The 56,811-nt window shown below is 49.9% G+C and carries 66 protein-coding genes, 1 rRNA gene and 1 other annotated feature (1 of these 68 only partly in view); of the genes, 65 read left to right on the plus strand and 2 right to left on the minus strand.

Annotated elements, in window-relative coordinates; genetic code table 11:
• The first annotated feature begins 264 nt into the window (after positions 1-264).
• The 11 genes from rrf (at position 265) to pssA (ending at position 12,072) form a co-directional block, all read left to right on the plus strand.
• A 5S ribosomal RNA gene (rrf, locus tag H8B09_RS29415) occupies positions 265-381 on the plus strand.
• Positions 382-1,222: 841 nt separating this feature from the next.
• On the plus strand, positions 1,223-2,410 hold the full coding sequence (locus H8B09_RS29420) for a GNAT family N-acetyltransferase (protein WP_191207145.1): 1,188 nt from the start codon (positions 1,223-1,225) through the stop codon (positions 2,408-2,410).
• A 370-nt stretch (positions 2,411-2,780) separates the two neighbouring features.
• Positions 2,781-3,242, plus strand: a complete 462-nt coding sequence (locus H8B09_RS29425; RefSeq protein WP_191207146.1) for a CtsR family transcriptional regulator — start codon at positions 2,781-2,783, stop codon at positions 3,240-3,242.
• A 56-nt stretch (positions 3,243-3,298) separates the two neighbouring features.
• Positions 3,299-3,808 carry a protein-arginine kinase activator protein McsA gene (gene mcsA, locus H8B09_RS29430; protein ID WP_191207147.1) on the plus strand — a complete coding sequence of 170 codons (510 nt, stop codon included), beginning with the start codon at positions 3,299-3,301 and terminating at the stop codon, positions 3,806-3,808.
• Positions 3,809-3,831: 23 nt separating this feature from the next.
• Positions 3,832-4,917: a protein-arginine kinase McsB gene (gene mcsB, locus H8B09_RS29435; RefSeq protein ID WP_191207148.1), complete on the plus strand. Its 1,086-nt coding sequence runs from the start codon at positions 3,832-3,834 to the stop codon at positions 4,915-4,917.
• On the plus strand, positions 4,914-7,382 hold the full coding sequence (locus tag H8B09_RS29440) for an ATP-dependent Clp protease ATP-binding subunit (protein ID WP_191207149.1): 2,469 nt from the start codon (positions 4,914-4,916) through the stop codon (positions 7,380-7,382). Before mcsB ends, H8B09_RS29440 begins: the two co-directional genes overlap by 4 nt.
• A 107-nt stretch (positions 7,383-7,489) precedes the next feature.
• The gene (locus H8B09_RS29445; RefSeq protein WP_191207150.1) at positions 7,490-8,026 is read left to right on the plus strand and encodes a YfiT family bacillithiol transferase; all 537 of its coding nucleotides are present in this window, start codon (positions 7,490-7,492) and stop codon (positions 8,024-8,026) included.
• Positions 8,027-8,159: 133 nt separating this feature from the next.
• Complete coding sequence (locus tag H8B09_RS29450; RefSeq protein WP_191207151.1) at positions 8,160-8,549, plus strand: antibiotic biosynthesis monooxygenase; 390 nt, start codon at positions 8,160-8,162, stop codon at positions 8,547-8,549.
• Between the two features lie 214 nt (positions 8,550-8,763).
• A complete protein-coding gene (radA, locus tag H8B09_RS29455; protein ID WP_191207152.1) occupies positions 8,764-10,134 on the plus strand; it encodes a DNA repair protein RadA in 1,371 nt (456 codons plus the stop codon).
• Between the two features lie 12 nt (positions 10,135-10,146).
• A complete protein-coding gene (gene disA, locus H8B09_RS29460) occupies positions 10,147-11,217 on the plus strand; it encodes a DNA integrity scanning diadenylate cyclase DisA (RefSeq protein ID WP_191207153.1) in 1,071 nt (356 codons plus the stop codon).
• Positions 11,218-11,328: 111 nt separating this feature from the next.
• Positions 11,329-12,072, plus strand: a complete 744-nt coding sequence (gene pssA / locus H8B09_RS29465; RefSeq protein ID WP_191207154.1) for a CDP-diacylglycerol--serine O-phosphatidyltransferase — start codon at positions 11,329-11,331, stop codon at positions 12,070-12,072.
• Between the two features lie 159 nt (positions 12,073-12,231).
• Here the strand turns inward: pssA and H8B09_RS29470 are convergent, their stop codons facing one another.
• Together H8B09_RS29470 and H8B09_RS29475 are read right to left on the minus strand one after the other, a co-directional pair.
• The gene (locus tag H8B09_RS29470; protein ID WP_191207155.1) at positions 12,232-12,921 is read right to left on the minus strand and encodes a metal-dependent hydrolase; all 690 of its coding nucleotides are present in this window, start codon (positions 12,919-12,921) and stop codon (positions 12,232-12,234) included.
• Between the two features lie 175 nt (positions 12,922-13,096).
• The gene (locus H8B09_RS29475; RefSeq protein WP_397376109.1) at positions 13,097-13,483 is read right to left on the minus strand and encodes a nucleoside triphosphate pyrophosphohydrolase family protein; all 387 of its coding nucleotides are present in this window, start codon (positions 13,481-13,483) and stop codon (positions 13,097-13,099) included.
• 142 nt (positions 13,484-13,625) lie between these two features.
• On the opposite strand from H8B09_RS29475, the gene H8B09_RS29480 reads away from it, so the two are divergent.
• The 54 genes from H8B09_RS29480 to infA form a co-directional block, all read left to right on the plus strand.
• On the plus strand, positions 13,626-14,723 hold the full coding sequence (locus H8B09_RS29480) for a PIN/TRAM domain-containing protein (RefSeq protein WP_191207157.1): 1,098 nt from the start codon (positions 13,626-13,628) through the stop codon (positions 14,721-14,723).
• A 165-nt stretch (positions 14,724-14,888) separates the two neighbouring features.
• Positions 14,889-15,644, plus strand: coding sequence for a 2-C-methyl-D-erythritol 4-phosphate cytidylyltransferase (ispD, locus tag H8B09_RS29485; protein ID WP_191207158.1), 756 nt, complete (start codon positions 14,889-14,891; stop codon positions 15,642-15,644).
• Complete coding sequence (gene ispF / locus H8B09_RS29490) at positions 15,641-16,126, plus strand: 2-C-methyl-D-erythritol 2,4-cyclodiphosphate synthase (RefSeq protein ID WP_191207159.1); 486 nt, start codon at positions 15,641-15,643, stop codon at positions 16,124-16,126. The genes ispD and ispF overlap by 4 nt, the downstream gene beginning before the upstream one ends.
• Before the next feature lie 357 nt (positions 16,127-16,483).
• Positions 16,484-17,947 carry a glutamate--tRNA ligase gene (gltX, locus tag H8B09_RS29495; RefSeq protein ID WP_191207160.1) on the plus strand — a complete coding sequence of 488 codons (1,464 nt, stop codon included), beginning with the start codon at positions 16,484-16,486 and terminating at the stop codon, positions 17,945-17,947.
• Between the two features lie 683 nt (positions 17,948-18,630).
• A complete protein-coding gene (gene cysE / locus H8B09_RS29500) occupies positions 18,631-19,320 on the plus strand; it encodes a serine O-acetyltransferase (protein ID WP_191207161.1) in 690 nt (229 codons plus the stop codon).
• A complete protein-coding gene (cysS, locus tag H8B09_RS29505; protein WP_191207162.1) occupies positions 19,317-20,744 on the plus strand; it encodes a cysteine--tRNA ligase in 1,428 nt (475 codons plus the stop codon). Before cysE ends, cysS begins: the two co-directional genes overlap by 4 nt.
• Positions 20,741-21,187 (plus strand): Mini-ribonuclease 3, encoded by a 447-nt coding sequence (locus H8B09_RS29510; protein ID WP_191207163.1) that lies wholly within the window; start codon positions 20,741-20,743, stop codon positions 21,185-21,187. The genes cysS and H8B09_RS29510 overlap by 4 nt, the downstream gene beginning before the upstream one ends.
• Before the next feature lie 43 nt (positions 21,188-21,230).
• Positions 21,231-22,067, plus strand: a complete 837-nt coding sequence (rlmB, locus tag H8B09_RS29515) for a 23S rRNA (guanosine(2251)-2'-O)-methyltransferase RlmB (RefSeq protein WP_191207164.1) — start codon at positions 21,231-21,233, stop codon at positions 22,065-22,067.
• 2 nt (positions 22,068-22,069) lie between these two features.
• Complete coding sequence (locus tag H8B09_RS29520; RefSeq protein ID WP_191207165.1) at positions 22,070-22,597, plus strand: NYN domain-containing protein; 528 nt, start codon at positions 22,070-22,072, stop codon at positions 22,595-22,597.
• Between the two features lie 199 nt (positions 22,598-22,796).
• Positions 22,797-23,447, plus strand: coding sequence for an RNA polymerase sporulation sigma factor SigH (sigH, locus tag H8B09_RS29525; RefSeq protein ID WP_191207166.1), 651 nt, complete (start codon positions 22,797-22,799; stop codon positions 23,445-23,447).
• Positions 23,448-23,857: 410 nt separating this feature from the next.
• Positions 23,858-24,007: a 50S ribosomal protein L33 gene (gene rpmG / locus H8B09_RS29530; protein ID WP_127532442.1), complete on the plus strand. Its 150-nt coding sequence runs from the start codon at positions 23,858-23,860 to the stop codon at positions 24,005-24,007.
• 18 nt (positions 24,008-24,025) lie between these two features.
• The gene (gene secE, locus H8B09_RS29535; RefSeq protein ID WP_191207167.1) at positions 24,026-24,235 is read left to right on the plus strand and encodes a preprotein translocase subunit SecE; all 210 of its coding nucleotides are present in this window, start codon (positions 24,026-24,028) and stop codon (positions 24,233-24,235) included.
• A 23-nt stretch (positions 24,236-24,258) separates the two neighbouring features.
• Entirely contained in the window at positions 24,259-24,792 is a 534-nt protein-coding gene (gene nusG / locus H8B09_RS29540) for a transcription termination/antitermination protein NusG (protein WP_191207168.1), read from the plus strand.
• Between the two features lie 90 nt (positions 24,793-24,882).
• Positions 24,883-25,308: a 50S ribosomal protein L11 gene (gene rplK, locus H8B09_RS29545; protein WP_110046849.1), complete on the plus strand. Its 426-nt coding sequence runs from the start codon at positions 24,883-24,885 to the stop codon at positions 25,306-25,308.
• Between the two features lie 141 nt (positions 25,309-25,449).
• Entirely contained in the window at positions 25,450-26,142 is a 693-nt protein-coding gene (gene rplA, locus H8B09_RS29550) for a 50S ribosomal protein L1 (RefSeq protein ID WP_191207169.1), read from the plus strand.
• A gap of 12 nt (positions 26,143-26,154) precedes the next feature.
• Positions 26,155-26,317 (plus strand) — a sequence feature (ribosomal protein L10 leader region).
• A 56-nt stretch (positions 26,318-26,373) separates the two neighbouring features.
• Positions 26,374-26,877 (plus strand): 50S ribosomal protein L10, encoded by a 504-nt coding sequence (gene rplJ / locus H8B09_RS29555; RefSeq protein WP_191207170.1) that lies wholly within the window; start codon positions 26,374-26,376, stop codon positions 26,875-26,877.
• A 73-nt stretch (positions 26,878-26,950) separates the two neighbouring features.
• A complete protein-coding gene (rplL, locus tag H8B09_RS29560; RefSeq protein ID WP_191207171.1) occupies positions 26,951-27,313 on the plus strand; it encodes a 50S ribosomal protein L7/L12 in 363 nt (120 codons plus the stop codon).
• Between the two features lie 91 nt (positions 27,314-27,404).
• Positions 27,405-28,007 carry a class I SAM-dependent methyltransferase gene (locus H8B09_RS29565; RefSeq protein WP_191207172.1) on the plus strand — a complete coding sequence of 201 codons (603 nt, stop codon included), beginning with the start codon at positions 27,405-27,407 and terminating at the stop codon, positions 28,005-28,007.
• Positions 28,008-28,557: 550 nt separating this feature from the next.
• Positions 28,558-32,106 (plus strand): DNA-directed RNA polymerase subunit beta, encoded by a 3,549-nt coding sequence (gene rpoB / locus H8B09_RS29570; RefSeq protein ID WP_191207173.1) that lies wholly within the window; start codon positions 28,558-28,560, stop codon positions 32,104-32,106.
• Positions 32,107-32,134: 28 nt separating this feature from the next.
• On the plus strand, positions 32,135-35,761 hold the full coding sequence (rpoC, locus tag H8B09_RS29575; protein WP_191207174.1) for a DNA-directed RNA polymerase subunit beta': 3,627 nt from the start codon (positions 32,135-32,137) through the stop codon (positions 35,759-35,761).
• Positions 35,762-35,995: 234 nt separating this feature from the next.
• Complete coding sequence (locus H8B09_RS29580; RefSeq protein WP_191207175.1) at positions 35,996-36,235, plus strand: ribosomal L7Ae/L30e/S12e/Gadd45 family protein; 240 nt, start codon at positions 35,996-35,998, stop codon at positions 36,233-36,235.
• Between the two features lie 150 nt (positions 36,236-36,385).
• On the plus strand, positions 36,386-36,805 hold the full coding sequence (gene rpsL / locus H8B09_RS29585; protein ID WP_191207176.1) for a 30S ribosomal protein S12: 420 nt from the start codon (positions 36,386-36,388) through the stop codon (positions 36,803-36,805).
• A gap of 186 nt (positions 36,806-36,991) precedes the next feature.
• On the plus strand, positions 36,992-37,462 hold the full coding sequence (gene rpsG, locus H8B09_RS29590) for a 30S ribosomal protein S7 (RefSeq protein WP_110046857.1): 471 nt from the start codon (positions 36,992-36,994) through the stop codon (positions 37,460-37,462).
• A 35-nt stretch (positions 37,463-37,497) separates the two neighbouring features.
• Positions 37,498-39,576: an elongation factor G gene (gene fusA, locus H8B09_RS29595; protein WP_191207177.1), complete on the plus strand. Its 2,079-nt coding sequence runs from the start codon at positions 37,498-37,500 to the stop codon at positions 39,574-39,576.
• Positions 39,577-39,714: 138 nt separating this feature from the next.
• Entirely contained in the window at positions 39,715-40,905 is a 1,191-nt protein-coding gene (gene tuf, locus H8B09_RS29600) for an elongation factor Tu (protein WP_191207178.1), read from the plus strand.
• A gap of 229 nt (positions 40,906-41,134) precedes the next feature.
• The gene (locus H8B09_RS29605) at positions 41,135-42,175 is read left to right on the plus strand and encodes an ABC transporter substrate-binding protein (protein WP_191207179.1); all 1,041 of its coding nucleotides are present in this window, start codon (positions 41,135-41,137) and stop codon (positions 42,173-42,175) included.
• Positions 42,176-42,266: 91 nt separating this feature from the next.
• Positions 42,267-43,199 carry an ABC transporter permease gene (locus tag H8B09_RS29610; protein WP_191207180.1) on the plus strand — a complete coding sequence of 311 codons (933 nt, stop codon included), beginning with the start codon at positions 42,267-42,269 and terminating at the stop codon, positions 43,197-43,199.
• A 4-nt stretch (positions 43,200-43,203) separates the two neighbouring features.
• A complete protein-coding gene (locus H8B09_RS29615) occupies positions 43,204-43,998 on the plus strand; it encodes an ABC transporter ATP-binding protein (protein ID WP_191207181.1) in 795 nt (264 codons plus the stop codon).
• A gap of 289 nt (positions 43,999-44,287) precedes the next feature.
• The gene (gene rpsJ / locus H8B09_RS29620) at positions 44,288-44,596 is read left to right on the plus strand and encodes a 30S ribosomal protein S10 (protein WP_006037947.1); all 309 of its coding nucleotides are present in this window, start codon (positions 44,288-44,290) and stop codon (positions 44,594-44,596) included.
• Between the two features lie 39 nt (positions 44,597-44,635).
• Entirely contained in the window at positions 44,636-45,259 is a 624-nt protein-coding gene (rplC, locus tag H8B09_RS29625; protein WP_191207182.1) for a 50S ribosomal protein L3, read from the plus strand.
• A gap of 28 nt (positions 45,260-45,287) precedes the next feature.
• Positions 45,288-45,911 (plus strand): 50S ribosomal protein L4, encoded by a 624-nt coding sequence (gene rplD / locus H8B09_RS29630; protein WP_191207183.1) that lies wholly within the window; start codon positions 45,288-45,290, stop codon positions 45,909-45,911.
• Positions 45,911-46,201, plus strand: coding sequence for a 50S ribosomal protein L23 (gene rplW, locus H8B09_RS29635; protein WP_191207184.1), 291 nt, complete (start codon positions 45,911-45,913; stop codon positions 46,199-46,201). The genes rplD and rplW overlap by 1 nt, the downstream gene beginning before the upstream one ends.
• A 23-nt stretch (positions 46,202-46,224) precedes the next feature.
• Positions 46,225-47,055, plus strand: coding sequence for a 50S ribosomal protein L2 (gene rplB, locus H8B09_RS29640; protein WP_191207185.1), 831 nt, complete (start codon positions 46,225-46,227; stop codon positions 47,053-47,055).
• 68 nt (positions 47,056-47,123) lie between these two features.
• Positions 47,124-47,405: a 30S ribosomal protein S19 gene (gene rpsS / locus H8B09_RS29645; RefSeq protein ID WP_110046867.1), complete on the plus strand. Its 282-nt coding sequence runs from the start codon at positions 47,124-47,126 to the stop codon at positions 47,403-47,405.
• 39 nt (positions 47,406-47,444) lie between these two features.
• Positions 47,445-47,780: a 50S ribosomal protein L22 gene (gene rplV, locus H8B09_RS29650; protein WP_191207186.1), complete on the plus strand. Its 336-nt coding sequence runs from the start codon at positions 47,445-47,447 to the stop codon at positions 47,778-47,780.
• Positions 47,781-47,793: 13 nt separating this feature from the next.
• Complete coding sequence (gene rpsC, locus H8B09_RS29655) at positions 47,794-48,459, plus strand: 30S ribosomal protein S3 (protein WP_191207187.1); 666 nt, start codon at positions 47,794-47,796, stop codon at positions 48,457-48,459.
• Positions 48,460-48,461: 2 nt separating this feature from the next.
• Entirely contained in the window at positions 48,462-48,896 is a 435-nt protein-coding gene (gene rplP / locus H8B09_RS29660; RefSeq protein ID WP_110046870.1) for a 50S ribosomal protein L16, read from the plus strand.
• A complete protein-coding gene (rpmC, locus tag H8B09_RS29665; protein WP_006037938.1) occupies positions 48,886-49,086 on the plus strand; it encodes a 50S ribosomal protein L29 in 201 nt (66 codons plus the stop codon). The genes rplP and rpmC overlap by 11 nt, the downstream gene beginning before the upstream one ends.
• Positions 49,087-49,135: 49 nt before the next feature.
• Positions 49,136-49,399 carry a 30S ribosomal protein S17 gene (rpsQ, locus tag H8B09_RS29670; protein WP_191207188.1) on the plus strand — a complete coding sequence of 88 codons (264 nt, stop codon included), beginning with the start codon at positions 49,136-49,138 and terminating at the stop codon, positions 49,397-49,399.
• Between the two features lie 49 nt (positions 49,400-49,448).
• Positions 49,449-49,817: a 50S ribosomal protein L14 gene (gene rplN, locus H8B09_RS29675; protein WP_110046872.1), complete on the plus strand. Its 369-nt coding sequence runs from the start codon at positions 49,449-49,451 to the stop codon at positions 49,815-49,817.
• A 69-nt stretch (positions 49,818-49,886) separates the two neighbouring features.
• On the plus strand, positions 49,887-50,240 hold the full coding sequence (gene rplX, locus H8B09_RS29680) for a 50S ribosomal protein L24 (protein ID WP_110046873.1): 354 nt from the start codon (positions 49,887-49,889) through the stop codon (positions 50,238-50,240).
• A gap of 33 nt (positions 50,241-50,273) precedes the next feature.
• Positions 50,274-50,816, plus strand: coding sequence for a 50S ribosomal protein L5 (rplE, locus tag H8B09_RS29685; RefSeq protein ID WP_191207189.1), 543 nt, complete (start codon positions 50,274-50,276; stop codon positions 50,814-50,816).
• Positions 50,817-50,837: 21 nt separating this feature from the next.
• Positions 50,838-51,023: a type Z 30S ribosomal protein S14 gene (locus tag H8B09_RS29690; protein WP_006037933.1), complete on the plus strand. Its 186-nt coding sequence runs from the start codon at positions 50,838-50,840 to the stop codon at positions 51,021-51,023.
• A gap of 32 nt (positions 51,024-51,055) precedes the next feature.
• Entirely contained in the window at positions 51,056-51,454 is a 399-nt protein-coding gene (gene rpsH, locus H8B09_RS29695; protein WP_191207190.1) for a 30S ribosomal protein S8, read from the plus strand.
• Positions 51,455-51,483: 29 nt separating this feature from the next.
• Positions 51,484-52,026 (plus strand): 50S ribosomal protein L6, encoded by a 543-nt coding sequence (rplF, locus tag H8B09_RS29700; RefSeq protein WP_191207191.1) that lies wholly within the window; start codon positions 51,484-51,486, stop codon positions 52,024-52,026.
• A gap of 63 nt (positions 52,027-52,089) precedes the next feature.
• Positions 52,090-52,458, plus strand: coding sequence for a 50S ribosomal protein L18 (gene rplR, locus H8B09_RS29705; protein WP_191207192.1), 369 nt, complete (start codon positions 52,090-52,092; stop codon positions 52,456-52,458).
• 31 nt (positions 52,459-52,489) lie between these two features.
• On the plus strand, positions 52,490-52,987 hold the full coding sequence (gene rpsE / locus H8B09_RS29710) for a 30S ribosomal protein S5 (protein WP_110046878.1): 498 nt from the start codon (positions 52,490-52,492) through the stop codon (positions 52,985-52,987).
• A gap of 13 nt (positions 52,988-53,000) precedes the next feature.
• Entirely contained in the window at positions 53,001-53,180 is a 180-nt protein-coding gene (gene rpmD, locus H8B09_RS29715; protein ID WP_191207193.1) for a 50S ribosomal protein L30, read from the plus strand.
• 50 nt (positions 53,181-53,230) lie between these two features.
• The gene (gene rplO, locus H8B09_RS29720; RefSeq protein ID WP_191207194.1) at positions 53,231-53,671 is read left to right on the plus strand and encodes a 50S ribosomal protein L15; all 441 of its coding nucleotides are present in this window, start codon (positions 53,231-53,233) and stop codon (positions 53,669-53,671) included.
• Entirely contained in the window at positions 53,671-54,969 is a 1,299-nt protein-coding gene (gene secY, locus H8B09_RS29725; RefSeq protein ID WP_191207195.1) for a preprotein translocase subunit SecY, read from the plus strand. Before rplO ends, secY begins: the two co-directional genes overlap by 1 nt.
• Before the next feature lie 85 nt (positions 54,970-55,054).
• Entirely contained in the window at positions 55,055-55,705 is a 651-nt protein-coding gene (locus H8B09_RS29730; RefSeq protein ID WP_191207196.1) for an adenylate kinase, read from the plus strand.
• Positions 55,705-56,469: a type I methionyl aminopeptidase gene (gene map, locus H8B09_RS29735; RefSeq protein ID WP_191207197.1), complete on the plus strand. Its 765-nt coding sequence runs from the start codon at positions 55,705-55,707 to the stop codon at positions 56,467-56,469. Before H8B09_RS29730 ends, map begins: the two co-directional genes overlap by 1 nt.
• Complete coding sequence (locus H8B09_RS29740) at positions 56,469-56,756, plus strand: KOW domain-containing RNA-binding protein (protein WP_191207198.1); 288 nt, start codon at positions 56,469-56,471, stop codon at positions 56,754-56,756. Before map ends, H8B09_RS29740 begins: the two co-directional genes overlap by 1 nt.
• Before the next feature lie 2 nt (positions 56,757-56,758).
• On the plus strand, positions 56,759-56,811 hold the 5' portion of the coding sequence (gene infA / locus H8B09_RS29745) for a translation initiation factor IF-1 (RefSeq protein WP_015847200.1). Its footprint extends 163 nt past the window's final position; the window shows 53 of its 216 coding nt (coding positions 1-53); the start codon lies at positions 56,759-56,761; the stop codon falls past the right edge of the window.

Raw genomic sequence — 56,811 nt, forward strand, 5'->3', positions numbered from 1 at the left:
TACTAATCGATCGAGGGCTTATCCTAAAATCCTTCTTCGGAAGGTAAAGCAAATGCTAAAGCTAAGGATTCAACATTCGCATCCAGTTTTGAAGGTGTAACCTTCAATTAGTGAGACTGATCAGCACCGAGAAGGTTGATTTAGACTGAGGACGAGTAGCGGAGTGTAGGCAAACCTACATGAGCAACGGAGGCCGAAGGCTGGATCAAGATTCGACGTCGAGTAAACTTCTTGAGTTTGCTTCGTGATCATCAGTCGAACGCGTTTGGTGTCGATGGCGGAGGGGTTCCACGCGTTCCCATACCGAACACGACCGTTAAGTCCTCCAGCGCCAATGGTACTTGGACCGCAGGGTCCTGGAAGAGTAGGACGACGCCAAGCACGAGGAAACGCCCGTTACTTACAACGGGCGTTTTTTTGTTGTTTACGGAACGGTAAAAGATTTAGATAAAGGTCGATCAGCACCGAGAAGGTTGAATTGGATCGAAGAAGGAGCAACGGAGTGTAGGTCAGAACCTACATGAGTAGCGGATTTCGAGAGCCGGTTCAAGATTCGATGCCGAATATGCTTCATGAATTACCTCGTGATCATCGACCGCCCCAAGCGCTAATGGTACTTGGATCGCAGGGTCCTGGAAAAGTAGGACGACGCCAAGCACGAGGAAACGCCCGTTACTTACAACGGGCGTTTTTTTGTTGTTTACGGAACGGTAAAAGATTTAGATAAAGGTCGATCAGCACCGAGAAGGTTGAATTGGATCGAAGAAGGAGCAACGGAGTGTAGGTCAGAACCTACATGAGTAGCGGACTTCGAGAGCCGGTTCAAGATTCGATGCCGAATATGCTTCATGAATTACCTCGTGATCATCGACCGCCCTAAGCGCTAATGGTACTTGGATCGCAGGGTCCTGGAGAAGTAGGACGACGCCAAGCACGAGGAAACGCCCGTTACTTACAACGGGCGTTTTTTTGTTGTTTACGGAACGAGACAAAGGGGTAAATAAAGGTCGATCAGCACCGAGAAGGTTGATTTAGGCTGAAGAATGAGTAGCGGAGTGTAGGCAAAACCTACATGAGCTACAAGGTTTCCGGAGGAAGCCTACATCGAAAGCATAAGCTTTGGAGTTCAAAGGCTGGATCAAATTTCGATGCCGAGTAACCTTCACGAATTACTTCGTGATCATCGACCGACACAAAGATGCTTATGGGAGGTTGGATCATTTTGAACATACGCAATATTACGGAAGCTCATTACGAGGAAAGTATTGATTTGGCTTCATTCGCTTTTCAAACGGACTTTTCCGCCGAAGAGCGAGCTGTGCGCCGATCGCAGTTTCGACCGGAGGAGAAATGGGGAGCGTTCGAAGACGACAAATTGTTAGCTCAGCTAACGCTGCTTCCATTAACGATTTACATAAACGGGAGGCCTATTCCGATGGGAGGCCTAGCGGGAGTATCCACTTGGCCCGAATACCGCAGGCAAGGATTAGTTTCTAAGCTGCTCCAACATTCGCTTGAAGTAATGCGTCGGGATGGACAAATCATTTCTCTGCTGCATCCGTTCGAGTTCGGCTTTTATCGGCGATTTGGTTGGGAGATGTTCATGGAACATCGCCGCTATACGATTCCATCGGGTTTGCTGCCGAAACGTGTACAAGTGCCAAGTACTGTCGAGCGACTTGCGCAACCGGACACGCAGATGTTGTCCACGGTTTATGAACAGTATGCACGGCGGTACAACGGAATGCTTTCGCGTAATCCACAATGGTGGGAGGAGCGAATTTACGGCAGGAAGAAAGGCCAGATTGCGGTTTATCGTTCAGAGACGGGGAACCCACAGGGCTATATCATCTATGATGTGAAAGAATCGAAGATGACTGTGCACGAATTGGTCTGCTTGAATGAAACGGCAAGACAAAGCTTGTGGACATTTATCGCAAATCACGACTCGATGGCCAAAGAAGTAACAACAATTGCTCCCTTGGAAGACGACTTGATATCCACACTGGATAACCCGCGGATCAAACATGAGATTATCCCCTACTTCATGGCGCGCATTGTGGACTTTGAAGCTTTTGCTGCGCATTATTTGTTCACTCCATCCACAGAAGCTGTGCATGAGCTGTGTATTCAAGTTGAAGACCTTCATGCACCGTGGAATAACGGTGTATTCAAGCTGAGTGTGGATAAGCAGGGAAACGGAGTTGTGGATAGAGTAAGCAACCCAACTGCTGAACAGCAAGCTAATATGCTTAGTTGTGATATTCAGACGCTGACCTGCATGCTGATGGGATACCGTAGACCTGAACGGCTTATGCAGCTCCAAAGGCTGAGAGGAAGCAGAGAAGCCGTAAGGCTGCTGGAAAAGTTAATCCCACAGGCACAAACATTCCTATACGATTTCTTCTAACCATCATGATAGCCTCCAATCCAAGACGGATCGGAGGTTATTTGCGCTTATATCATAGATGCATAAAGCGATTATGGCTCGAGATCTAACGGTTAGGCAGGTATAAACGATGCGGTGGACCACCAATAATAATAGGTGCGAATACCGTTTTGTAGTTTTTACAATGTTCTGAAAATTTATGTTCGTCAGTATTGACCTACGATTTGAAATGCGTATAATGGAGTTAAGGTCAAAGAAAGTCAAAGTCAACGATGTTGGGTTCGCAGCCCACGTCGCAGGCGCGGCCTCGCTGCCGATGCAGCGAATGTAATTAGGCAACGTGCAAGACAACAGACACCTAAGCAAGGCGCATCATGAGGGAGGTTGGTGCATGCGTAACATTTCCGATCTCATTGAACAGTATTTGAAACAGCTGCTTCAGGAAAGCACCGAAGGTGCGGTCGAAATTCAACGCAATGATCTGGCCGATCGTTTCTCTTGTGTTCCTTCGCAGATCAATTACGTCATCAGTACACGCTTTACGTTAGAGAAGGGGTATGTTGTCGAGAGCAAGCGGGGCGGCGGCGGATATATTCGTATCCAGCGCGCGGAATTGCCAGCGCTTAAGACGATTACACTGTATCTAAGTGAGGTTATTGGTGATCAGATCGACCAGAATGCCGCAGAAGGCCTTATTTATCAATTAGAGGAAGCCCGCCATATTTCGAAGCGCGAGGCGAGTCTGATGAAAGCGGCAATGTCTCGCGATACGATTGCGATGAAGCTGCCGATACGTGATGAAGTTCGGGCGCGGTTACTGAAGGCGATGCTGATTTCCCTGTTAACGAGGTAAGATCGCATTGGGCGCAGGGGTCATGGTGCTTAGTTCGGCGAAGGAGGGATGGCGGCTTGATCTGTCAGGAATGCGGAAAGAAGCCGGCAACGCTTCATTTTCAGAAAATTGTTAACGGAGAGAAGACCGAGATTCACATATGTGAATCATGCGCTCGCGAGAAGAGCGAGGGCATTCCCGGCTCCTCCAATGGATTCTCTATTCACAGTCTGCTGTCTGGTCTGCTCGATTTCGAACGGACAGGACAAGGGGCAAAGCAGGAAACCGTACGCTGTGAGGAATGCGGCTTGACCTATGCACAATTCAGTAAGATTGGCCGTTTCGGCTGCAGCAACTGTTATCACAGTTTCGAGAACAAGCTCGATCCATTATTCAAGCGAGTTCATGGCAATACGGTGCACGTTGGCAAAATTCCAAAGCGTTCCGGCGGCATTATCCAGACGCGCCGGGAGATTGAGCAGCTGCGGCGCGAGCTGGCGATACGTATTGATAGCGAGGAGTTCGAGGCGGCGGCACAGCTCCGCGATCGAATTCGCGAGCTGGAGCGAAGAACGGAAGGGCTTTAAGCGCGAAGGGAGGATTATTGACTTTGTCCAAGAGACGTTTTGCCGAGCATCCGCTTAGCGATTGGATGAAAGGAGAGGGTCCTGAATCGGATATCGTCATCAGCAGTCGAATCCGAGTTGCGCGCAATTTGCGTTCATACCCGTTCCCGATGCTGGCGACGAATCAACAATCGCTTGAGGCAATGAACCGTCTGACGGGAGTTGCCTTACAAGGGAAGCTGAGCGGCATTGGCCATTTCGATATATACAAACTAAGCGAGCTGACCGAGCTTGAAAGGCGGGTGCTGGTGGAGAAGCATCTCATCAGTCCGAACCTAGCCAATGAATCACGCAACGGTGCGCTTGTATTGAACGAAGAAGAATCAATCAGCATCATGATTAACGAAGAAGACCATCTGCGCATCCAATGTCTGTATCCGGGTTTCCAAATCCGTGAAGCATGGCAGCTGGCAAGTCGCATTGACGATATTTTCGAAGCGGAAGCGGATTATGCTTTCGACGAACGAAGAGGATTTCTAACAAGCTGTCCTACGAATGTAGGAACCGGCATCCGAGCATCGGTAATGATGCACTTGCCGGCGCTGGTGCTGACTCAGCAAATTAATCGTATTTTGTCCGCGGTGGCACAGGTTGGTCTTGCCGTTAGGGGAATGTATGGCGAAGGAAGCGAGTCGACCGGCAATCTGTTTCAGATTTCGAATCAAATTACGCTCGGGCAGTCGGAGACTGAAATTATCGACAACCTGTACAGCGTAGCTCAGCAAATTATTGAACATGAGAAGGCGGCCCGCAAACGGCTTGTCGCCGAGAATCCGATTCGAATCGAGGACCGCGTCAGCCGATCGTACGGTGTATTATCGCATGCAGCGATCATGGATTCGAAGGAAGCTGCGCAGCGGTTGTCGGACATACGGTTAGGCATTGATCTGGGGATGATCAATGGCGTGTCTACGCAGGCGATGAATGAACTGCTTGTTATGACGCAGCCGGGTTTTCTGCAGCAGGTGTTCAATGAGGCGCTCAGTCCGGAAGCAAGGGATATCCGGCGGGCGGAGTTGATTCGAAATCAAATTTCGCAGCACAACAATCATGGGGGTGTATCGCAATGATGTTCGGAAGATTCACGGAACGTGCACAGAAGGTGCTGGCACTGGCTCAAGAAGAAGCCGTTAGACTTGGTCACAACAATATTGGAACGGAGCATATTCTGCTTGGTCTGATTCGCGAGGGCGAAGGCATCGCAGCGAAGGCACTTATCGGCCTCGGCCTTGGACTCGAGAAAATTCAAGATGAAGTCGAAGCGCTCATCGGCCGCGGCCAAGAGCAGCCTTCGAATATTGCATATACGCCGCGCGCGAAGAAAGTTATTGAACTATCGATGGATGAGGCTAGAAAGCTTGGCCATACGTACGTTGGCACAGAGCATATTCTGCTTGGCCTCATTCGCGAAGGTGAAGGTGTTGCAGCGCGTGTGCTGAACAATCTCGGTATTAGCCTGAATAAGGCACGTCAGCAAGTGCTGCAGTTGCTTGGCAGCAGCGAAGCCGTATCGAGCAGCCACGGTGCGCCATCCAACGTAAGCACACCGACACTCGATGGTCTTGCGCGTGACTTGACGGCATTTGCTCGCGAAGGCAATCTCGATCCGGTCATCGGCCGCAGCAAAGAGATCGAGCGTGTTATTCAAGTGCTTAGCCGCCGGACGAAGAACAATCCTGTTCTGATCGGTGAGCCAGGTGTTGGTAAGACGGCTATCGCAGAGGGCCTCGCTCAGAAAATCATTGCAGGCGAAATCCCTGAGACGCTGCGCGACAAGCGCGTTATGACGCTCGATATGGGTTCGGTCGTTGCAGGTACGAAGTACCGTGGCGAGTTCGAGGATCGTCTGAAGAAGATCATGGACGAAATCCGCCAAGCGAACAATATCATCCTGTTCATCGACGAGCTGCATACGCTGATCGGCGCGGGCGGCGCAGAAGGCGCAATCGACGCATCGAACATTCTCAAGCCGTCGCTGGCGCGCGGAGAGCTGCAGTGCATCGGTGCAACGACGCTGGATGAATATCGCAAATATATCGAGAAAGACGCTGCGCTGGAGCGCCGCTTCCAACCGATTACGGTGGATCAACCTACGCCGGAAGAGGCCATTCAAATTCTTCACGGTCTGCGCGATCGCTACGAAGCGCATCACCGCGTGAAAATTACAGATGAAGCGATCGAGCAAGCAGTTAAGCTGTCCGATCGTTACATTACAGACCGCTTCCTGCCAGATAAAGCGATTGACCTTATCGACGAGGCATCGTCCAAAGTACGCCTCAAAACGTATACGGTACCGCCAAACCTGAAGCAGCTGGAGAACCGTCTGGAAGATATCCGCAAGGAGAAGGATTCCGCGGTTCAATCGCAGGAGTTCGAGAAAGCGGCTGCGCTGCGAGATACGGAGCAGAAGCTGCGCGAAGAGCTTGATGTAACGCGCAATCAGTGGAAAGAGAAGCAAGGACGCACCGATTCCGAAGTTACGCCTGAGGATATCGCGCAGGTTGTTGCAAGCTGGACCGGCATTCCGGTCAGCAAGCTCGCTGAGGAAGAGACGCAGCGTCTGCTGAAGATGGAAGATATTTTGCACGATCGCGTTATTGGTCAGACTGACGCTGTCAAAGCGGTTTCGAGAGCGATCCGCCGGGCACGCGCCGGACTGAAGGATCCGAAACGTCCGATCGGCTCGTTCATCTTCCTCGGCCCTACGGGCGTCGGTAAGACGGAGCTTGCACGCGCTCTTGCTGAATCGATGTTCGGCGACGAGAATGCGGTAATTCGTATCGATATGTCCGAATACATGGAGAAGCATTCGACTTCTCGTCTCGTCGGAGCGCCTCCAGGGTATGTCGGTTACGAAGAGGGCGGTCAGCTGACCGAGAAAGTCCGCCGCAAACCGTATTCGGTTGTGCTGCTCGATGAGATCGAGAAAGCACATCCAGAAGTATTCAATATCCTGCTGCAAGTGCTGGAGGATGGACGTCTTACGGACTCGAAAGGCCGTGTTGTGGACTTCCGCAATACACTGATCATTATGACGTCGAACGTTGGCGCCGATCAGATCAAACGGAATTCGACGCTGGGCTTCACAGCGGTACAGGATGCAAGCCGCGAGTTCAATCAAATGAAAGAAAAAGTGCTGGCAGAGCTCAAGAAGAGCTTCCGTCCAGAGTTCCTCAACCGGATCGACGAGACGATCGTATTCCACTCGCTCGAGCAGGAGCATATCGCTCAGATCGTTACGCTCATGTCGGATGAATTGCGTAAACGTCTGAGAGAGCAAGAGGTTGATTTCGTTCTGACGGATGAAGCGAAGACATTCCTTGCGAAGGAAGGCTTCGATCCGCAGTACGGTGCTCGTCCGCTCCGCCGCGCGATCCAGAAGCATATCGAGGACCGTCTGTCCGAAGATCTGCTGATGGGCACCATTACAAAAGGCGACTCGCTCATCATCGATGAGAAGGATGGCACGCTTGTCGTAAGCCGTGCAAGCAAGGAACCGGAGTCGGTTGATAGTGCAGAACCGGCGAATAAGTAAATAGGATAGAGGGGACATCGTGCAGCAACGTAAGCTGCACGATGTCTTTTTGCAATAATAGGCGCATGAGATAGGCAAGTGCAAATAAAGAAGGAGCGGGATGAAGGATGAATGAACGGGAAGATCTGCGATTTCCGATTGGCATATTTACAGCAGTTGAGCAGCTTAATGAAGAGCAACGGGCACAGTGGATTGAAGTTATCGAAAGGCTGCCAGAAGAATTGTCGGCAGCAGCAGCAGGGCTAAGCGATGAGCAGTTAGACACACCCTATCGGGATGGAGGGTGGACGATTCGTCAAGTCGTGCATCATCTGGCGGACAGTCATATGAATTCGTATATGCGCTTTAAGCTGGCCGTTACGGAGGAGCTTCCGACGATAAAACCGTATTATGAGGATCGATGGGCGGAGTTGTCCGATGGGGCTAATGCACCGATTAAACTGTCTTTGACCTTGTTGAAGGCGCTGCATGCGCGGTGGGTTTATTTTCTTAAGAGTCTTCGTGCAGAGCAGTTCGAATGTGCATTCGTACATCCGGAGCATGGCCGCGCGATGACGCTCAACGACGCGCTTGGCATGTATGCTTGGCATGGCAGGCATCATATTGCCCACATTACGGGACTTCGCAATCGGAACGGTTGGTAGATCCGAATATTTTAAAAGCAGACGCTATGCCGAAGTTCATTTTCATATGCCGATTTGGTTCTGACTGCCTCGGACTGGTATACTAATTTACATAATGATTGATCTTAAAATGGTGTGCAGAGGAGGAAATGTAATGATACTTGTAACAAACACAATCTCGATCAAGAAGGGACATGGACGCTCGGTTGCGGAGAGGTTCAAGAACCCGAAGGGCGTGCATCAAATGCCGGGATTCGTTCGGATGGAGCTGTTTCTCTCAGAGAGCGAAGAGCACGACGAACTGAAAGTCAGCACGCTGTGGGAGTCCAAGGAGGCATTCGAAGGCTGGAAGAACAGCGATGCCTTCAAACAGGCGCATTCCCATGCCGGCAGAGGCAAGCCATCATCGGAGGGCACGGAGAAAGCTGCTGAGGCACCGTCCCATCCGCATGCAGGTCAACACGCACAATCGGAGGAAGGTCCGATCATGCTCGGCGCGAAATTGTCGATGCATGAACTGCTGTTTACGCAACTGGCTGAATAAATGTATGATGGCATAGACCAAACGATATACTAAGAAAGACGATACGCAGGGGAGGACGCCGCCAGGGTTCTCCCCTTTTTGCTGCGCGTTCTAGGGGTTTCTATTGGTACGTGAAAATGGTAAACTTTGATTAACCACATAAGAATTTATAAGCTTCCAAGCATAGGAAAGAATAAGTTCTTATTTGACGAGTTTTCTGCTAAGGGAGTCAACAATGGCCAAAATAAAAGTGAAATTCGCCTGCACGGAGTGCGGTACCGAGTCGCCTAAGTGGCTGGGCAAATGCCCGGGCTGCGGCTCTTGGAACTCCATGGTGGAGGAGAAGGAAACGGTTGTTCGCACGGCTGGAGCAGCGGGTGCTTCTGTTTTTCAAACGAAAGAAAAGCCGCGTTCCATCATACACATAGAAAGTGATCAAGAACCGCGCATCGATACGAAGCTTGGCGAACTGAATCGCGTCCTCGGGGGCGGTGTGGTTCCAGGCTCGTTAACGCTTGTCGGCGGAGATCCAGGCATCGGCAAATCGACCCTGCTGCTGCAAGCCTCACACTCACTGGCTGCTAGCGGCTTACGGGTGCTCTATATATCGGGCGAGGAATCGGTGCGACAGACGAAGCTGCGGGCGGACCGCCTTGGCTCGCTGTCGGAACAGCTGTATGTGTTGTGCGAGACGAATGTCGAATCGATTCGGGAAGCGATCGAATCGGTTGAACCGGCACTCGTTGTTATCGATTCCATTCAGACGGTATTTGATCCGAATGTTCAATCTGCTCCTGGCAGTGTGGCACAGGTTAGAGAGTGCACTTCGCACTTCATGCGGATCGCCAAGATCAAAGGGGTCGCAACTGTTCTTGTTGGACACGTGACCAAAGAAGGGGCAATCGCAGGACCGCGAATGCTGGAGCATATGGTCGATTGTGTGCTTTATTTCGAAGGCGAGCGCCATCATACATATCGGCTGCTGCGTGCGGTAAAGAACCGTTTTGGTTCAACGAATGAGATCGGTATTTTCGAAATGGGAGAGAGTGGACTGCGCGAGGTGGCGAATCCGTCGGAACTGTTCCTATCTGAGCGCCCGCTTGGCGTGGCTGGTTCGACAGTTGTGGCGAGCATGGAAGGTACGCGCCCTGTGCTTGTCGAGTTGCAAGCACTTGTCGCACCGACCAACTTCCCGTCTCCGCGGCGGATGTCGGCGGGTATCGATCATCATCGAATGGCGCTCCTTATTGCGGTATTAGAGAAGCGAATGGGCATGTTTCTACAAAATCAGGATGCGTACTTAAACGTCGCAGGCGGCGTGAAACTCGATGAGCCAGCAGTTGATCTTGCAGCGGCCGTCAGTATTGCATCCAGCTTCCGAGACGCGCCGACAAGGCCTTACGATGTCATCTTCGGCGAAGTCGGATTAACGGGTGAAGTTCGCGCTGTATCTAGGGCGGAACAGCGTGTAAGAGAAGCGGAGAAACTAGGGTTTAAACGGGTAATTATGCCTGAGAACAGCTTGAAAGGCTGGAAACCGCCGTCTGGCATCGAGGTTATCGGCGTATCCACCGTAGCGGAGGCGCTCAAGGCAACGCTCGGATAGAGGGGGCACAATATGAAGGAGCAGAGAGAGCTTGAAGTGATGCACCAATTGCTGCAGCTGGTCGCGCCAGGCACGGCATTTCGCGATGGACTGGAGAACGTCCTGCGCGCAAAGACCGGTGCGCTTCTCGTCGTCGGATACAGTCCTGAGGTCATGGAAGTTGTCGATGGCGGGTTTTCGATCAACTGTGATTTTTCGCCTAACTATTTGTATGAGCTCGCGAAGATGGATGGCGCTATCATCTTAAGCGAGGATTTGAAACGGATTCTGTATGCGAACACGCAGCTTATTCCGAACAGCTCTATCGCGTCGAGTGAGACAGGTATTCGTCATCGGACGGCGGAGCGGGTTGCGAAGCAGACCGGCAAGCTGGTCGTATCGATTTCGCAGCGCCGCAACGTCATTACGCTGTATCAAGGCAATTTGCGCTACGCGCTTAAAGATATGGGTGTTATTCTGACGAAGGCGAATCAGGCGATTCAAACGCTTGAGAAATATAAAGCTGTGCTTAATCAAGCATTCACGAACTTGTCAGCGGCAGAGTTTGAGGAGCTTGTTACCTTGCAGGAAGTTGCCCATGTCATTCATCGGGTCGAGATGGTTGTGCGCATTAAGATGGAGATCAAGCGTTATGTAACTGAGCTTGGGACGGAAGGCCGCCTGATCGGCATGCAGATGGATGAGCTTGTAGGCGGCGTTGAAGAAGATGCTTGGTTCCTGCTGAAAGATTATGCGAAAGACAATTCGGATGATCGAATCCGTGAAATCCGGATAGCGCTTAAGAAGCTGAGCAATGATGAACTTATGGATCCGCCGCATCTCATTCGTCTGCTTGGCTTTGCGGGCACGTCGGCGGATGACGCTGTTTCTCCACGCGGATATCGACTGCTTCATAAGATTCCAAGGCTGCCGATTGTCGTCATGCACAATCTTGTGGAAAGGTTCCACCATTTGCCGCATATTGTAATGGCAACCTACGAGGAATTAGACGAAGTGGACGGCATCGGCGAGGTGCGTGCACGCGCCATCAAGGAAGGTCTCAAACGGATCCAAGATCAAATGTTCATTGACAGGCAGATCTAAATCCCATAGAATGAGGGAATGCGTGCCCGAATGGGTGTAGATGGAATTTTTTGATTAAGCGAGTGTACGTGACATGATTTATTGGGCATAGTAGAGATGAGGTGGAACGAGATGATCACAAAGTCGATACCTAGCCTGTTTACGGTAGGCAATCTCTTTCTTGGAGTTGTCGCCATAATTCTCGTTTTTAATGAGAAACCCGAATTGGCGGCAATGATGGTTATTATAGCCATGCTGTTAGATGGCGTAGATGGTCGAATTGCCCGTGCGCTTAATGCACAGAGCGAATTCGGCAAGGAGCTTGATTCATTGTCGGATGTCATTTCATTCGGTGTCGCTCCTGCATTCATTATGTATGTTGTTGCTTTTCAAGATTTGAACCAGGCAGCTTCTTGGATTATTACAGCATTGTTCCCGATCTGCGGCGCATTGCGGTTGGCCCGCTTTAACGTCATTTCTGGAATGCCGGGTTACTTCATCGGTCTGCCGATTCCGGCTGCTGGCGGCGTGTTGTGTACGCTGGCGCTGTTCTATAAGGACATTCCTTCTGCCGTACTGATGGCGAGCACCCTGCTGCTGTCGTTCTTGATGGTTAGTACGGTGAAATACCCGAACTTCAAGAAGATTGGCATTCCGAAAGGCGCAATCTGGGTTGTTCCTCTTGTTGTCATTGTGGCTGTCGTTCTGGGATACTTGTTCCCTAAGCATCTGTCGAAGATCATCTTCGTGCCGCTGCTGGTGTATGCATTATATGGCTTAAAAAAAAACGTTAGTGCCGTTGTGCGTCTAACTTCCCGCAAGAACCGCAGACGTCGTGCTGCAGAAGAGGCAGCGAAGTCGGAGCACAGCGCATAAAAGATAGCTATTTACTACGTTAATGATTAACGACAACAAAGAAGGCTTGGCGAATTCGCCAAGCCTTTTCTATATGCCACTGGGTTATTGTCCTCGAACGGATGTTTGCCCCTCCGTGAATTCATCACTAGCAGGGAGGATTTAAGGTGGGTAAAAGCGTTATACCTCTACCGTTTCGCCGTCTGCTAACACATGGCCGTTCAGCCCGGCTTTCTCCATATGGCGGACCCATTCGTGAGGATCCTGCGCAATGAGTGGGAATGTATTGTAATGCATCGGTATCGTCAGCTTTGGCTGGAGCCACGAAGCTGCTGTTACCGCATCTTCTATTCCCATCGTGAAGTTATCCCCGATCGGCAGGCATGCTACATCGATAGATGCCCATCCCGCAATGAGCTTCATATCTGAGAATAGTCCCGTATCGCCGGCATGATAGAGTGTAGTACCATCCATCGTAATAAGGAAGCCCGCTGGCGTGCCGCCGACCTCAAATTCATTATTGCTGAATTCGATGCCGCCAGAATGCCAAGCAGGCGTTACTTTTACGCGTCCCCATTCGAAATTGTAGGCCCCGCCAATTCCCATCGGATGAACGGCAGCGCCTTGTTTGGCGAAGTACATAGCCAGTTCGAAAGTCGTTATAATCGGGCAGCCGTTTGCGTTGGCGATTTGTACAGCATCCCCGGTATGATCGGCATGGCCGTGCGTGATTAGCACTGCAGACAATCCGCTCAGTTGATCCGGTTTGGTTGATGCGCCAGGATTGCCGGACAGGAACGGGTCAATTAGAATGCGGGCAGATTCGGACTCTACGAGAAAACAAGAATGGCCAAGAAATGTCATTTTCATATGTAACATCTCCTATTGGTAATTGATTAGTGGCGGTGCAGGATAGAGTATGACCGATAGAGCTAGTCTCTAAACCTCCGGAAGATTCTCATAAGAATAGATGGTTACGTGTAAAAAAGCCCGAAGCTTCATCTGCCTCGGGCTATTTCGCATGCGCGAAAGTGTATGATGATCGCTATCTCATGTTAAACAGACCAAGTGTCGAGCATTTGTCAGACTCGCGAGCGACGACTTCTTCCAGATTAATGTCAAGCAGATTGCAAAGAGCGGACATGTAGAACAGATTGCGTCCAAGCTCGGCTCGCAGTACATCGCTGCACTGTTCGCATAGCTGGCCGTTCATGTGATTCTCCAGCACAGATTGTGCAGCTGTCAGATCGGTATCGACGCTAAACGCTTGCTTCTTCGCATTTAATTCAATGCAGCCGCATTCCGTTACAGCCTTGGCGACGGCGCGATTTACAGCTGAGCTCGTTTGACCGTATTTGGACAGGACGTCGAGCAGACTGCGATGTCGTAGAAGCAGTTCAGAAACCTGTTGCTGGAATTGATCCAATGTCACTTGCATCCACCTCTCTCGGATTCGGCATAACACATAGGTCTATTATAATCTTCTGACAATGGCATTTCAAAAGAAATTGGATGAGTCGGCGATTAATGGGCGAATGCGCTGACCATAATGAATAATGGAGGTGGATAAAGCCATGAAACGAATTATTCAAATCATCGGCATTTGGCTGGGCGGATCGATCGGAAGTCAGTGGCACGCTTGGATGGGCGGCGATCTTTCTTTGTCCATGCTGGGGACTATGCCGCAAAGCGGCGGGTCTAGTATGAATTACTTGTATATTGCATTAGGAGCATTTTGTGGTTTCGCAGCAGCTACTACATTAGCAACACCAATTATGCGCAAGGTGAAACAAGGCTCTGAACGGCTCACCAGCATTCCTGCTGCTGATCTGATGGCGGGTGCAGTTGGCGTGTTCGCGGGGTTGGTATTCGCAGCACTTCTGTATCCTGCAGTTGCTAAGATTAATGGTATCGGTCTTCTTGTTCCCGTTATACTGACGTTGCTGCTTGGTTATATGGGGCTGCAGTTAGGTCTGGGTAAGAAAGAAGAGCTGTCCGCAGGGCTGTCCGCGCTTCTTCAGCGCCGCAGTGTTCAGCCAGAGGATGATGGCAAGAGCAAGTATGAGGAACATAAAATATTAGATACGAGCGTCATTATCGACGGCCGTATCGCTGACATTTGCAAAACCGGATTTATCGAAGGAACGCTCGTCATTCCGGAATTTGTGCTGGAAGAATTACAGCATATCGCAGACTCTTCGGATTTGCTCAAACGCAACCGCGGACGGCGGGGGCTTGATATTTTGAACAAAATCCAGAAAGAGCTTGATGTTCGGGTGCTGATCTACGAGGGAGACTTCGAAGAGATCGGTGAAGTAGACAGCAAACTCGTGAAGCTTGCGAAGGCGTTGGGCGGCAAGGTTGTCACGAACGACTTCAACTTGAATAAGGTGTGCGAGCTGCAAGGGGTGTCTGTTCTCAACATTAATGATCTTGCAAACGCCGTGAAGCCAGTCGTGCTGCCAGGAGAAGAAATCGTCGTTCAAGTGATCAAGGATGGCAAGGAGCATGGACAAGGCGTCGCTTATCTGGATGACGGCACGATGATCGTCGTTGAAGGTGGACGCGAATATATTGGAACGACGATGGAGGTGCTCGTGACGAGTGTTCTGCAGACTTCAGCGGGCAGAATGATATTCGCAAAACCGAAATTGTTGGAAAAAGCGCAATAACGCGGTATGATGATACTTATATAGTTCGGGTTCAAAAAGTACAATCCAAGATTCGATGCCGAATATACTTCTTGAGATGCTTCGTGATCAAAAGTGGACTTTTTGAACGACCTCTATAGGTAATAAACCTTTATGGATTATACGGCGAGGCGGGTAGCGATTATCATGAACGCACAATGGGGCGTCGTCATCGTGGCGGCGGGCAAAGGCACGCGGATGAGAACGGCGGAGAGCAAGCAATATTTAACCTTGCGGGATAAGCCGATTCTCGTTCATACGCTTGAGCTGTTCCAATCCATGGATGAGACAGCTGCAATTGCGCTGGTTGTAGGACAAGCCGATATTGGCAGATGCAAGGAATGGGTGGCCCAATACGGGCTTACGAAAGTGACTGCAATTGTTCAAGGCGGCTCCGAGCGCCAGCACTCGGTGCATCTTGGCTTGAAGGCACTGCCATCGCATCTGCAATGGGTTATGGTTCATGACGGCGTAAGACCGCTCGTTACACAACAAGCGGTTCGGGCTTGCTGCACAGCAGCGATGAAAGGTGAAGATCAGGGGGCAGCGGTTATCGCTGTGCCTGTGAAAGATACGATTAAACAGGTGAACGATTCAGGCGTCATCGTAGCGACGCCTGACCGCCGAAGCTTGTGGGCGATTCAGACGCCGCAAGCTTTTCGTCGTGATTTGCTCACTAGAGCCCATGAAACAGCGGAAGCGGATCGCTTCTTAGGTACAGATGACGCAATGGTTGTGGAGCGGTTGAATGTTCCGGTTGTCGTAGCAGAGGGCGAATATACGAACATCAAGATTACGACGCCGGACGATTTGCCGTATGCCGAATTTTTGCTGGGGATGCGGGAGAGTGTCCAGGTCAGCGACAAAATAAGGATAGAACTCAAGGGGGAAGTTTCGCAATGATTCGTGTAGGACAAGGATTTGACGTTCACCAACTCGTGGAAGGTCGTCCATGCATTATTGGCGGCGTAACGATTCCATATGAGAAAGGCCTTCTTGGCCATTCGGATGCAGACGTATTGCTTCACTCGGTAGCAGATGCAGTGCTTGGCGCGCTTGGACTTGGCGATATCGGCAAGCATTTTCCAGACACGGATCCTGCCTATGAAGGGGCGGACAGCGTTAAGCTGCTGGAGCATGTATGGGCGCTCGCGAAGGAGCGGGGCTATAAGCTCGGCAATATTGATAATACGATCATTGCACAACGTCCGAAGATGCTGCCTTACATTCCTCAGATGGTAGAAGTAATTGCCCGTGTACTTGAGGCAGATGACCTGTTGCAGGTTAATGTAAAAGCGACAACGACGGAGAAACTTGGTTTTCCGGGCAGAGGAGAAGGAATCGCGGCGCAGACAGTTGTATGCCTCGTGAAGGATGCGCTATAATCTTAGGCATTATAGAGGTAGTTCAAAAAGTCGTCTTTTGATCACGAAGTGAGACAGGAAGCCTATTCGGCGTCGAAGCTTGCGTTAACCTTCGAAGTCCGGAGGTCATGCTTCCGCTGTAGGTTTCCGCTGGAAACCTTGTATCATGTAGGTATTGCCTACACTCCGTTCTTCCTGAAGTTATTTGCGATACTTCAAGCTACACCTGCGAGCAAATAACAGCTTCGTAAGCATACGCTTTTCAGGTTCTCGCAATCTTCTCGGTGCTGAAAACCCAACTTTTTGAACACTCATTTATAGAATTTCGCAAGCTGCCGGCGCTGCACGGCCGGCAATGAAATAGAGGAGGATAAAGGCATGTCACAGCAGCAAATTCGCGTTCGGTATGCGCCATCGCCTACAGGACATCTACATATCGGTAATGCAAGAACGGCCTTGTTCAATTATTTATACGCGCGCAGTCTCGGCGGACAATTCATTATTCGAATCGAAGATACGGACGTAAAGCGCAATGTAACGGGCGGCGAAGAAAGTCAGCTTAAATATTTGCGTTGGCTCGGCATGGATTGGGACGAGAGCGTCGATATCGGCGGCGGCTACGGCCCTTATCGTCAGACGGAGCGTCTGGCAATTTATGAGGAGTATTGGCAGGACCTGATCAAGCGTGGTCTAGCTTATCGCTGCTATTGCACGGAAGAAGAGCTCGAAGCAGAGCGCGAGGAGCAAATCGCCCGTGGCGAGACGCCGCGCTATTCCGGCCGCCATCGCGACCTGACAGAAGAACAGCGTCAAGCGTTCGAGGCGGAAGGCCGCGTGCCAAGCATTCGGTTCCGTGTAACGGAAGGCAAGACTTATACGTTCAACGATATGGTCAAAGGCGAGATCAGCTTCGACAGCGAAGGAATGGGCGATTTCGTCATCGTGAAGAAAGACGGCATTCCGACGTACAACTTCGCGGTTGTTCTTGATGACTATCTCATGCGTATTTCACATGTTTTGCGCGGTGAGGACCATATCTCCAACACGCCTCGCCAGCTAATGATATATGAAGCTTTCGGATGGACGCCGCCGCAATTCGGCCATATGACGCTGATCGTGAACGAAACTCGCAAAAAGCTCAGCAAACGCGACGAGTCGATCATTCAGTTCATCGAGCAATACGATTCGCTCGGCTACTTGCCGGAAGCGATGTTCAACTTCATTGCGCTGCTTGGTTGGTCGCCAGAGGGTGAGCAAGAAATCTATTCCCGCGAAGAGCTTGTTAACGTCTTCAATGCTTCGCGTCTAAGCAAGAGCCCGGCTGTGTTCGATACGAACAAGCTCGCTTGGATGAACAATGAGTATATTAAGAAGACAGATCCGGAACGTATCGTTGCGATGTGCTTGCCGCACCTGCAGGCAGCAGGCCGCGTAGCAGAACCGACGACGGCTGAGTCGTTCGCATGGGTAACGGATCTCGTGACGCTGTATCAGGATAAACTGCGCTCCGCTTCCGAAATCGTTCCGCTGACCGAGTTGTTCTTCCGCGATAATGTGGAGGATGAGAGCGAAGCGACTGAAGTGCTGGCTGAAGAAACGGTTCCGGCTGTTCTGAGTGCTTACCTTGCTCAAGTGGAAGGTTCGGAATCATTCACTGCCGATGATCAGAAAGCTCTGATCAAAGCTGTACAGCAGGAGACAGGCTGCAAAGGAAAATCGCTCTTCATGCCTATTCGCGCGGCACTTACAGGTCAGACGCATGGTCCAGACTTGAACCAGACGATTGCGCTACTGGGCAAACAGAAGGTTGTTGACCGACTGAAGCTTCGTCTTGGCCGCTAATCCAATAAAGTAGACAACCGGGGCCGGAATGGGCGCTGTTCCGTTACGGCTTCCCTTGTCACTTTGGTAACGATTCGTTATACTGAACGTAACGAGAACAATTGCATATTAGTGCGAGTTCAAAATGTCGGGTTTTCAGCACCGAGAAGATTGCGAGAACCCTTTTGAACAAACTCTATTAGAATGACAGGCTTTGAACAGGAGTAGTACGCTAATACGGGATTCGCAGAGAGGACAACCGTCATGCCGAATCCGCCTCAACCGCGGAATTCGTACGGCATGTGGGCTGTAAGTTGTCTATTCCCGCAGCGATGCTGTTGCACCTGGGAGCCTTGCTCCGATCCGTCTGCATAGAAGTAAGCTGACGGGGTAGGCGGCAACGGGAATGCCACCGTTATTGGGCAGCTGAGAGCAACGGTAAGATTCATGCCCCGCCCATGCAGGCGAGGTGTACCGTTCAGACAGAGTGGAACCGCGATTAATACGCCTCTGTAGTCCTTATGGACTACAGAGGCTTTTTTGCATAAATGCACGCTGTCGGATTTAATAAGCTTTCGGTATGAGCTAACGCCTATTCCGTACGTTGGATGAATTTGTTGGGCGGTTAGGAACAGTTTTTGCATAGATGCACCTTATGAAGTGGCGTGTGTTGGCAGGCGGGGAATGGGAGAGGGGGAGTCGAGATGCTTAGACATATACGATCGGATATACAGGCCGTGTTCGATAACGACCCGGCAGCGAGAAGCAAGCTTGAGGTTATAATCACCTATTCGGGCTTGCACGCGATATGGGCGCATCGGATTGCACATGGGTTTTATACAAGGGGCTGGTTCGCGATCGCACGAGGAATCTCGCAGTTCAGCCGCTTTATGACCGGAATTGAGATTCACCCGGGAGCAAGAATCGGCAATCGACTCTTTATCGACCACGGAATGGGCGTCGTAATTGGCGAAACATGCGAGATCGGCGACGATGTTGTCATTTATCAAGGCGTGACGCTTGGCGGTACCGGTAAAGAAAAAGGCAAGCGGCATCCGACGATCGGCAACAATGTTGTTATTGCGTCTGGCGCGAAGGTACTTGGATCGTTCACAGTTGGCGATAATTCGAATATCGGGGCCAACTCGGTTGTGCTGAGCCCAGTGCCGGAGAACAGCACCGTTGTTGGTATTCCAGGTCGTATCGTGAAACGTAACGGCGAGCGGGTCGGCGATCGACTTGACCACACGAAGCTTCCGGATCCGGTTGTCGAGATGCTGCGTAAGATGCAGAAGGAAATCCATGATTTGAAACATGAAGTACAAGATCTAAGGGCGCAAGCGGGAAAGTCGCAGGAGAAGGAGCCCGTACTCGAAGGAGAATCCGTAAAATGACAGTTTCGATATACAATACGCTGACGCGTGCACAAGAACCGTTCGTGCCGCAGGAGCCGGGTAAGGTGAAGATGTATGTATGCGGTCCGACTGTATACGACTACATTCATATTGGCAACGCGCGTCCGGTTATCTTCTTTGACGTTGTGAGACGCTATCTAGAGAGCACGGGACAGGATGTCTCGTACATCGTCAATTTCACGGACGTTGATGATAAGCTCATCCGCAAAGCGGAACAGCTTGGAACGACGGTGCCGGAAGTGGCGGATACGTTTATTGCAGCTTTTAATGAAGATATTGAAGCGCTTGGCGTCCATAAAGCTACCCGCAATCCGCGTGTAACGGACCATATTCCGCTTATCGTCGATTTCATTGCTGGCTTGGTCGACAAAGGGTTCGCATACGAAAGCGGCGGAGACGTTTATTTCCGTACGAACAAGTTCGAGGAATACGGCAAGCTGTCGCATCAGAACACGGAAGAGCTGCAGCATGGCATCCGAATTGAAGTCGATGAGCGCAAAGAACATGCGCAGGACTTCGTGTTGTGGAAAGCTGCCAAACCAGGCGAGATCTATTGGGCTAGCCCATGGGGCGACGGACGTCCGGGCTGGCACATCGAATGCTCCGCGATGGCGCGCGAGTACTTGGGCGATACGCTCGACATTCACGGCGGTGGCCATGACCTGCAGTTCCCGCACCATGAGTGCGAGGTGGCGCAGTCGGAATCGTTGACGGGCAAGCCGCTCGCCCGCTACTGGATGCACAACGGATACATTCATATTAACAATGAGAAAATGTCCAAATCGCTCGGCAACGGCATTACGGTACGTGAACTGCTCAAACGTACGAAAGCGAGCGCGATTCGCTACTTTATGCTTGCGACGCATTATCGCAGCCCGCTGAATTTCAGCGACGATACGATCTTGCAGGCAGAGAAAAGCATCGAACGCATTGCGAACTGTGCAGGCAACCTGCAATATCGTCTATCATCGCTTGCGTCAACAGACGTATTCGAAGCGGGCGCTTCCTCTGGCAACGCGGAGCTTGATGCTCGTCTCGCTGCTATTCAAGCGCAGTTCGAAGCAAAGATGAACGACGACTTCAATACGCCGGATGCCATTACTGCGCTGTTCGAGCTCGTATCCGAAGCGAACAACACGATGCAGCGGCAGGATGTAACAGCAAGCGAGCTCGGTGCACTGCTTGCGCTTATTGAGCAATTCGATAAGACGCTGGGTCTCCTGCCGCAAGCGGATGCAGCGGATGAACTGCTGGATGAGCAGATTGAGAACCTTATCGTTGAACGGACCGAAGCGCGCAAGGCGAAAAACTGGGCGCGTGCCGATGAGATTCGTGACCTGCTCGCGGCAGAAAATATCGTATTGGAAGATACGCCTCAGGGCATTAAGTGGCGGCGCAAATGATTGAAAATGACAACAATTTCGCAGCAGAGTCGCTCGACCTGCTCGTTCATGAGCCCTCCAAACCGGCAAGGCTCATGAACCCGGTCGTTCTGGCTTATGCGGGTGATGCCGTATATGAATTGCTCATCCGTCAATATTTGATTTCGAAGCCGAATCATCAATCGCATGATCTGCATCGTGAAGCGACGAAGCGGGTATCTGCGAAGGCACAGCACGTGACGCTGGAGAGACTGGCGCCGCTGTTGACCGAGGAAGAGGCAGACATTGTACGAAGAGGGCGCAATGCCAAGTCGGGCAAACCGCCGAAGAATGCGGACCCTGCCGATTATCGGCATGCGACGGCACTGGAAACGCTGTTCGGCTACTTATTCTACGAGCGCCGCGGTGAACGCATCCGGGAGTTGTTGGCCGTTGCCTTGGATGATGAAGCAACGAAGAACTAGCGGATGTCACATTCAAAGATCCTGATGTTTGGAGAGAAGAAGCATGAAACAGCGGTATCCACATAAACAAGAACGCCGACGCGAGCGTTCGAATGAACAGGTGCGCACAGCGGAGCGGATTCATGACGAGGAGCAGGCAGGAAGCGAAGAGATTGTAGCGGGCAAACACCCTGTTCTCGAAGCGCTGCGCTCTGGCAGAGAAATCAATAAAATCTGGGTCGCGGAAGGTGCGCAGAAGCATCTGACGGCACCGATTATTGCCGAAGCGAAGCAGCAAGGCGTTATCGTGCAGTTCGCGGATAAGCGCAAGCTTGATGCATTGGCAGGAGAGGTTGCGCACCAGGGCGTAATTGCACAGGTTGCCCCTTATCGTTACTACGAGGTGGACGAGCTGCTGGAGGCGGCGAAGGCAAAAGGTGAGACACCGTTCTTGATCCTGCTGGATGAGATCGAAGATCCGCACAACCTCGGTTCTATTTTGCGTACAGCAGAATGTACGGGAGTTCATGGTGTTATTATTCCTAAGCGCCGCTCGGCAAGCCTTACGGCTACCGTATCCAAGACGTCGGCGGGTGCTGCAGAATATGTGCCAGTAGCGCGGGTGACGAATCTTGCTCAGACGATCGAATCGTTGAAAGAGCAGGGCGTATGGGTTGCGGGAACGGACGTATCTGCTGAGCAGGATGTTTATCGGACTAAGTTCGATATGCCAATCGCAATCGTTATAGGCAATGAAGGCAAAGGAATGGGACGACTGATTCGGGAGAAATGCGATTTTCTCGTTAAGCTGCCGATGGCTGGTAAGCTGAATTCGCTCAATGCATCAGTAGCTGCAGGAGTCTTGATGTATGAAGTGCTGCGCCAGCGCAGAGGCAGCTAGCAATGAACCGCAAGGATGTGCTTTTGGTCGACGGCTACAACGTCATCGGCGCATGGCCGTCACTGCAGCGGCTTCGCGATGAGGAATTGGAAGATGCCCGGGACGCGCTCCTGGATTTGCTGGCCGACTATCAAGGGTTCACGGGAATGATGGTGTACGTCATTTTCGACGCGCATCAGGTACCTGGACATGGTGCCAAGTTTAAGCAACATAGCCTTCAGGTTGTCTATACCAAAGAGAAAGAAACAGCCGATGAGTGCATCGAAAGGCTCGTTGCAGAACTGACAGTGCGCGGGCGTGATATCTATGTTGCAACGTCTGATCTGACCGAACAGCACGTGGCTTTCGGCAAAGGGGCTTTGCGAGTATCGGCAAGAGAGCTTTTGGTCGATGTTGAACAGAAACGAAAGCTTATTCAGGCGACTATTCGCGAGTCTGAAGAACGCCCGCGCAAGCGGAATACGGTAGACGGAACGCTGCCGCTGGATGTGCGGGCGCAACTTGAACAATGGCGTCGGGGTAAAATGTAAGGCGTATGTCACTAGTTGTTACATGGATCTAACATCAACCTAACATATTTAGGCCAAAAACTTACAAATCTACTAGATTGTAAGCATCTAACTCCGCTCGGATTGGTTGACGGTTAGAAGTTACATAATGTATACTGTTGCTATGCTTGATAGAGTGCGAGTCGAGCAGTGCACGCCTTGCAGGCCGGAGGGATAGTTCGTGAGCATCGACCTCAGAGAAACGAGTACGGACGGATATGACTGCAGAACGGACGAAGATATCGTAGAGGCGGTCCGCGAAGGCGATAGCGAAGCGTTGGAGTATTTGATTAACAAGTACCGCAATTTCGTTCGCGCCAAAGCTCGATCCTACTTTCTAATCGGCGCTGACCGAGAAGACATTGTTCAAGAAGGTATGATCGGCTTGTATAAGTCGATTCGTGATTTCAAAGGAGACAAGCTGTCTTCGTTTAAGGCATTTGCTGAGTTATGCATAACACGGCAGATCATTACGGCGATTAAGACAGCAACCCGTCAGAAGCATATTCCGCTCAATTCGTACGTATCGCTGGATAAGCCGATCTACGACGAGGATTCTGATCGTACTTTACTGGATGTAATATGCGGGACTCGCGTATCCGATCCAGAAGAGTTGATCATTAATCAAGAAGAGTTCGTTGGATTAGAAGATAAGATGTCGGAGATATTGAGCGATCTTGAACGCAAGGTGCTCATGCTCTATTTGGATGGCCGGTCGTATCAAGAGATCGCTGTCGACTTGGATCGGCATGTGAAATCGATCGACAATGCGCTGCAGCGGGTTAAGCGCAAGCTTGAACGCTACTTGGAAGTTCGTGACATTGGCGGCTAACTTTAATATCGATTATTTGACGAAGACTCGCGCTGCGAGTCTTTTTATTTTGCTAGAATAGAACATATTCCGGCATGCTAGTTGGAGAGGCTTGAAGAGCGAATCATTAGGGTGCAGAAGATGATAGATGTTCCGTATATGCACCAGTATGTCTAATTTGCCGGAAATTGGCCATAATGCTCGGAAGGGTCCCCGATGCCCTGTCGTTTGTGCGAAACCCAGCGTTGGCGCGCGTTTCTCGCTCTTGCAGCCAAATATATTGTTGAATATATCGGCATTGACACGAAAATTGCGATATGATAATCTGTTTGGGTAGGTCTAAAATTGCAATTTTCACCTATTGGCTCAGGAATCAATCATGATTCAACATATTAGAGCAACACCAAGTACGTCGCAGGAGGTGTACTTCAATGCGGGTAATCATTACGTTGGCTTGTACGAACTGCAAACAAAGAAACTATGCAACCAACAAGAACAAGCGCAACCACCCCGACCGCATCGAGATGAAGAAGTTTTGCAAGTTCTGTAACGAGCATACTCCTCATCGCGAGACGAGATAGTCTATTGGAGGTGTGAACGTGGCTTTTTTGGCTAAGATGAAGCAAGGCTTCGGAACGACGTTCAGTTTCTTCGCAGACAGTTGGGCAGAACTGAAGAAAGTAAGATGGCCGAGCCGTAAAGAATTGACAAGCTATACGATTGTCGTTCTTGTTACGATCGTGCTCGTGACGATCTACTTTTGGGTTCTAGACATCGGGATCTCTGAACTGATCGAACTGATTGTTTAAGAAGAGTCCGAAGGTGGATGGTTATGGAAAAACGATGGTATGTGGTCCATACCTACTCAGGGTATGAGAACAAGGTGAAGGCTAACCTGGAACGCCGCGTAGAATCGATGGGCATGGAAGACAAAATTTTCCGTGTGCTCGTGCCGATGGAAGAAGAAGTGGTGAACAAAGACGGTAAGAAGAAAACTGTCATGCGTAAAGTTTACCCCGGATACGTCCTCGTCGAGATGGTTCAAACGGATGATTCATGGTATGTTGTTCGCAACACACCTGGTGTAACGGGATTTGTAGGTTCGACGGGATCCGGCTCTAAACCGACTCCATTGTTGCCTGAAGAAGTGGATCAGATTCTGAAACACATGGGCATTGATGAGCCGAAGCCGAAGATCGAATTCGAGCTGAAGGAAACTGTTAATGTCAAGGTGGGACCTTTTGCTGGCTTTGTCGGCACGATCGAAGAGATCTTGTTGGATAAGAGCAAAGTGAAGGTCAGAGTAAACATGTTTGGCAGAGAAACCCCGCTGGAGCTTGATTTTACTCAAGTGGAGAAGATATAATAATCTGGTTTCTTGAATCGTCGGCGCCTCCGGCGAGACGGAGCTTAGCTCCGAGTTAATGGGCATTACGTTTTTAAGGAGGTGTTTAGCATGGCAAAGAAAGTCATCAAGATGGTAAAACTGCAAGTGCCAGCAGGTAAAGCGAATCCGGCTCCGCCGATCGGTCCAGCCCTCGGTCAAGCAGGCGTAAACATCATGGCGTTCTGTAAAGAATTCAATGCTCGTACGGCTGACCAAGCGGGCCTGATCATTCCAGTCGTTATCAGCGTATTCGAAGACCGTTCGTTCACGTTCGAAACGAAGACGCCACCGGCTGCAGTATTGCTTCGCGTTGCTGCGGGTATCCCTAAAGGATCCGGCGAACCGAACAAGAAGAAAGTCGCAACGGTTAAACGTGCGAAAGTGCGTGAAATCGCTGAGCAAAAGATGCAAGACCTTAACGCAGCGTCCGTTGAAGCGGCAATGCGCATGGTTGAAGGTACAGCACGCAGCATGGGTGTTGTTATCGAAGACTAATCCGACTGTTGCATGCAACAGCTCGCGTCATACCTTAATAAGGCATGACGGCGTTCGACGGCATCGGCTGTCGGCGTGAAAGTGGGAGGATCATCCGCAAGGAGGATATTCCGCTACTACCACACAAGGAGGGTACTCACAATGGCTAAACACGGTAAGAAATACGTTGAAGCTGCTAAGCTGATCGACAGCGAAGCAACTTATGAATCTCTTGAAGCAATCGAGCTCGTGAAGAAGGCTGCTACGGCAAAATTCGACGAGACGGTTGAGGTTGCGGTACGTCTGGGTGTTGACCCGCGTAAACAAGACCAAGCAGTTCGTGGCGTAGTTGTCCTGCCTAACGGTACGGGTAAAACGAAGCGCGTTCTGGTATTCGCTAAAGGCGAAAAAGCGAAGGAAGCTGAAGCTGCCGGCGCAGATTATGTTGGTGATTCCGACATGATCAACAAAATCCAACAAGGTTGGTTCGACTTCGATGTCTGCGTAGCTACGCCGGACATGATGGCTGAAGTCGGTAAACTCGGTCGTATTCTCGGCGGTAAAGGCCTCATGCCTAACCCGAAAGCCGGTACGGTAACGTTTGACGTTTCCAAAGCCGTAGCTGAGATTAAGGCTGGTAAAATCGAGTACCGTCTTGATCGTGCAGGTCAAATCCTTGCACCGATCGGCAAAGTATCGTTCGACGCTGAGAAACTCGCAGAGAACCTCAAAACGTTGATCGATGCGCTGAACCGTGCTAAACCAGCATCGGCTAAAGGCGTGTACCTGAAAAACATTGCAATCTCTTCGACGATGGGCCCTGGCGCTCGCGTTAACGTGGCTTCGTACCGCTAAGAGATTTGCACTAAACTTCGAATACGCATACCGTAGACAGTAGGTGCCCATGAGGCTTAATTTCCTACCGAGGTGTTATGATACAGTGTTTGAGCTTCGCATTCATTGGAATGTTGAATCGATCAGACCATCATGGCCTTCGCATTGTCTATGCGAAGGCCTTTCTCATGCATCACGGGCGGGGAAACGCAAGTGACGGAATGTGCAACAATCTAACAGGAGGTGTACAGTATGGCAAATGCAAAAATCATCCAGGAGAAACAACTGGCAGTTGAAGAGATTGCAGCGAAACTTCGCAACAGCTCTTCCACTGTAGTAGCGGACTACCGTGGATTGAACGTTGCTCAGGTTACGGAACTCCGTAAGCAGCTGCGTGAGGCAGGCATCGAGTTCCAAGTATTGAAGAACTCGCTCGTTCGCCGCGCAACGGCTTCCGCAGAACTGTCCGAACTCGACGCAGTTCTGACGGGTCCTACGGCAATCGCGTTTGGCGGCGACGACATCGTTGCTCCAGCCAAGATTCTTAGCACTTTCGCTAAGAAGAACGACGCGCTGCAAGTAAAAGGCGGCGTTGTTGAAGGCCGTGTTGTAGACGTTGACCAAATCAAAGCGCTGGCAGACCTGCCATCCCGCGAAGGTTTGCTGTCGATGCTCCTCAGCGTGCTCCAAGCTCCAGTTCGCAACTTTGCACTGGCAGTCAAAGCCGTTTCGGAGAAACAAGAAGCACAAGCTTAATACGACTAGCTGGTTAATGCCAGCTGTTTAGCAACACAACTAAAAAATTATAACATTTTATGGAGGTTTAACCATGTCTAAAGAGCAAATCTTGGAAGCCATCAAGGCAATGACGGTTCTCGAACTGAACGATCTGGTAAAAGCAATTGAAGAAGAATTCGGTGTTACAGCTGCAGCTCCAGTTGCAGTAGTAGCTGGCGGCGGCGCTGCTGAAGCTGCTGAGCAAACTGAGTTCGACGTAATCCTGACGAGCGCAGGCGCATCGAAAATCAACGTTATCAAAGTTGTTCGCGAACTGACAGGTCTTGGCCTGAAAGAAGCTAAAGAAGTAGTAGACAACGCTCCTAAAGCTCTGAAAGAAAAAGTTTCCAAAGAGGAAGCTGAAGCAATCAAAGCTAAGCTTGAAGAAGCAGGCGCAGCTGTTGAAGTTAAATAATCTCGCTTAAGAGATGGCGAACCCCTTGAGGCTTCCGGGCTTCAAGGGGTTCGTTCCTATTTACAACCGTACTGCCATCAGGGAGGAATCTATGGCTGATCATTATTATACGAGAACGCCAGGCGTAGAGCATGATCGCAGAACGCATCAAGATGAGCTGCGCGGATATCGATTCAACTATGTGACGGATGCTGGTGTATTCTCCAAGACGGGAATTGATTATGGCAGCCGTGTATTGATCGATGCGCTTGAGCTTAATAAGCAGGATCAGGTTCTGGATGTTGGCTGTGGTTACGGTCCAATCGGAATAACAGCAGCTCGGCTGGTTGATCAGGGTCATGTAACGATGATAGATATCAATGAGCGTGCAGTTGAACTTGCGAGAGAGAATGCTAAGCTCAATGGTATTCATAATGTAACGATATTGCAGAGCGACATCTATGAAGCGGTACGAGACAAGCGTTTCAACGCGATAGTGACCAACCCGCCTATTCGTGCAGGTAAAGCTGTCGTTCATCGTATTTTCGAAGAAGGTTACCATTTGCTACAACCTGGCGGCTCGATGTGGGTCGTCATTCAGAAGAAGCAAGGGGCTCCTTCAGCTGAAGCGAAGTTGGAAGAGTTGTTTGGTAACGTAGAAGAAGTGACGAAAGACAAGGGTTACCGTATTTTCAGAGCTGTGCGTGAAAGTTAGGTAAATGCGTAACTATTTGTTGACTTGACTTCTCGAATGTGATAGTATTATAAAATGTCAGTATTAGACTGGGCTAATTCTCTTTAGTTAGCTAAAATGTCAAGAACAAAATTCGAGGCGTTTCATGCATAGAAAATCAGTGAATGACGTATAATGTTTACGTTTTGGGCAAAATTACATTGTATGAGCCACTATGCGCGCTTTGATTCATCATGCTCCGGTTGGTTGCTCGTTCTTCGAATGAATTTCGAGATCGGCCTTTTCTTTACGAGATAAGGAAGCGATCGAGCTGAGATGACCGCATTCTTATCTCGCAAGGAAAAGCACCGCCTGAACCTGAACCAAGGTTCATTTAGGAGTTGTTTTTCACAAAGATTCAATTCCATCAGGCGAAGCTGCGTTTGCATTGGACGTAAACACGGCTTCGCTTGATGGGCTGAAAACTTCCATTGTTGGACAGAGATCAAGCGTAAAATTACGATCTGTCTTGGAAGTTTTTGTTGTTTTTCGATACGTAAGCTGTGAAGCAGACATGAGGGGTGAGGTTAAGTTGGCAGGACAACTTGTTCAGTTGGGTCGACGCACGCGGAGGAGTTACGCGCGCATTAACGAAGTGCTCGAAGTCCCGAACCTGATTGAAATCCAACAAAAGTCGTACGAGAAGTTTCTGGATGCTGATTTACTCGAGTTGTTCCAGGACATTTCGCCGATTCAGGACTTTACGGGCAATCTGTCACTCGAATTTATCGACTATAGTCTTGGCGAGCCGAAGTACTCGGTCGATGAGTCTAAAGAGCGCGACGTTACGTATGCAGCTCCGCTTCGTGTGAAAGTGCGTCTCCTTAATAAGGAAACGGGCGAAGTAAAAGAACAAGAAGTTTTCATGGGCGATTTTCCGCTTATGACGGAGACAGGCACATTTATTATTAACGGTGCTGAACGCGTCATCGTCAGCCAGTTGGTCCGCTCCCCAAGCGTTTACTTCAGTACGAAGGTCGATAAGAATGGCAAACGTACCTACACGGCGACAGTAATTCCGAACCGTGGCGCATGGCTGGAACTTGAGACAGACGCGAAAGATATTATCTATGTTCGGATCGACCGGACTCGTAAGATTCCGGTAACGGTTCTGCTTCGTGCGCTCGGCTTCGGTACGGATGCAGAGATCTTGGACCTGCTCGGACAAGATGAATATATTCGTAATACGCTGGATAAAGACAACACGGACTCTACTGAGAAAGCGCTCATCGAGATTTACGAGCGTCTCCGTCCGGGCGAACCGCCAACGCTTGACAATGCGAAGAGCTTGCTAGTAGCTCGTTTCTTTGATCCAAAGCGTTACGATCTGGCTAATGTAGGTCGTTACAAAATAAATAAAAAGCTGCACATCAAGAACCGTCTGTTCAATCAACGTCTTGCTGAAACGCTTGTTGACCCTGCTACAGGGGAAATTATCGCAGAGGCTGGCCAGTTGATCGATCGTCGACTGTTGGATGAGATTTTGCCGCGGCTGGAGAGCAATGTCGGCTTCAAAACTTACCACGTTGCGAACGGTGTACTGAATGCAGATGATATTCCGCTGCAAACGATCAACGTATTCTCGCCAGTTGAAGATGGCAAGGTCGTGAAGGTTGTTTCCAACGGCATTATCGACAAAGCGGTGAAGCATATTACGCCGGCGGATATTATTTCGTCGATTAACTACTTCATCAACCTGCTGCATGGCATCGGCAGCACGGACGACATCGACCACCTTGGTAACCGTCGTCTCCGTTCTGTAGGTGAATTGCTGCAGAATCAATTCCGTATCGGTCTGTCCCGTATGGAGCGCGTCGTTCGCGAGCGTATGTCCATTCAGGATGCAAACGCGATTACGCCACAGGCGCTGATTAACATCCGCCCTGTAATCGCATCGATTAAGGAATTTTTTGGTTCCTCCCAGCTCTCGCAGTTTATGGATCAGACGAACCCGTTGGCAGAACTCACGCACAAACGCCGTTTGTCCGCTCTCGGACCTGGCGGTCTGACGCGTGAACGCGCCGGCTTCGAAGTGCGTGACGTTCATCCGTCCCACTACGGTCGTATGTGTCCAATCGAGACGCCAGAGGGTCCGAATATCGGTCTGATCAACTCGTTATCGACATTTGCCCGCATCAACGAATATGGCTTCATTGAAGCACCTTATCGTTGGGTAGATCCGAAGACGGGGATCGTTTCTGAACAGATCGATTACATGACAGCCGATGAAGAAGATAACTACGTCATTGCTCAGGCGAATGCTAAGCTGACCGATGAAGGTAAATTCGCGGATGATACTGTGCTCGTTCGTTACAACAAACAGCGCAATGACAACATCCTGACGATGCCTAGCGAACGCGTTGACTACATGGACGTTTCGCCTAAACAGGTAGTATCGGTCGCTACAGCGCTCATTCCGTTCCTCGAGAACGATGACTCCAACCGTGCGCTCATGGGTTCTAACATGCAGCGTCAGGCGGTACCGCTTCTGATCCCGAAAGCACCGTTCGTCGGTACGGGTATGGAGCATAAGTCGGCGAAGGACTCGGGCGTATGTATCGTTTCCAAGTTCGACGGTGTAATCGAACGTGTATCTGCGAATGAGATCTGGCTCCGCCGCATCGAGACTCTCGATGGCAAACAAATAACGGGCGATCTCGTTAAACATAAGCTTCACAAGTTTATGCGTTCTAACCAAGGTACGTGCATTAACCAACGTCCAATCGTTAACAAAGGCGATGTGATCCGCAAAGGCGATATTCTCGCAGACGGTCCATCGACTGAGCAAGGCGAATTGGCGCTTGGCCGCAACGTAGTCGTTGCCTTCATGACATGGGAAGGTTACAACTACGAGGATGCTATTCTTCTAAGCGAGAAGCTAGTGAAAGAAGACGTTTATACGTCGATTCACATCGAAGAATACGAATCCGAAGCGCGTGACACGAAGCTTGGCCCTGAAGAAATTACGCGCGATATTCCGAATGTCGGCGAAGAAGCTCTGAAGAACCTCGATGAGCGCGGCATTATTCGTGTCGGTGCTGAGATCAGCGCTGGAGATATCCTTGTTGGTAAAGTAACGCCTAAAGGCGTAACGGAACTGACGGCGGAAGAACGTCTCCTGCATGCAATCTTCGGCGAGAAAGCTCGCGAAGTTCGCGATACGAGCCTTCGTGTACCGCATGGTACAGACGGTATCGTCGTAGACGTTAAAGTATTTACGCGTGAGAATGGCGATGAACTGCCTCCTGGCGTTAATCAGCTCGTTCGTGCGTACATCGCTCAGAAACGTAAAATTTCCGAGGGTGACAAAATGGCAGGACGCCACGGTAACAAAGGTGTTATCGCGCGCATCATGCCGGAAGAAGACATGCCATTCTTGCCAGACGGTACGCCTGTTGAAGTCGTACTGAACCCGCTGGGCGTACCATCGCGGATGAACATCGGTCAGGTACTCGAGGTTCACCTTGGTATGGCGTGCAAACGACTTGGTATTCACGCAGCAACGCCGGTATTCGACGGTGCTCGTGAGAATGACGTATTTAATGCTATGGAAGAAGCTGGCATGCAGCGCAATGGTAAGACGGTACTGTACGATGGCCGCACGGGCGAAGAATTCGAACGTGAAGTAACGGTCGGCGTCATGTACATGATCAAACTGGCGCACATGGTTGACGATAAAATCCATGCTCGTTCGACGGGTCCTTACTCGCTCGTTACGCAGCAGCCGCTCGGTGGTAAAGCGCAGTTCGGCGGACAGCGCTTCGGCGAGATGGAAGTATGGGCGCTCGAAGCCTATGGCGCAGCATATACGCTGCAAGAGATCCTGACGGTCAAGTCCGATGACGTCGTAGGTCGCGTGAAGACGTACGAATCGATCGTGAAGGGCGAGAATGTGCCTGAGCCAGGCGTTCCTGAGTCGTTCAAAGTATTGATTAAGGAACTTCAAAGCTTAGGTATGGACGTTAAGATTTTGTCTGAGGACGAGCAAGAAATCGAAATGCTGGAAATCGACGACGAAGACGACGCTCAGAGCGACAAGCTCAGTTTGAACTTGGAAGGCTCGGAAGCAGGAGTCGAATAAGCGATACTTGACGAAGGAGGGTTGCTCCTTGTTGGACGTGAACAACTTCGAGTACATGAAGATCGGGCTGGCATCTCCCGATAAAATTCGATCGTGGTCCCGCGGAGAAGTGAAGAAGCCGGAAACTATCAACTATAGGACGTTGAAGCCGGAGAAGGAAGGTCTCTTCTGCGAGAAGATTTTCGGACCTACGAAAGACTGGGAATGTCATTGCGGTAAATATAAACGGGTACGTTATAAAGGCGTTGTCTGCGATCGCTGCGGCGTCGAAGTAACGCGTTCCAAAGTACGCCGTGAGCGGATGGGCCATATTGAGCTCGCCGCTCCGGTATCGCACATCTGGTATTTCAAAGGGATCCCTAGCCGGATGGGCTTGGCGCTCGATATGTCGCCACGCTCTCTGGAAGAGATCATCTACTTTGCATCCTATGTCGTTACGGATCCAGGCGATACGCCTCTCGAGAAGAAGCAATTGCTCTCCGAGAAAGAATATCGCAGCTACCGTGAGAAATACGGCTATGGCTTCCAAGCTGGTATGGGCGCAGAGGCAGTTAAGAAACTGCTCCAAGACATCGATCTTGAGAAAGAACTCGACACGCTGAAAGAAGAGCTTCGCACGGCACAAGGCCAACGCCGTAACCGCGCGATCAAGCGTCTTGAAGTGATCGAAGCTTTCAACAGCTCCGGCAACCGTCCGGACTGGATGATCCTCGACGTGCTCCCGGTTATTCCACCGGAACTGCGTCCGATGGTTCAGCTCGATGGCGGACGTTTCGCAACTTCTGACTTGAACGATCTGTATCGTCGAGTCATTAACCGTAACAACCGTCTGAAGCGTCTGCTTGATCTGGGCGCTCCTGACATCATCGTACAGAACGAGAAACGGATGCTGCAGGAAGCAGTTGACGCGTTGATCGACAACGGTCGTCGCGGCCGTCCTGTAACAGGTCCGGGTAACCGTCCTCTGAAATCGCTCAGCCACATGCTGAAAGGTAAACAAGGACGTTTCCGTCAGAACTTGCTCGGTAAACGGGTAGACTATTCTGGTCGTTCCGTTATCGTCGTTGGTCCATACTTGAAAATGTACCAATGCGGTCTGCCGAAAGAGATGGCGCTTGAATTGTTCAAGCCGTTCGTTATGAAAGAGCTTGTGAACAAAGGCCTGGCTCACAACATTAAGAGCGCGAAGCGCAAAGTTGAACGTGTGAGCGCTGAAGTGTGGGACGTTCTTGAAGAAGTAATCAAAGAACACCCGGTTCTTCTGAACCGTGCCCCGACGCTTCACCGTCTCGGCATTCAAGCGTTCGAACCAATTCTGGTTGAAGGACGCGCAATTCGTCTGCATCCACTCGTTTGTACGGCATACAACGCCGACTTCGACGGTGACCAGATGGCTGTTCACGTTCCGTTGTCTGCAGAAGCGCAAGCAGAAGCACGCTTGCTTATGCTCGCATCGGGCAATATCTTGAACCCGAAAGACGGTAAGCCAGTCGTTACCCCATCGCAGGATATGGTACTCGGCAGCTACTATCTGACGGTAGACAACAAAGACGCGAAGGGCAGCGGACTTGTATTCGCTTCGGTTAACGAAGCCGTATCCGCATACCAACGCGGTGCAGCAGCGCTGCACGCACGTGTATATATCCCTGCGCGTGTACTTGGCAAAACCTCGTTCACGGAGAAGCAGCATGATGCGCTTCTTGCTACGACGGTTGGTAAAATTATTTTCAACGAAATATTCCCGGATACGTTCCCGTACATCAATGAAGCTACCAAAGCGAACTTGCTGCACGGCACGCCGGAAAAATACTTCGTCTACGAGAAAGGCGCAAACCTGCGTGATATCACCGAGAATCTTGCGATTGCACCAGCAGTCGGTAAAGAGTACCTTGGTCATATTATCGCAGAGTGCTTCCGTATCTACGAGACGACAAGAACGTCGGTCATCCTTGACCAAATCAAGAAGCTTGGCTTTACGTACTCCACGCGTGCTGGTATTACCGTTGCCGTGGCAGACGTTACAGTTCCAGTTGAAAGACAGCAGATCATGCAGGAATCGGATGAGAAGGTTAAACTCGTTACGAATCAATATCGTCGAGGTCTAATCACTGACGAAGAGCGCTATGATCGTGTCATCGAGATTTGGGGTAAAGCAAAAGACCAAGTTACGGATGCTCTCATGAAATCGATGGATCGCTTCAACTCCATCATGCTCATGGTAGACTCCAAAGCACGGGGTAACAAATCGCAGATTACGCAGCTTGGCGGTATGCGCGGTCTGATGGCAACGCCATCCGGTCGTATCTTTGAAATCCCGATCAAATCGAACTTCCGTGATGGTCTGACTGTCCTCGAGTACTTCATCTCGACGCACGGTGCGCGTAAAGGTCTTGCCGATACGGCGCTTCGTACAGCTGACTCGGGTTACCTGACTCGTCGTCTCGTTGACGTTGCACAGGATGTTATCGTACGCGAAGATGATTGCGGAACAGATAAAGGCTTCACAGTTAGCCAAATCCGTGATGGTAAAGAAGTTATCGAAGATCTGTACGACCGTATTGAAGGACGCTACTGCTTCGAGACCGTTCGCCATCCGGAGACGAGAGAGATCATCGCTCGCCGTAACGAGCTGATTGACTCTAACAAAGCGGAAGAGATCGTTGCTGCAGGCGTACAAAAGCTGCAGATTCGTACGGTTCTCAGCTGCCGCGCTCGTCATGGCGTCTGCAAAATGTGCTACGGCCGCAACTTGGCGACCGGTAAATTCGTTGAGATCGGCGAAGCAGTTGGCATTATCGCTGCTCAATCGATCGGCGAGCCAGGTACACAGCTTACAATGCGTACATTCCACACCGGCGGCGTTGCCGGCGACGATATTACGCAAGGTTTGCCGCGTATCCAAGAGCTCTTCGAGGCGCGTAATCCGAAAGGTCAAGCGACGATCAGCGAAATCGACGGTGTCGTCAAAGAGGTTCGTGACGGTAAAGACCGCCGTGAGATCGAAGTACAGGGTGAAGCAGAGACGAAAGTATATCTCGTACCTTACGGTTCGCGTCTCCGCGTAAGCCAAGGCGCTAAACTTGATGCCGGCGACGAACTGACGGACGGCTCGATCGACCCTAAAGAAATGCTGCGCATCAAAGGTATCCGCGGCGTGCAGAACTACATCCTTCAGGAAGTTCAGCGCGTATACCGTAACCAAGGCGTAGAAATTAACGATAAGCACGTCGAAGTTATGATTAAGCAGATGCTTCGCAAGATCCGTATCGTTGACAACGGCGATACGCCGCTTCTGCCGGGATCGTTCGTCGACATTCATGAATACGAAGCAGCTAACCGCACCGCAATTCTGGCTGGTCTTGAGCCTGCCGTTGCTAAACCGGTCTTGCTCGGTATTACGAAAGCGTCCCTCGAGACGGATTCGTTCTTGTCCGCAGCTTCGTTCCAAGAAACGACTCGTGTCCTGACGGATGCAGCGATCAAAGGTAAAGTCGACCAACTGCTTGGTCTTAAAGAGAATGTCATCATTGGCAAGCTCATCCCAGCTGGTACGGGTATGACCCGTTATCGGAGCATCCGCTTCGCTGGACTGGAAGATGAAGTGCTAGAGGCTGACAATTCGGCGGATCAAGAGTCTGTTGCGATTGAATCCTAATCGTTAACATAACGGATTGCTGAATGTAATGAAGTAATCGGAAGCCATTGGCGATGGTTGGAGTAACGACTTTCGCCAATGGGTTCCGTTTCTTTTGAGAGGCTAAATTTTCAAAACTTTTATATCGATTTATTCACTTGATTCGCCTTGACATGTATAGGCGCTGGGTGCTAATATATCGAAGTGTGCCTGTTCGTGTGATCATTATCTAGTCGAACGAAGAGTGGTGATTGCATGCAGTACAAGATCGGCACGAAGCAAACGACGAAGATGGTTGAGTTACGCAAGGCTGTACTCGTCTATGTCGCGCAAGATGCAGATCCGCGGTTGACGGACCGAATCGTTCGGTTATGCGTTGAATCGGGAATCGAAGTGCAATGGGTGAAGACGATGCGAGACCTAGGGGATACCTGCGGGATCGACGTTGGAGCTGCTATGGCTGCGGTTATTCCGGATTCTTCGGAAGACGAATAGAGAATCGTTATTTTTGTTGGCAGTTTATTTTTGGATGAACGTGCTGACAGAAATTTTTATTTGTTTCTTTATGAATCGCCTGGATCTGTGGGCTTAACTTTTTGAGTAAGACTTGAAGCAGTGAGAATAGAGGAAGGGGGTGGCAACAACATGCCAACTATTAACCAACTGGTCCGCAAAGGCCGTCAAGCGAAAGTAGTTAAATCGAAATCGCCGGCTCTGCAAAGAGGTTTCAACGCCCTGAAACGTGAGGCTACAAACATCAGCGCTCCTCAAAAACGCGGTGTCTGCACTCGTGTAGGTACGATGACTCCTAAAAAACCGAACTCCGCACTCCGGAAATATGCCCGTGTACGTCTGACGAACAAAGTCGAGGTAACGGCATACATCCCAGGTATCGGTCACAACCTGCAAGAACACAGCGTTGTACTGATCCGCGGTGGTCGTGTAAAAGACCTTCCAGGTGTACGTTATCACATCGTACGTGGTGCGCTTGACACGGCTGGCGTTAACAACCGTAAACAAGCTCGTTCCAAATACGGCACGAAACGTGCGAAAGTTAAGAAATAATGAAAAAACCTATATCGAGGTAGTTCAGCGATGAGCGACCGCGTTTAAAGGTAGGTTTTATCGCCAATAAGAATTTTAACGTTCCTTGAACACTTGGAAACTTAATAATTCTTATGCGGTCGTATAAGCTAACTGGCTTATTACAATGCTACAACAAGCGATTAATCAAGAAAGGGGGACATCCTCATGCCACGTAAAGGTCCTGTAACTAAACGTGATGTACTGCCGGATCCGGTGTACAATAGCAAACTAGTAACTCGTCTGATCAACCGTATCATGATCGACGGTAAACGCGGTGTTGCTCAAACACTGCTGTATGATGCATTCAAGCTTATTCAAGAACGTTCCGGTAAAGATCCAATGGAAGTTTTTGAAGCAGCAATCAAGAACATCATGCCTGTCCTTGAAGTTAAAGCTCGCCGCGTAGGCGGTTCCAACTATCAAGTGCCGATCGAAGTGAAACCGGAGCGTCGTACGTCGCTTGGTCTCCGTTGGCTCGTGAACTACTCACGTAACCGCGGTGAGAAAACGATGGTAGAACGTCTGGCTGCTGAAATTCTTGACGCATCGAACAACACGGGTGCAGCTGTTAAGAAGCGCGAAGACACGCACAAAATGGCGGAAGCGAACAAAGCGTTCGCACATTACCGCTGGTAGGATTCACATTCGTATAATCGGAAGGAGACATAATCATGGCAAGAGAGTTCTCCTTGAAAAATACGCGTAACATCGGGATTATGGCGCATATTGATGCGGGTAAAACCACCACGACTGAACGGATCCTGTTCTACACAGGCCGTACCCACAAAATCGGCGAGGTGCACGAAGGTGCAGCTACGATGGACTGGATGGAGCAAGAGCAGGAGCGCGGCATCACGATTACGTCTGCCGCTACGACTGCTCAGTGGAATGGTCACCGCATCAATATTATCGACACCCCAGGGCACGTTGACTTCACGGTTGAAGTTGAACGTTCCCTGCGCGTATTGGACGGGGCTGTAGGTGTTTTCAGTGCAAAAGAAGGCGTTGAGCCTCAGTCCGAGACAGTATGGCGTCAAGCGGATCGCTACGGCGTTCCACGGATCGCATACGTCAACAAAATGGATATCATCGGCGCAGACTTCTTGAATGTCGTTAAAGACATGCGCGAGCGTCTGCAAGCCAATGCTGTCGCAATCCAACTGCCAATCGGTGCTGAGAATGATTTCATCGGCATGATTGACCTGGTTGAGCGTAAAGCATATAAGTACAAAGATGACCTTGGTAAAGATCCTGAGGAAATCGAAATCCCAGCTGAGCTTGCAGACAAAGTCGAAGAGCTCCGTGCGGATCTGGTAGAGAAAGTTGCAGAACTTGATGAAGAATTGACGATGAAGTACCTCGAAGGTGAAGAAGTCACAATCGCGGAACTGAAAGCAACGCTCCGTAAGGGTGTTTGCGAAGTTAAAATCTTCCCAGTTGTATGCGGTTCTTCCTACCGTAACAAAGGCGTTCAGTTGATGCTTGACGCTGTCGTTGATTATTTGCCAGCTCCAATCGACGTTCCAGACATCAAGGGTACCCTTGAAGACGGCACGGAGACGGTTCGCAAATCTGCAGACGACCAGCCTTTCGCAGCACTGGCGTTCAAAATCATGACTGACCCGTATGTCGGTAAACTGACGTTCTTCCGCGTATACTCCGGTGTATTGAACTCCGGTTCGTACGTTGTGAATGCAACGAAAGGTAAACGTGAACGGGTTGGACGTATCCTTCAGATGCACGCTAACAGCCGTCAAGAGATCAGCGAAGTTTACTCCGGTGACATCGCGGCTGCAGTAGGTCTGAAAGACACGACGACCGGCGACACGCTGTGTGACGAGAAAAACCCGGTAATTCTTGAGTCGATGAACTTCCCAGAGCCTGTTATCCAACTCGCGGTTGAGCCTAAGACTAAGGCTGACCAAGACAAAATGGGTATCGCGCTTCAGAAGCTCGCTGAAGAAGATCCGACTTTCCGCGCTCACACGGACGAAGAAACGGGTCAAACGATCATCGCGGGTATGGGCGAGCTTCACTTGGAGATCCTCGTAGACCGTATGCTTCGTGAATTCAAAGTCGAAACGAACGTAGGCGCACCTCAGGTAGCTTACCGTGAGACTTTCAAAACTGCAGCTAAGGTTGAAGGTAAGTTCGTTCGCCAATCCGGCGGCCGTGGCCAATTTGGTCATTGCTGGGTTGAGTTCGAACCACAAGAAGCTGGCGCAGGCTTCACGTTCGAGAATAAAGTCGTTGGCGGCTCTATTCCACGTGAATTCATCGGACCAATCCAAGCTGGTATCGAAGAATCGATGAAGAACGGTGTCCTCGCAGGCTTCCCGCTTGTTGACATCAAAGCAACTGTTGTCGATGGTTCGTACCATGACGTTGACTCCTCGGAGATGGCGTTCAAAATTGCTGGTTCGATGGCGCTTAAAGCAGCTAAGGACAAATGTTCCCCAGTACTGCTTGAGCCAATCATGAAAGTCGAAGTTAGCGTTCCGGAAGAATACATGGGTGACGTAATGGGTATGCTCAGCTCCCGTCGTGGCCGCATCGAAGGTTCGGATACGAAACACGGCTCCCTGATCGTTCGTGCGAAGGTACCTCTTTCCGAAATGTTCGGCTACTCGACGGTTCTCCGTTCGGGTACGCAAGGACGCGGTGTATTCTCGATGGAACTTTCTCACTATGAAGAAGTTCCACGTTCGATCTCCGAAGCTATCATCGCGAAGAACAAAGGTGCTCAATAATCTTTATCTTTGACGAGTAATAGCTTACTATAAGGTTTACTTGGTTATTTTGCGGCTTGCGCGACTATTCGTAAGCCGTGGATACCATCATATACAACATAAACTATAATCATTTGAATTTAAGGAGGCAGAAGTTCAATGGCTAAGGCTAAATTTGAACGTAATAAACCGCACGTTAACATCGGTACTATCGGTCACGTTGACCATGGTAAAACGACGACTACGGCTGCTATCACGACTGTATTGTCCAAAAAATACGGCGGTGCTGCAGTAGCATTCGACCAAATCGATAAAGCACCAGAAGAGCGCGAGCGCGGTATCACGATCTCGACTGCACACGTTGAGTACGAGACGCCTAACCGTCACTACGCACACGTTGACTGCCCAGGTCACGCCGACTACGTTAAAAACATGATCACGGGTGCAGCACAAATGGACGGCGCTATCCTCGTCGTATCCGCAGCTGACGGCCCAATGCCACAAACGCGCGAGCACATCCTGCTCTCCCGCCAAGTAGGCGTTCCATACATCGTCGTATTCCTGAACAAATGCGACATGGTTGAAGACGAAGAGCTCCTCGAGCTCGTTGAGATGGAAGTTCGCGACCTTCTGAGCGAGTATGAGTTCCCAGGCGACGACACGCCAATCATCCGTGGCGCTGCTCGTGAAGCTCTGGCAAACCCAGACGGCCCTTGGGCTGACAAAATCATCGAACTGTTCGAAGCAGTTGACAGCTACATCCCTACGCCTGAGCGCGATACAGACAAGCCTTTCCTTATGCCTGTCGAGGACGTGTTCACGATCACGGGCCGTGGTACGGTTGCTACGGGTCGCGTAGAGCGCGGTACGATCAAAGTCGGCGACGAGATCGAAATCATCGGTCTGCATGAAGAAACTCGCAAATCCGTTGTTACGGGCGTAGAAATGTTCCGTAAACTGCTTGACTCCGCTCAAGCAGGCGACAACGTAGGCGCACTTCTTCGTGGTGTTGACCGTAAAGACATCGAGCGTGGTCAAGTACTTGCTAAGCCAGGTTCCGTTAAACCACACACGAACTTCACGGCTCAAATCTACGTTCTGACTAAAGAAGAGGGTGGCCGTCACAAGCCTTTCTTCACGGGCTACCGTCCACAATTCTACTTCCGTACAACTGACGTTACAGGCATCATCAACCTTCCAGAAGGTCAAGAGATGGTAATGCCAGGCGATAACATCACGGTTACGGTTGAGCTGATCGCTCCAATCGCTATCGAAGAAGGTACGCGTTTCGCTATTCGCGAAGGCGGCCGTACGGTAGGCGCTGGCGCAGTAGCTACGATCCAAAAATAATGCCATTACGGCGGTAACGTCGTATTAGCATCCAAAGAGCTGCCACAGGTCATTCATTTGACTTGTGGCAGCTTTTTTGCATTTATGACAAAATTTATAATGGTTAAAAATTACAAATATATTTTGAAAATAATGACATTGACGATGTAAACACAAGCAAAGTAGTATAAATATTAAGAGTTAATATATATATATGTAGATAAACATACTTACATCAGGAGGGGTTCATTTGTTCAGCAAGAAAGTATGGGGTTCACTAGTACTGGCAGCAACATTGCTCGTATCCGCGGGATGCGGCAATACAGCCAAATCGAATGACGAAGGCAGCAAGGATTCAGCAGCGGCTAGCGGTGATAAAGTTTACAAGATCGCGATCTCGCAGATTGTTGAACATCCGGCACTGGATGCAACTCGTGAAGGGTTCATTGCAGCTTTGAAAGATGGCGGTCTGGTAGAAGGCGAGAACCTGAAGATTGATTATAACAACGCACAAGGCGATCAAACGAACAACCTGTCGATCGCACAGAAGGTTGCTGGTGACAAAAACGATCTAGTACTCGCAATTGCTACACCTTCGGCACAAGCTGTCGTTCAGCAAGTGTCTGATGTGCCAGTATTGTTCGCAGCAGTAACGGATCCTATTGCAGCTGATATCGTAACGAACCTGGATCAGCCAGGCGGCAACGTATCCGGCGCTTCGGATACGAACCCAGAAGCAATCGCGCAATTAATGAAGTTCATCTCGACTAACTTCCCTAACGTGAAGAAACTTGGTCTCATTATTAACGAAGGCGAGACGAACGCAGTCGTAATGGCTGACAAAGCCAAAGAAGAACTAGCTAAATACGGAATCGAGCTGGTCAAAGCGCCGGTTACTAATACATCCGAAGTGAAACAAGCAGCCGAATCGCTTGTCGGCCGTGTAGATGCGTTTTATGTAACGCTCGACAACATGGTTGTTAACGGTTTTGATGCGATTGTCCAAACATCTAACAAAAATCATATCCCGCTGTTCTCTAGTGACCGCGATACAGTAGAGAACGGATCGTTCGCAACGGTTGGCTTCAAATACTACGACCATGGCTATCAAGTTGGCCAAATGGCAGTTGATATCCTGAAGAATGGCAAGAAGCCAGGCGAAATGAAGATTACGGTTCCAGAGAAACTGGACCTGATTCTTAACCTGAAGGCTGCTGAAGCACAAGGCATCACGGTTACAGATGCAATGAAGGCGGAAGTGAAAGACGCTGCTAACGATATCATTGAGTAGGATTTAAAATGTATTGTAATAAACAAGCTGCGCGGGGTGGACCGATCGTTCGTGTTCACTCCGTTTATTAATTTCTAATGGAGGGAATGCAATGCCCAGTTGGTTAAATGGCGCAATAGAGCTCGGGCTTCTCTATGCTTTGATGGCGCTTGGCGTTTATATTACATTCCGTATTCTCGACTTTCCTGACTTAACGGTTGATGGAAGCTTTACAACAGGTGCAGGTATTGCTGCGGTGATGATCACTCACGGGGCAGAGCCATGGTTGGCAACGCTGGCTGCTTTTGGCGGAGGTCTTGCTGCAGGTGCGCTTACAGGTATTTTGCATACGAAGGGTAAAATTAATGGGTTGCTCTCCGGTATCCTGATGATGATTGCCCTTTATTCGATTAACTTGCGGATCATGGGTAAGCCGAACATCTCGTTAATTCGATCGGAAACCATCTTCACAGGCGTTTCGGTTCTCGTTATTATGCCGATTATCGTTATCGTTCTTAAATTGCTGCTTGATATGTACTTCCGGACGGATCAAGGTTTAAGTCTTCGTGCAACAGGCGACAATGCGCGTATGATTAGAAGCTTTGGTGCCAATACCGATAATACCAAGATTGTTGGTATCAGCTTGTCCAATGGTCTCGTTGCACTGTCGGGTGCGATGGTCGCTCAGCAGGGCGGTTTCGCTGATATCTCGATGGGGATCGGCATGATCGTAATAGGTCTTGCTTCTGTTATTATCGGTGAGGCGATTTTCGGAGCAAAAACGATTTTCCGCGCTACTCTCGCAGTTGTGCTGGGCTCGATCGTTTACCGTATTATTGTAGGTATTGCTCTGCGGGTTGAATGGCTCAAAGCTTCTGACTTGAAGCTTATTACAGCAATAATCGTTATTATCGCGCTCGTGTTCCCTTCTGTACGTAAATATATGAAGAAAAAATCAAATGCGCGCAAGCGTTCGGCACAGCTTCTTGCCAAAGCGGCAAGCGAATCCTTGGCACCGATGCGTAATTTGACCAAGGAGGGTTAACGCGATGATCGAAATCTCGAAAGTATCCAAGTTGTTTAATCCGGGAACAGTCGATGAGAAAATCGCGCTGATCGGGATTAACCTTAAATTGAACCCAGGCGACTTTGTAACGGTCATTGGCAGTAATGGCGCAGGCAAGTCGACGCTCATGAATATTATCTCCGGTGTTATGAAGCCGGATACGGGTGATGTAAGTATCGATGGTCGGGTTATTACACAGCAGTCTGAACATCGTCGTGCGCGCTGGATAGGCCGTGTATTCCAAGATCCGATGGCAGGTACTGCACCTAACATGACGATTGAAGAAAATATGGCGATGGCATTCAAGCGTGGCCAATCCCGTGGTTTTCAGATAGGTGTTACGAAAGTAAGACGTGCGATCTTCAAAGAGCAGCTCGCAAAGCTTGGCATTGGCCTCGAGAACCGCTTTAAAGCGAAAGTGGGCTTATTGTCTGGCGGTGAACGTCAAGCGCTTAGTTTGTTGATGTCGACTTTCACGAGACCGCAGATTCTACTGCTCGATGAGCATACGGCTGCGCTCGACCCAGCGCGTGCTGAATTAATCACTTCGCTTACAGAGACATTGGTACGCGAGATGTCTCTTACGACGCTCATGGTTACGCATAACATGGAACAAGCTATCAAGTTAGGCAATCGTCTCATTATGATGGACAAAGGGCGTATCATTCTGGATGTCGATGCGAAGCAGAAGAAAGATCTGACCGTAGAGCGGCTGCTTGGTGAGTTCGAACGGATTAGCGGTCGCAAGCTTGCAGACGATCGTGTTGTGCTCGGATAATTAATGAAGGAATAGATGAAGCCGGCATCGGTTCGCATTGCGAATTGATGCCGCTTTTGCGCCATAGAAGTGCTAATAATTAACACATAGGAATTGGTAACGATAAGATGTATAACTTCTAGTTGCAATCGCCCGCCCAATTCGCTATAATATTTCATGTTGGTCTGTGACGTTGCGATGATGTGAGAGGTTGCCGACACACCCGGCCCCTTTGCCATGGGGCGTGTGAGCGGGTTTTCTCACGGAGTATGTCCGATAAATAAATTGGGCGATAGAAGGAGGGACTTATATGGCAAAGCAAAAGATTCGTATTCGCTTGAAAGCATACGATCATAGAATTCTTGACCAATCCGCTGAGAAAATCGTAGAAACAGCAAAACGTTCCGGTGCAGGTGTTTCCGGGCCGATTCCGCTTCCTACGGAAAAGCAAATCATCACCGTTCTCCGCGCGGTACACAAGTACAAGGATTCCCGGGAACAATTCGAAATGCGCACACACAAGCGCCTTATCGACATTGTAAACCCAACGCCGCAAACGGTTGATGCATTGATGCGACTCGACCTGCCATCCGGTGTAGATATCGAAATCAAACTGTAAGACCAAATGATAGAGTAGCAAAGGAAAAGAGGTGTCAACATGAAGGGTATCTTAGGTAAAAAACTCGGCATGACGCAAGTGTTTACGGCAGAAGGCAACGTAATCCCGGTAACGGTAATCGAAGCTGGCCCGAACGTCGTCCTGCAAAAGAAAGACCAAGAAAATGATGGCTACGAAGCTGTACAACTTGGTTTCTCGGATAAGAAAGAAAAGAACGCAACGAAGCCAGCAATCGGCCACGCGAAAAAAGCCAACACGGCTCCTAAGCGCTACATTCGTGAAATTCGCGGTATTAACCTCGGCGAATATGAAGTTGGCCAAGTTGTTAAGGCTGACCTGTTCACGGCAGGCGAATTTGTTGACGTAACGGGCGTTTCGAAGGGTAAAGGCTTCCAAGGTACGATCAAGCGTTGGAATCAAAGCACAGGTCCTATGTCTCACGGTTCGCGTTACCACCGTGGTCCAGGTTCGATGGGTTCGATCCAAGCTAACCGCGTTCCTAAAGGCAAGCACTTGCCAGGTCACATGGGCTCTGAAACAATCACGATCCAGAACCTTGAAGTCATTCGCGTCGATGCAGAACGCAATGTTATCTTGGTTAAAGGTTCGATCCCAGGTCCTAAAAATGCACTTGTTAAAGTCAAATTGACGGTGAAGAAATAATCGCTTCTAAAGAAAGGAGGAACTAGCTATGCCTAAAGTAGCTCTTTACAACGTGAGCGGCTCGCAAGTAGGCGAAGTTGAGCTCGCGGATAGCGTATTCGGAATTCAACCGAACGCGCACGTATTGCACAGCGCGGTACTGTTGCAACAAGCTGCAGAGCGTCGTGGTACGCATAAGACTAAAGGACGCTCTGAAGTTCGCGGCGGCGGCCGCAAACCTTGGAAACAAAAAGGTACGGGTCGCGCTCGTCAAGGCTCGATTCGTGCACCACAATGGGTAGGCGGTGGTACGGTATTCGGACCGACTCCACGCAGCTACAGCTTCAAGCTTCCAAGAAAAGTTCGCCGTCTGGCGATCAAATCGGCATTGTCTTCGAAAGTAATCGGCAACGAAATCGTTGTTCTTGATCAACTGTCGTTGGCAACACCAAAAACGAAGGAATTCGCAGCTATCCTGAACAACCTGAAGGTGGCTCGCAAAGCGCTCGTAGTTACGGCTAACTATGAAGACAATGTTGCATTGTCGGGGCGTAACATTCCAGGCGTGAAAATCGTTGCAGCTGAAGGCATTAACGTGCTTGACGTATTGCAATATGATCAATTGATCATCACGAAAGAAGCCGTAGAGAAAGTTCAGGAGGTGCTTGCGTAATGAAGAACCCACGCGATATTATCAAGCGCCCGGTTATTACGGAACGCACCAGTGACTTCATGGCTAACAAGCGTTATGTCTTTGAAGTTGACATCCGTGCCAACAAAACGGAAATCAAAAGCGCAGTTGAATCGATCTTCAAAGTGAAAGTCGACAGCGTGAATACGATGCGCGTACCGGCTAAACCGAAGCGTTATGGCCGTCACAATGGATATACGTCCGAATGGAAAAAGGCGATCGTTCAACTGAGCGCCGAAAGCAAAGAGCTCGAGTTCTTCGAGTCCGTATAACTTGAAGATAGGAGGGAAACCAAGTGCCAGTTAAGAAGTACAAACCGACATCCCCGGCTCGCCGCGCTATGTCCGTCTCGACTTTTGAAGAGATCACAGCAAGCCAACCGGAGAAATCGTTGCTTGCGCCGCTTTCGAAGAAAGCAGGCCGCAATAACCAAGGTAAAATTACGGTTCGTCACCATGGTGGCGGACACAAACGTAAATACCGTATCATCGACTTCAAACGGAACAAAGATGGTATCGTTGGTCGCGTAGCGACGATCGAATACGATCCAAACCGCACGTCGAACATCGCTTTGATCAACTATGCAGACGGCGAGAAGCGTTATATCATCGCTCCTAAAGGTCTGAAAGTTGGCGATCAAGTTATGTCCGGTCCAGAATCCGATATCAAGATCGGCAACGCTTTGCCGCTTGAGAACATTCCGGTCGGTACAGTTATCCACAACATCGAGATGAAGCCTGGTAAAGGCGGTCAGCTCGTGCGTGCAGCAGGTACAGAAGCACAACTGCTCGGTAAAGAAGAAGACTACGTGGTTATCCGCCTTACGTCCGGCGAAACGCGTCGCATCCTCAAAAAATGCCGCGCTACGGTCGGTTCCGTAGGTAACGAAGATCACGAGCTTATCAAAATCGGTAAAGCAGGCCGTTCCCGTTGGCTCGGCAAGCGTCCTGAAGTTCGCGGCGTAGTAATGAACCCTAACGATCACCCACACGGTGGTGGTGAAGGCCGCGCTCCAATCGGTCGCAAATCGCCTATGTCCCCTTGGGGCAAACCAACGCTGGGCTTCAAAACCCGCAAAAAGAAAAAAGCATCGAGCCAATACATTATTCGTCGTCGTACGAAGTAATGAGTGCTTGATACAATCTGCGTGACGGGTAACCGTCACGCGCACGTTAAGTGAAGGGAGGATCATCCATGGGTCGCAGTTTGAAGAAAGGTCCGTTTATCGACGGATACCTGCTCAAGAAAGTTGAAGAGCTGAACGCAGCGAACAAGAAAGTCGTGATTAAGACGTGGTCCCGTCGCTCGACTATTTTCCCGCAATTCATTGGTCACACGCTGGCTGTTTATGACGGTCGTAAGCACGTGCCGGTATATGTCACGGAGGATATGGTCGGACACAAGTTCGGTGAATTCGCACCGACGCGTACGTACAAAGGCCATAGCGACGATGATAAGAAAACGGGTCGCCGTTAATTAACGGTTTGACTCAACGTTACGAGAGGAGGTTCATCCATGGCACAAGCGAAAGCGCATGTAAATTTCGTTCGTATTGCACCTCGTAAAGCCCAACTGGTCGTTGATTTGATCCGCGGCAAGAAAGTTGGCGAGGCAATCGCGATTTTGCGTCACACGCCAAAGTCCGCTTCCCCAATCGTGGAGAAGCTTCTGAACTCCGCTATTGCTAACGCGGAGCATAACTTCCAGCTGGACGTTAACAAGCTGGTTGTAGAGCAAGTTTATGTGAACCAAGGTCCTACGTTGAAACGGTTCCGCCCGCGCGCACAAGGCCGCGCAAGCCGTATCAATAAACGTACGAGCCATATCACTTTGATCGTATCCGAGAAATAAGGAGGGAAAACGTGTGGGTCAAAAGGTAAATCCGGTCGGTCTTCGTATCGGGATCATCCGCGACTGGGAATCCAAATGGTTTGCTGGTAAAGATTTCGGCGCACTTCTTATTGAAGACGTCAAAATTCGTGAGTTCCTGAAAAACAAACTGAAAGACGCAGCCGTTTCCCGCATCGAGATCGAGCGTGCCGCTAACCGCGTCAACGTAACGATCAACACGGCGAAACCAGGCATGGTCATCGGTAAAGGCGGTTCGGAAGTTGAAAACCTCCGCAACCAACTTGCTAAAATCACGAACGGCAAAAAAGTGCATATTAACATCACTGAAATCAAGCATGCAGATCTGGACGCTATTCTCGTAGCTGAAAGCATTGCACAACAGCTTGAGCGCCGGACTTCGTTCCGCCGCGCACTGAAACAAGCGATCCAACGCACGATGCGTTCGGGCGCTAAAGGTATCAAAACGTCGGTAAGCGGTCGCCTCGGCGGCGCTGAGATCGCACGTACGGAAGGTTACAGCGAAGGTACAGTTCCACTTCATACGCTGCGCGCAGATATTGACTACGGCACAGCTGAAGCGCACACGACTTACGGCCGCATCGGCGTAAAAGTGTGGATCTATCGCGGTGAAGTCCTTCCGACTGCTAAGAAGAAAGCTGCTCAGGAAGGAGGCAACTAAACATGTTGGTACCTAAACGCGTCAAGCACCGTAAGCAACAACGCGGTAACATGAGAGGTAAAGCAAAAGGCGGTACGGAAGTCGCTTTCGGCGAATACGGCCTGCAAGCTCTTGAGCCTTCATGGATTACGAACCGTCAAATCGAAGCTGCCCGTATTGCAATGACACGTTACATCAAACGTGGTGGTAAAGTGTGGATCAAGATCTTCCCTCACAAGCCAATCACGCAAAAGCCGCTTGAAGTCCGGATGGGTAGCGGTAAAGGTAACGTTGAGAAGTGGGTAGCAGTTGTAAAACCAGGCAAGATCATGTTTGAACTTGCTGGCGTTCCTGAGGAAATTGCTCGTGAAGCAATGCGTCTCGCAGCTCACAAGCTCCCAGTTAAAACGAAGTTCGTGAAACGCGAAGAAGTAGGTGGTGAAGCAAATGAAAGCTAGTGAATTTCGCAACCTAACCTCTGCTGAGATTGAACAAAAAGTCGCAGGCTTCAAGGAAGAACTTTTCAACCTTCGTTTCCAACTGGCAACGGGCCAACTCGACAATCCGACTCGCATTCGTGATGTGCGGAAGGAAATAGCTCGTGCCAAAACCGTCCTGCGTGAAAGAGAACTCGGTATCAGCAGTTAATATTCACACAGTGGATAAGTCAGTAATGGCTTAAGGAAGGAGGAAGAACATGAGCGAACGCAATGCCCGCAAAGTTCAAATCGGCAAAGTGGTAAGCGACAAAATGGACAAAACGATCGTAGTTGCTGTTGAAACATACAAAAAGCACGATCTGTACCATAAACGCATTAAATACACGAAAAAATTCAAAGCACACGACGAGAACAACCAGGCTAAGATCGGCGACGTCGTGAAAATCATGGAGACTCGTCCGCTTTCCAAAGATAAACGCTTCAGACTCGTAGAGATCGTTGAAGAAGCAGTTATCGTATAAGAACCTGGACTCGGATTAAAGTGCATTTTTCCGAAAGGAGGACGTACAAATGATTCAACCATTTACGCGTTTGGCTGTAGCAGACAACTCCGGCGCTAAAGAACTGATGTGCATTCGCGTGCTTGGCGGCACGGGTCGTCGTGTTGGCGCAATCGGTGATTTGATCATCTGCTCCGTCAAACAAGCAACACCAGGCGGCGTTGTCAAAAAAGGCGACGTAGTTAAAGCTGTTATCGTTCGTACGAAGCGTTCGGTTCGCCGTAAAGACGGTTCGTACATCGCATTCGACGAGAACGCAGCGGTAATCGTGAAGGAAGATAAGAGCCCACGTGGCACACGTATCTTCGGACCAGTTGCTCGCGAACTTCGCGACAAGGACTTCATGAAAATCGTCTCGCTCGCACCAGAAGTTATCTAATGCCCGCTTGGCGCGCAGCGCCACGGTGCTATATAAGCATGATCGATCAAGCATGCAGGAGGTGTACTCATGCCACGGCTGAAAAAAGTTCTTGAATCGCATAACAACAAGCTTCATGTGAAAAAGGACGATAACGTAATCGTTATCAGCGGTAAAGACAAAGGCAAAAAAGGTCGCGTAATCGCAGCTTTCCCTCGTGAAAACCGCGTCCTGATTGAAGGCGTTAATATCGTGAAGAAGCACGCTCGTCCGTCCCAAGCGAATCCGCAAGGCGGCATCATCGAGCAAGAAGCTCCGATTCACGTATCGAACGTTATGCACATTGATCCGAAGAGCGGTAAAGTAACGCGCATCGGTTACAAAGTGCTCGACAACGGCAAAAAAGTCCGGGTTGCTAAACGATCCGGCGAAGTGATCGACTAATTGATCCGGAACGGAAAGGAGGTCCATTGAATCATGGCAGCAAGAATGAAAGATCGTTATCTTAACGAAATTACTCCTGCTCTGATGCAGAAGTTCAACTATACGACTGTAATGCAAGTACCTAAGATCGAGAAAGTTGTCATCAACATGGGTGTTGGTGAAGCTACTGCTAACTCCAAAGTGCTGGATGTTGCTGTTGCTGAATTGCAACTGATCGCTGGTCAAAAGCCAGTAATCACGCGTGCAAAGAAATCGATCGCAGGCTTCAAGCTTCGTGAGAACATGCCAATCGGTGCGAAAGTAACGCTGCGCGGTGAGCGTATGTACTACTTCCTCGACAAACTGTTCAACATTACGCTTCCACGTGTACGTGACTTCCGCGGTGTCTCGACGAAAGCGTTCGACGGACGCGGTAACTATACACTGGGCCTGAAAGAGCAAGTGATCTTCCCAGAGATCGAGTACGATAAAGTTGATAAAGTTCGCGGTATGGACATCGTCATTGTAACGACGGCCAAAACGGACGAAGAATCTCGTGAGCTGCTCACCCAACTGGGCATGCCGTTCACGAAGTAATCCACGGGAGGTGTTTACCAAGTGGCAAAAACTTCGATGAAAGTAAAGCAGCAGCGCACTCCGAAGTTCAAAGTGCGTGCGTACACCCGTTGCGAGCGCTGCGGTCGTCCGCACTCCGTATTGCAAAAGTTTAAAGTTTGCCGGATTTGTTTCCGTGAATTAGCATATAAAGGCCAGATTCCTGGCGTTAAAAAAGCAAGCTGGTAATCAGTCTTAGTTCGGGAAGGAGGTTCACATAAATGGTTATGTCTGATCCGATCGCAGATATGCTGACACGCATCCGCAACGCGAATGTCGTTCGTCACGAGACCGTGGAAATGCCTGCTTCGAAAGTGAAGAAGCAAATCGCTGAGATTTTGAAACGCGAGGGCTTCATCCGCGATGCAGAATATATCGAAGATAACAAACAAGGGATCATCCGTGTTTTCCTGAAATACGGATCCAACAATGAGCGCGTAATCACGGGTCTGAAACGCATTAGCAAACCAGGTCTTCGTGTTTACACGAAATCGAACGAAGTCCCTCGCGTATTGGGCGGTCTCGGAATTGCTATCATTTCCACGTCCAAAGGGATTATGACCGATAAAGAAGCTCGTCAATCGAAAGCTGGCGGCGAAGTCGTCTGCTACGTGTGGTAATAAATCGTCAACGATTGGAGGTGTAACAAATGTCCCGTATTGGTCGCAAACCAATCGCTGTTCCAGCTGGTGTTACCATCAGTCTGAACGACAGCGCCATTACTGTAAAAGGTCCTAAGGGCACACTTTCCCGTAATCTGCACAAAGATATGAAGATCAATGTTGCTGAGAACGAGATCGTGGTTGAACGTCCTTCGGACAACAAACTTCACCGCTCCCTGCACGGAACGACGCGCAGCGTCATCTCTAACATGGTTAGCGGCGTAACAGAAGGTTACGCGAAGACACTTGAACTCGTCGGCGTAGGTTACCGTGCTAACAAGAGCGGCGAGAAAATCGTTCTTAGCGTAGGTTACTCTCACCCGGTTGAGATCGCTCCGGACAACGGCATCGAATTCGAACTGCCATCGCAAACGAAAATCATCGTTCGCGGCATCGATAAAGAGCTCGTTGGTGAAACGGCAGCAAAAATCCGTTCCGTTCGTGAACCAGAACCTTACAAAGGTAAAGGTATCAAGTACGAAGGCGAACGCATCCTCCGTAAAGAGGGTAAAGTTGGTAAGAAGAAATAAGTCGCTTAACAGTCGGCTTATCCCGATAGCTTCATAAGGCAAACGGAAAGGAGTGTTCTCCGAATGATTACGAAGGGCGATAAAAACAAAGCTCGTTTGAAACGTCACCTGCGTGTTCGTAAGAAAATTAACGGTACGACTGCACGTCCGCGTCTGTCGGTATTCCGTTCTTCCAAGCATATGTACGCGCAATTGATCGACGATCTTAGCGGCGTAACAATCGCAGCAGCTTCCACGATGGATAAAGAGCTTGCTGAGTCTGTTGGCAACGGTGGTAACATTGAAGCGGCTAAGAAAGTTGGCGAATTGATCGCTGCTCGCGCTAAAGCGAAAGGTGTATCTGAAGTCGTTTTCGACCGCGGCGGTTATCTGTACCATGGACGTATTCAAGCACTGGCTGATGCAGCTCGCGAAGCAGGGCTCGAATTCTAATTTAAAATTTTTAACAAGGAGGTAAAACGACTTGCGTGTAGATCCGAATACGTTAGAACTGACAGAGAAGGTTGTCCACATCAACCGTGTATCCAAAGTAGTTAAAGGCGGACGTCGGTTCAGCTTCAGCGCACTCGTAGTTGTCGGCGACGGCAAAGGCTATGTAGGCGCTGGTATCGGTAAAGCTGCCGAAGTTCCAGATGCAATTCGCAAAGGTATTGAAGACGCGAAGAAGAATCTGGTTCACGTTCCACTCGTGGGAACGACGATCCCGCATCAAGTAATCGGTCACTTCGGTGCTGGCGAAGTATTGCTTAAGCCTGCTTCCCAAGGTACCGGTGTTATCGCTGGCGGCCCAGTTCGTGCAGTACTCGAACTGGCAGGCGTTGGCGATATTCTGACGAAATCGCTTGGTTCCTCAAACTCCATGAACATGGTTAACGCAACGATTGAAGGCCTTTCGCGCCTGAAACGTGCGGAGGACGTGGCGAAGCTTCGCGGTAAAACCGTACAAGAGCTTCTGGGTTAAGGAGGAAAACAAGATGGCGAAATTACAAGTTACGCTTGTTCGCAGTTTGATCGGTCGCAACGAAAAGCAACGTGCTACGGTACAATCGTTTGGTCTGCGCAAGCTTCACCAATCTGTTGTCCTGAACGACACTCCGGCGATTCGTGGCATGGTTAACGCTGTTAGCCACCTGATCAAAGTCGAAGAAGTATAAATAATACGAGCTTTTGTCAAGGCAAACCAATTAAGGAGGTGCTACGAACGATGAAATTGCATGAGCTCCAACCTGCAGAAGGTTCCCGTAAAGAGCGCAAGCGCATCGGTCGCGGTATCGGTACCGGCAACGGTAAAACGGCCGGTCGTGGTCATAAAGGCCAGAACGCTCGCTCCGGCGGTGGCGTTCGTCCGGGCTTTGAGGGCGGTCAAAATCCATTGTACCGTCGTCTTCCGAAACGCGGCTTCAACAACCCATTCCGTAAGGAATTCGCGGTTGTGAACATTGAAGAATTGAACAGCTTTGCAGCAGGAACAGAAGTTACTCCTGAAGTGCTTCTGGAGAAAGGAATCGTCAAAAATCCACTGGGCGGCATTAAAGTCCTGGGTAATGGCGAAATCACGGTTCAACTGACTGTAAAGGCAAACAAATTCTCTCAATCTGCGGTAGAGAAAATCCAGGCTGCCGGCGGTAAAACCGAGGTGATCTAATGTTCAAGACGGTGTCCAACATTTGGAGAGTGGAAGACCTTCGCAAGAAGATCCTGTTTACCCTTTTCATCTTGCTTGTTTACCGAATCGGTTCGTTTATCCCGGTTCCGAATATTAACACAGACGTATTCAAACAAGTCGATAGCGGGGCTGACCTGTTCGGCTTGTTGAATACCTTCTCGGGTGGCGCCTTGTTCCACTTCTCGATCTTCGCGATCGGGATTATGCCCTACATCACTTCTTCTATCATCGTACAGTTGCTGTCGATGGACGTTATTCCGAAGTTTACGGAATGGGCAAAAGAAGGCGAGAACGGCAAACGGAAACTGGCTCAAATCACTCGTTACGGTACCATTATCCTTGGTCTGGTCCAAGGCTTTGGTACGGCTGTTGGCTTTAACCGTAGATACTCATATGAGATGGTTATTGATCCTAAGTTTACGACTTATGCAATGATCGCGATCATCCTGACTGCCGGTACGGCATTCTTGATGTGGCTCGGTGAGCAAATTACGGAACGCGGTATCGGCAACGGTATCTCGGTTCTGATCTTCGCGGGCATCGTCGCAGCTCTGCCTGGACATATTCGCGATATCTATGCTACAGAATTCGAGAACCCTGGTGATATGCTCTTCTGGAACATCTTGAAGGTGGTTATCATCGTAGTTGTCGCAATCGCGGTAATTGTTGGTGTCATCTTCGTTCAACAAGGTATCCGTAAGATCCCGGTACAATATGCTAAACGTGTAGTTGGCCGTAAGATGTACGGTGGTCAGTCGACTCACATTCCGCTGAAGGTAAACGGCGCAGGCGTTATTCCGGTTATCTTCGCCATCTCGCTGCTCATGTTCCCGATTACGATCGCGCAGTTCTGGGCAAACAAGGAATGGGCGAAATGGGTTATTCAGAACTTGTACTATGACAAACCACTTGGTATGCTATTGTACGTGCTTCTGATTGTCGGCTTTACTTTCTTCTATACCTTCGTTCAGATCAACCCGGTTCAAATGGCAGATCAGATGAAGAAGAACGGTGGTTACATCCCAGGTATTCGTCCTGGTAAACCAACGTCGTCGTACATCACGCGCGTTATGACTCGTCTTACGCTTGCGGGTGCGGTATTCTTGTCGGTCATCTCGTTGCTTCCAGTTGCATTTGGTGCAGCCGCAGATCTGCCGCAGTCGGTTCGACTCGGTGGTACTTCGCTTCTGATCGTTATCGGTGTTGCACTTGATACGATGAAACAGATCGAAAGCCAGCTCATCAAACGTCACTACAAAGGGTTTATCAATAAATAAAGATAGGTTCATATCGGGGTCCTGGCATGCTGATCGTATGTCGGAACCCGAACGGACCTATTGTGCTTAAAGCGAGGAACACGGAATGAACATTCTATTCATGGGACCTCCAGGAGCCGGCAAGGGAACGCAGGCTGAACGCATTGTCGATCAGTTCGCTGTACCACACATTTCTACCGGTGATGCTTTCCGTCTTGCTATGAAGCAAGGCACGCCAATGGGTCTGAAAGCAAAAGAGTATGTAGATCAAGGCTTGCTAGTGCCGGATGAGATTACGAACGGAATCGTTCGGGACCGCCTGCTGCAAGATGACTGCTCCAAAGGTTTTCTGCTCGATGGTTTCCCGCGTACGCTGCAACAAGCTGAAGCGCTTGATGGTATGCTCGCGGACATGGGCCGCTCGCTCGATCACGTCATTAACTTGAAAGTTGATCGCGGATTGTTGCTTGCTCGTCTTACGGGCCGCCGCATCTGCAAATCGTGCGGATCCACTTATCACGTCTTGAATAACCCGCCGAAACAAGAAGGCATCTGCGATAAATGCGGAGGCGAGCTGTACCAACGTTCGGACGATAACGAAGAAAAAGTCGGTACGCGTCTGGATGAGTACATCTCGAAAACAGCACCATTGCTCTCGTACTACGAAGGCAAATCGCTGCTTCGTGAAGTCGACGGGGAACAGGATATTGATGTTGTAACTGCTGAGATCGTTTCCGTTCTGCGGGGTTCAAACTAATGATTGTTTGCAAGTCGGAAGCAGAGCTCCGTTTGATGCGGGAAGCAGGGCGGATTGTTGCTGATACACATCGGCTGCTTAAACAATCGATACGGCCCGGCATTACGACTAGCGAACTGGACCAAATCGCCGAGACGTATATTCGAAGTCAGGGCGCCGTTCCATCTTTTAAAGGTTACAATCAATTTCCTGCCAGCATATGCACTTCTGTCAACGATCAGTTGGTGCATGGTATTCCGAATAGTAATCAGAAGCTGGCTGAAGGTGATATCATAAGCATTGATATCGGTGCGCAGTATCAGGGGTATCACGGCGACTCCGCTTGGACGTATGGCGTTGGTACAATCTCTGCTGAAGCGCAACGGTTGCTCGATGTATGTGAACAATCCCTTTATGCGGGTCTTGAACTGATTAAACCGGATGTTCGACTCTTCACGATATCGCATGCCGTTCAGAAGGTTGTTGAGAATGCGGGATTATCGGTTGTTCGTGAGTATGTCGGTCATGGAATCGGCACGAAGCTTCATGAAGAACCGCAAATTCCGAACTATGGGATTCCAGATCGGGGACCACGGCTTAAGCCAGGTATGGTTCTCTGCATCGAGCCTATGGTCAACATTGGAGAGCGCTATGTACGAACGCTTGAAGACAACTGGACGGTCGTCACGGTCGACGGCTCGTGGTGTGCGCATTTCGAGCATACAGTCGCCGTAACTGAAGATGGTTATGAGATACTAACCAAATCGGATGCTGAGGCGGGTTGATGCACGTGGATGTTACACCGCAGATCGGTCAAATCGCATCCGTGCTTCGCGGCAAGGATGAGGGCGGTTATGCGGTTATCATCGGCATCGTCGATGAACGTTTCGTACTTATTGCCGATGGCGATAAGAAACGATTCGATCGGCCGAAGAAGAAGAACATTGCGCACCTTGAGTTACAGTCGGTCATCAACACCGAAGTTGTCAACAGCATGAATGAGACCGGCCGGGTGACGAATGCCAAGCTGCGCTACGCGATTCAGAAGTTCGTGCAAGCGAAAGGAGAATGACGGTGGCCAAGGAAGACGTCATTGAGGTCGAAGGTACGGTAATTGAACCGCTACC

Source organism: Paenibacillus terricola (genome assembly GCF_014779765.1).
Taxonomy (GTDB): Bacteria; Bacillota; Bacilli; order Paenibacillales; family Paenibacillaceae; genus Paenibacillus_T; species Paenibacillus_T terricola.

Coding starts and splice junctions, on each gene's coding strand:
- rlmB (WP_191207164.1), top strand. CDS start 21,231: ATGAAACAGCGGTATCCACATAAACAAGAACGCCGACGCGAGCGTTCG.
- rplJ (WP_191207170.1), top strand. CDS start 26,374: ATGGCAAATGCAAAAATCATCCAGGAGAAACAACTGGCAGTTGAAGAG.
- rplV (WP_191207186.1), top strand. CDS start 47,445: ATGGCACAAGCGAAAGCGCATGTAAATTTCGTTCGTATTGCACCTCGT.
- H8B09_RS29470 (WP_191207155.1), bottom strand. CDS start 12,921: ATGAAAATGACATTTCTTGGCCATTCTTGTTTTCTCGTAGAGTCCGAA.
- rplL (WP_191207171.1), top strand. CDS start 26,951: ATGTCTAAAGAGCAAATCTTGGAAGCCATCAAGGCAATGACGGTTCTC.
- map (WP_191207197.1), top strand. CDS start 55,705: ATGATTGTTTGCAAGTCGGAAGCAGAGCTCCGTTTGATGCGGGAAGCA.
- H8B09_RS29425 (WP_191207146.1), top strand. CDS start 2,781: ATGCGTAACATTTCCGATCTCATTGAACAGTATTTGAAACAGCTGCTT.
- rpsS (WP_110046867.1), top strand. CDS start 47,124: ATGGGTCGCAGTTTGAAGAAAGGTCCGTTTATCGACGGATACCTGCTC.
- ispD (WP_191207158.1), top strand. CDS start 14,889: ATGAACGCACAATGGGGCGTCGTCATCGTGGCGGCGGGCAAAGGCACG.
- fusA (WP_191207177.1), top strand. CDS start 37,498: ATGGCAAGAGAGTTCTCCTTGAAAAATACGCGTAACATCGGGATTATG.
- H8B09_RS29510 (WP_191207163.1), top strand. CDS start 20,741: ATGATTGAAAATGACAACAATTTCGCAGCAGAGTCGCTCGACCTGCTC.
- H8B09_RS29615 (WP_191207181.1), top strand. CDS start 43,204: ATGATCGAAATCTCGAAAGTATCCAAGTTGTTTAATCCGGGAACAGTC.
- rplD (WP_191207183.1), top strand. CDS start 45,288: ATGCCTAAAGTAGCTCTTTACAACGTGAGCGGCTCGCAAGTAGGCGAA.
- rpsH (WP_191207190.1), top strand. CDS start 51,056: ATGGTTATGTCTGATCCGATCGCAGATATGCTGACACGCATCCGCAAC.
- H8B09_RS29580 (WP_191207175.1), top strand. CDS start 35,996: ATGCAGTACAAGATCGGCACGAAGCAAACGACGAAGATGGTTGAGTTA.
- rpmG (WP_127532442.1), top strand. CDS start 23,858: ATGCGGGTAATCATTACGTTGGCTTGTACGAACTGCAAACAAAGAAAC.
- pssA (WP_191207154.1), top strand. CDS start 11,329: ATGATCACAAAGTCGATACCTAGCCTGTTTACGGTAGGCAATCTCTTT.
- rplK (WP_110046849.1), top strand. CDS start 24,883: ATGGCAAAGAAAGTCATCAAGATGGTAAAACTGCAAGTGCCAGCAGGT.
- rpsJ (WP_006037947.1), top strand. CDS start 44,288: ATGGCAAAGCAAAAGATTCGTATTCGCTTGAAAGCATACGATCATAGA.
- rplR (WP_191207192.1), top strand. CDS start 52,090: ATGATTACGAAGGGCGATAAAAACAAAGCTCGTTTGAAACGTCACCTG.
- rplP (WP_110046870.1), top strand. CDS start 48,462: ATGTTGGTACCTAAACGCGTCAAGCACCGTAAGCAACAACGCGGTAAC.
- H8B09_RS29565 (WP_191207172.1), top strand. CDS start 27,405: ATGGCTGATCATTATTATACGAGAACGCCAGGCGTAGAGCATGATCGC.
- rplO (WP_191207194.1), top strand. CDS start 53,231: ATGAAATTGCATGAGCTCCAACCTGCAGAAGGTTCCCGTAAAGAGCGC.
- nusG (WP_191207168.1), top strand. CDS start 24,259: ATGGAAAAACGATGGTATGTGGTCCATACCTACTCAGGGTATGAGAAC.
- rplA (WP_191207169.1), top strand. CDS start 25,450: ATGGCTAAACACGGTAAGAAATACGTTGAAGCTGCTAAGCTGATCGAC.
- radA (WP_191207152.1), top strand. CDS start 8,764: ATGGCCAAAATAAAAGTGAAATTCGCCTGCACGGAGTGCGGTACCGAG.
- cysE (WP_191207161.1), top strand. CDS start 18,631: ATGCTTAGACATATACGATCGGATATACAGGCCGTGTTCGATAACGAC.
- rpsL (WP_191207176.1), top strand. CDS start 36,386: ATGCCAACTATTAACCAACTGGTCCGCAAAGGCCGTCAAGCGAAAGTA.
- rplX (WP_110046873.1), top strand. CDS start 49,887: ATGCCACGGCTGAAAAAAGTTCTTGAATCGCATAACAACAAGCTTCAT.
- H8B09_RS29445 (WP_191207150.1), top strand. CDS start 7,490: ATGAATGAACGGGAAGATCTGCGATTTCCGATTGGCATATTTACAGCA.
- rplF (WP_191207191.1), top strand. CDS start 51,484: ATGTCCCGTATTGGTCGCAAACCAATCGCTGTTCCAGCTGGTGTTACC.
- H8B09_RS29440 (WP_191207149.1), top strand. CDS start 4,914: ATGATGTTCGGAAGATTCACGGAACGTGCACAGAAGGTGCTGGCACTG.
- H8B09_RS29740 (WP_191207198.1), top strand. CDS start 56,469: ATGCACGTGGATGTTACACCGCAGATCGGTCAAATCGCATCCGTGCTT.
- tuf (WP_191207178.1), top strand. CDS start 39,715: ATGGCTAAGGCTAAATTTGAACGTAATAAACCGCACGTTAACATCGGT.
- rplN (WP_110046872.1), top strand. CDS start 49,449: ATGATTCAACCATTTACGCGTTTGGCTGTAGCAGACAACTCCGGCGCT.
- rplW (WP_191207184.1), top strand. CDS start 45,911: ATGAAGAACCCACGCGATATTATCAAGCGCCCGGTTATTACGGAACGC.
- rplC (WP_191207182.1), top strand. CDS start 44,636: ATGAAGGGTATCTTAGGTAAAAAACTCGGCATGACGCAAGTGTTTACG.
- H8B09_RS29450 (WP_191207151.1), top strand. CDS start 8,160: ATGATACTTGTAACAAACACAATCTCGATCAAGAAGGGACATGGACGC.
- H8B09_RS29480 (WP_191207157.1), top strand. CDS start 13,626: ATGAAACGAATTATTCAAATCATCGGCATTTGGCTGGGCGGATCGATC.
- cysS (WP_191207162.1), top strand. CDS start 19,317: ATGACAGTTTCGATATACAATACGCTGACGCGTGCACAAGAACCGTTC.
- rpmD (WP_191207193.1), top strand. CDS start 53,001: ATGGCGAAATTACAAGTTACGCTTGTTCGCAGTTTGATCGGTCGCAAC.
- gltX (WP_191207160.1), top strand. CDS start 16,484: ATGTCACAGCAGCAAATTCGCGTTCGGTATGCGCCATCGCCTACAGGA.
- rplE (WP_191207189.1), top strand. CDS start 50,274: ATGGCAGCAAGAATGAAAGATCGTTATCTTAACGAAATTACTCCTGCT.
- secY (WP_191207195.1), top strand. CDS start 53,671: ATGTTCAAGACGGTGTCCAACATTTGGAGAGTGGAAGACCTTCGCAAG.
- disA (WP_191207153.1), top strand. CDS start 10,147: ATGAAGGAGCAGAGAGAGCTTGAAGTGATGCACCAATTGCTGCAGCTG.
- H8B09_RS29520 (WP_191207165.1), top strand. CDS start 22,070: ATGAACCGCAAGGATGTGCTTTTGGTCGACGGCTACAACGTCATCGGC.
- rpsG (WP_110046857.1), top strand. CDS start 36,992: ATGCCACGTAAAGGTCCTGTAACTAAACGTGATGTACTGCCGGATCCG.
- rpsQ (WP_191207188.1), top strand. CDS start 49,136: ATGAGCGAACGCAATGCCCGCAAAGTTCAAATCGGCAAAGTGGTAAGC.
- rpmC (WP_006037938.1), top strand. CDS start 48,886: ATGAAAGCTAGTGAATTTCGCAACCTAACCTCTGCTGAGATTGAACAA.
- H8B09_RS29730 (WP_191207196.1), top strand. CDS start 55,055: ATGAACATTCTATTCATGGGACCTCCAGGAGCCGGCAAGGGAACGCAG.
- H8B09_RS29610 (WP_191207180.1), top strand. CDS start 42,267: ATGCCCAGTTGGTTAAATGGCGCAATAGAGCTCGGGCTTCTCTATGCT.
- ispF (WP_191207159.1), top strand. CDS start 15,641: ATGATTCGTGTAGGACAAGGATTTGACGTTCACCAACTCGTGGAAGGT.